A 57,671-nucleotide genomic window follows, 5' to 3' on the forward strand; every position below is an offset into this window, starting at 1 on the left:
CGGATGTTAAGCGTGCAATGAAGTTGGCACTGGCAGGCGCGACTAAAATAAAGTCAGCCCACTTTGCTAGCTCAATATGGCCCATGCCAGCCTCGGCTTCTGGGTCGAGTAAACTGTGATGCACAGGGTTACCAGATAGTGCCTGTAGAGTGAGCGGCGTAATGAATTCTTTTGCGCCATCTGTCATGACCACACGAACATCAGCCCCATTGGTCACTAATGCACGGACTAGTTCAGCCGTTTTATAGGCAGCAATGCCACCTGTAATGCCTAATAAAATACGTTTGTTGGTTAGCCTTTGCATACTTGCTCCTTGAACCTTGGCGCAGTATAACAACAAACTGATTCATGGATGAACAGGCGAGACGATATGGCCATCACAGATTGGCCCGTGGATGAACGACCGCGGGAGAAATTGCTCACAAAAGGTCCAAATTCTTTAAGTGATGCAGAGTTATTAGCTATTTTCTTACGAACGGGAATAACGGGCATGACGGCGGTGGATCTGTCGCGGCACTTGTTAACTCGATTTAATGGTTTGCGGCCATTACTTGAAGCAAGCCAAGCGGAGTTTTGTGAGAGCCTTGGATTAGGCCCAGCGAAATATGCTCAGTTACAGGCTGTGTTAGAAATGGCCCGGCGTCATTTACAGCAAAAACTCGACAAGCCCGGTGCGTTTACTGAGCCTAATTCGGTACGTGAATATTTGACCAGTCGGCTGCGACACTTGCCACATGAGGTTTTTGCCTGCTTGTTTTTAGACAGCCAGCATCGGCTGATTTCCTATGATGAGCTGTTTCGTGGCACAATAGACGGCGCCAGCGTGTATCCCAGAGAAGTTGTGAAACAGGTGCTATTTCATAATGCCGCTGCGGTTATATTTGCTCACAACCATCCATCAGGCATTGCCGAGCCCAGCTTGAGTGATGAACGCATCACCCACAAATTGCAGCAAGCCCTACAGCTGGTGGATGTTCGCGTACTGGATCACTTTATTGTGGGCGACAATGGCGTACTCTCGATGGCAGAGCGTGGTTTATTAATTTAGTCACAGGTCAACGGAATCAAGATTTAGCTGTAACAGGCAGAAAAGGAAGTATTCGAGTTTATGTTGTCACGAATTTTATGTCTGCTTTTTTGGGTGATGTTAACATCGCATGTGCAGGCATCATCTAACACCACTAAGGTTGAGTCTGCTTATCTTCACAGCGAGCAGCCTTTAACCCTTTCTGCTATTCAATCTAAGCCAGATACCACGTGGACTTATGTAACCAAATTTGGGAGTCACGGCTTTCGTGATGGTGAGTTTTGGCTGCGTGACCGTTTACAAAATACCAGTGCCACCACCCAAAGTGTGATTCTACGTTTTACCTATCCATCCCATGATGAAGTCGATTTTTATGAATTAAACGATCAGGGCCGTTTACTTCAATCTTGGCAAATGGGAGATATGCGTGACTTGTCTGGCCTACAATTAATGGACAAATACCCTGCTATTAAAGTTCAGCTTGCCCCTCAACAGGTAAAGTGGGTTTATACGCGCGTTAAAAGCCTGAACACTATGGTGTTGAATCTCGATGTCCTAAGTGAAAAGGAGCATCAAAATAGCATGAACCTTCAAACCCTTTTGTCGGGTTTGATTTATGGTGTGCTGTTGGTTATGGCTTTGTATAACTTTGTATTGGCTGTAAGCATGAGAGACAAAGCGTATTATGTGTACGTGCTCTATGTTTTGACATTTTTGGGTTTTGTGTTGGTATTGAGTGGCGATGGATATTTTTATTTATGGACACAATCCCCACAATTAAATCAGGTGTTATTGCCTGTCCTTGCTGGATTCTTGATTATTCCTTCCTTAGCGTTTCCTTATTATTTGTTAAATATTAAAAAACACGCTCCTAATGTTATTTGGTTTTATCGTTTAGCTGCAATTGTTGCGTGTGTTTTTTTAGTCGCTATTCCATTTATCGGCATCGCGGTTTCAATTGTGTTGGTGAACGCGCTCAGTGTCACGCTCTCCATTTCGATGTTGTCTATTTGCCTTTTCTTATCCGTTAAGGGCGTACCGCTTGCTCGGATTTACACCTTAGCTTGGTTTATTCTATTAACGGGACTTGCGATTTTATCATTGGCATCTGTAGGCTTTATTGAAAGCAACCTGATTACGCGCAGTGCGGGCTTATTGGGTGGTGTGCTCGAAGTCATTATCTTATCGCTCGTACTTTCTCAGCATATTGCTCAAGAGCGCAATGCAAAGTTAAAAGCGGTTAGTGATGCCATGTTGAGTCGTAAATTGTTTCAAGAGTTATTTGATCAAGCTCCAATTGGCATTGCGCGTTTTGATTTAGAAGGGACGGTTGTTACGATTAACCCCATGCTATCGCGCATGCTCGGGTTTCAAACAAAAGAGCAAGCGTTGGCCGAAACCAATGTGTTAACCAATGTCATTACAGATCATAAACAGGTGCGCGATCAACTTATTGAGCATAAAAAAGTACTTGATAAAGTCATGGAGCTAAGAAAATCAGATGGTGAAATATTACCTTGTTCCGTGAGTTTGCACTTTTATGAAGAGATGGGTAATCAATACATAGAGGCCTATGTAACGGATATTCGCGAGCGAATTGAGGCACAAAATATTCGTGAATACATGGAGCAAGAGCGTATTACATCGATGGAGCAACTAGTGACAGGTGTTGCTCATGAAATTAACACCCCACTTGGGGTGAATATTACGTCTGTTAGTCATATTCAAGAAATCATAGATGAAGTCGATGGTGAGATGCAGCGCCGCAGTTTAACGCGTGATCGGTTTGTTCAATTTATTAATGATAGCCAGCAGTTACTTAAAATTGTCACCCATAACTTGCAAAAAATGTCGAATTTAGTGCGTCGCTTTAAACTAATATCAGTGAGTAATGCTGATAAAATCATGATGAACTTAAAGCAACATTTGGAGCTCAGTTTACACAGCCATTTATTTATTGGCCAAAATATAAATGTTGAACTGCTTTGCGATGATGATGTGAATATTGAAAGCTATCCTGCGGCTTGGAATATAATAATTGAGCAGTTATTAGAAAATTCTATCGTGCATGGTTTTAGTGTTGAGCAAATTCAGAAAAACATAAAAGTCAGTGTGTTAGCACAAGGCAATAATGAGTGGCGTTTTGATTATGAAGATAATGGCCAAGGTATCTCTGATGATGCTGTAAAAAGAGTATTTGATCCATTTGTCACCACAAAACGAGGCAGCAGTGATCATGCCGGTTTAGGTTTGTACCGAATATTCAATTTAGTACATAGGGTATTTGATGGTGACGTGAATGTTACACCTGGTAAAGGGTTTCATTTGAGTATTCGATTTAAAGCGAATGCAGAAGCGTTAGAACAGACAACGCAATCTAATGTGACGTTAGTATAGATTGCGTTGACACTTTAATTATTGAGCCAGTTCTTTGCTCATTTCAATACTGCGGTTAAACGCCGCTGTCATTGCGGTTTTGACCGTGGTTTCTAATCCTTGTTTTTGAAAACTTAAAATAGCTTGCTCGGTTGTGCCATTGGGCGAAGTGACATTTTTACGTAATTGAGCCGGTTCTAAATCACTTCGGCTTGCCATCGTCGCGGCCCCTAATGCAGTTTGGAGTGCTAACTGCTTAGCGGTTTCAGGTGCAAGGCCCAATTCAGTACCGGCTGTAATCATAGATTCAATAAACAAAAAGAAATACGCAGGACCACTACCAGAAAGTGCGGTCACAGCATCAAGCTCTGCCTCACTATTGACCCATACACTCATACCCACTGCGCTTAAAACGGTATTCGTTAATTCTTTTTCACTCTCACTGACATTGCTGTTGGCTAATAAACCACTGGCACCTTGCTGAACCAAGGCAGGGGTATTTGGCATGCAGCGGACAATGGATAAGTTAGGGCTAGTCCATGCACTTAAGCTTTCTAAGCTAATGCCCGCAGCCACAGAAATAATCAATGGTTTTTTCTTTTCTAAAACCGTTTTTAACGGCGCAATAACAGATTGCATCACTTGTGGCTTAACCGCCAAAATAACGACATCGGCCTGAGCAACAATTGCTTCATTGCTACTATTGGTAATGACTGAAAATTGTTTGGCTAGTTCATCTCGTTTTTCTTGGCTTGGGTCACTGACCAAAATATCTTGGCTGTTGTAACCGTTTTCGATTAATCCACCAAGAATAGCACTGGCCATATTACCGCCACCGATGAAAGCAATTGTTGTCATGTTGAATCCTTGTTTCAATAAATTAATTACGTTGACCAAAAATAGCCGTGCCGATGCGCACCATATTGCTGCCGCATGTTATGGCGAGTTTTAAATCGCCACTCATGCCCATGGATAATGTGTCGATCATTTGTGTATTGCGTTTGTAGTGTTTTATAAGCGTTATGCATAGCGGCAAATTCGTTTTTAAGTTGAATCTCATCTTGTGGTGCCGGAATACACATAAGCCCGCGTAAGCAAAGCTTAGGCAATTGACTGATGCAATGGGCAAGCGCCTCTACGTCATCAAGAGAGACGCCCGATTTGCTGTCTTGATCGCTAATATTAACCTGAATTAAAACATTCAATGGGGTTAAATGATCGGGGCGCTGATCGTTTAAACGCTGTGCAATTTTATCGCGATCAATAGTGTGCACCCACGAAAAATGCTCAGCAACTAGGCGTGTTTTATTGGATTGAATCGGGCCAATAAAGTGCCAATCAATATTTAAATGAGCAAGGCCATTAACTTTGTCGACGCCTTCTTGCACGTAATTCTCAGCAAAGCAGTTTTGCCCTTGGTGATAGACAGCCTCAATGTTTTCAGCGCAGTGCTTTTTAGAAACCGCCAAGAGTGTCACCTCTCGTTTTTGCTGCTGCGCAAGGGCGTCTACTTCACTATGAACCGCTTGATAACGCTGAATTAAATTGTTGCTAGATTCTAAATCTGTCATGGTTTTATTTTCAGGTCTGGTTACAATGTTGGGCTAATTTAATCATAAAAATAAAGACGGCCAACAGGATGTCGGCTCGTTTTACGCATTATCGCACGTACAGGATTCAGGATGAACTAAACTAAGTCTGTTTAGCGATCACATAGCGGAGCATCAGTTTCATGGATATCACGGAATTACTCGCCTTTTCGGCCAAACAAGGGGCATCAGACTTACATCTATCAGCAGGCTTGCCCCCTATGATTCGTGTTGATGGTGAGGTTCGTCGCATTAATTTACCTTCTTTGAGTCATAAAGAAGTGCATTCTTTAGTCTATGACATTATGAATGATAAGCAACGTAAGGACTTTGAAGAGTTTCTTGAGACCGATTATTCATTTGAAGTACCCGGCGTGGCGCGTTTTCGTGTAAACGCGTTTAACCATAACCGTGGTGCAGGTGCCGTATTTCGTACCATTCCCTCTAAGGTTTTAACCTGTGATGACTTAGGTATGGGACAAATATTCAAAGAGTTAGCGGTTAAGCCTCGTGGCTTGGTATTGGTGACAGGGCCAACTGGTTCAGGTAAATCCACGACGTTAGCAGCGATGCTCGATTATTTAAACGACACTTATTACAAGCATATTCTAACGGTTGAAGATCCAATCGAATTTGTACACCAAAGTAAAAAATCCCTTATCAACCAGCGTGAAGTTCACCGTGATACATTAGGCTTTAATGAAGCCTTGCGCTCGGCGTTACGTGAAGACCCTGACGTGATCTTGGTTGGTGAGATGCGTGACTTAGAGACCATTCGTTTGGCATTAACCGCGGCTGAAACAGGCCATTGTGTATTTGGCACACTTCACACCACCAGTGCGGCGAAAACCATTGACCGGATTGTCGATGTATTCCCTGCCGAAGAAAAGTCCATGGTGCGTTCGATGCTATCTGAATCTCTGCAAGGGGTTATTTCGCAGTGCCTATTGAAGAAAAAGGGCGGTGGCCGTGTGGCCGCTCATGAAATCATGATCGGTACTCCCGCCATTCGTAACTTGATTCGTGAAGATAAAGTGGCGCAGATGTACAGTGCGATTCAAACGGGCAGTGCGCTGGGAATGATCACCATGGACCAAAGCCTTAAGAACTTAGTGCAAAAAGGCATTGTGACACCTGAATCTGCTCGTGAAAAAGCAAAAACGCCAGAACAGTTTTAATCATGATAAGTACTCATAAACGTTGAGTTTTGAGAAGGAAACACAATGGAACTCGATAAGCTATTACGCTTAATGGTTGAAAAAAGCGCTTCTGATTTATTCATTACCGCTGGCATGCCACCGAGTATGAAGGTGCATGGGCGTATTCATGCGGTGACAAAAAATCCACTGAGCCCAGAACAAACCAAAGAAATTATTTATGGCATGATGAGCCGTGATCAAACGCAAGAGTTTGAAGCAAAGAAAGAGCTTAATTTTGCGGTGAGTGCCAGTGGGATTGGTCGTTTTCGTGCGAGTGCTTTTTTTCAACGTAATTTAGCGGGTGTGGTACTACGTCGAATTGAAACTAAAATTCCACAAATTGAGCAATTAGGCTTACCTGAAATAATCAAAGAAATTGCCATGAGCAAGCGTGGCCTGGTACTTTTTGTGGGCGCCACTGGCGCGGGTAAATCCACATCGTTGGCGTCTATGATTGGTTACCGTAATCAAAACAGTCGCGGGCATATTATCTCTATTGAAGATCCAATCGAGTATATGCATCAGCACCAAGGTTGTATTGTGACGCAGCGCGAAGTGGGTTTAGATACTGATAGTTTTGAAATAGCGTTGAAAAACACGCTGCGTCAAGCGCCAGATGTCATCATGATTGGTGAGGTGCGAAGTGCACAAACCATGAACCATGCCGTAACGTTCGCAGAAACGGGCCATTTATGTTTGGCCACACTGCATGCAAACAATGCTAACCAAGCATTGGATCGAGTGATTCACTTTTTCCCATCGGATCAGCATGCGCAAATATGGATGGATTTGTCGCTGAATCTAAAAGCCATTGTTGCACAGCAGTTAATCCCGACACCGGACGGTAAAGGCCGACGAGCCGTGGTTGAAGTGTTGTTGAATTCACCACTGGTGCAGGACTTGATTCGTAAGGGTGAGGTGCATGAGCTTAAGCCCTTAATGAGCAAGTCCACTGAGCTGGGCATGCAAACGTTTGACCAAGGTTTGTATAACTTGTATCAAGCGGGTGAAATTACGTACGAAGACGCATTGACGCACGCAGACAGCGCAAATGACTTACGCCTCATGATTAAGTTGGCTTCTGAAGATATGGATCATTTATCCAATGCCACTCAAGGTCTTACCTTACAAAAAGATTAATTGATCGAATTTAACCACCGCAAGAAAATACAGCACGGTAGTGTTTGTTTTCTTGCGGTGTTTTTTTATAGCTGAAAAACAGAGATGTATTATGAATAAAGTGGTATCGGCATTTATTGTTATCGTTTTGATTGGCTTGGCGTATGTTTTTTATCAGTATCAGATCATTGCATCTGAAGCCGATGAGCAAGTGGAAGACGACATCGTATTTTTAGAGAAAACGTATCGTGATAGAAACAGTGAAGCGCTGACAGGTGATCATGAAAAAGAAAAATATATTCAAACAGCACTGGTATTACAGCGCGTGAATGATGAACAAAAATTTGTGCGCTACTATCATAGTTTGTTTATTGAAAACGGCGTACGTAACTGTTTGCAGTCACAAATTATATACTTAGAAAAACAAACCACGTTGTTGAGTCAAAAGTGGCTACCAACAGACGAAGGCTGTTTGCCTTAAATAAAAAAGCCAAGCATTGATTCAAATACTTGGCTTTTCTAGTTCGTTTATAACGTTAAACTACGCTTTATAAACGATGTGACCACCATTGATCGTATGTGTTACTTTCCCAGTAAACGGTTTATCTAACCAAGGGTTATTACAGCCTTTTGATGCACACTGTGCATCATTGGTGGTGGTTTTGTATTGCATATCAACGATACACAAATCTGCTCGTTGTTCTATTTTAATGCAGCCTAACTTTTTATTGATTACAGCGGCAGGCGATGTTGTGATGGCCTTAATGGCAGCGTCTAAAGTTAGCTCGTTTTTCTCAACTAGATTTAACAATACTTGCGTGAAATTATCTAAGCTATTGATGCCGACTTCACTCGCAGAAAACGGCGCCATTTTTGATGCATGATCTTGCGGCGAATGGTTTGAGCAAATAGAAAGCTGCCCATTATTAACACCAGTTAATAAGGCTTGGCGATCGGATTCACTGCGATACACAGGGGATACATGCATTAAACTGTTGTAACCACGACAATCTTCATCGGTAAATACAAGGTTGCCTAATGCAACATCAGCGGTGACTGGTAGGCCATTTTTTTGTGCATCGACAATCATTTGTAATGCGCGTGCGCTGCTCACTCGACTAATGTGTAAGCGCACACCGGTTTCCTCGCATAAAATTAAATGCTGAGCGAGCGCGGATGTTTCAGCGCTAACCGGGACGCCAGCTAAACCCATTTGTGTACTGGCCGGCCCTTCATGCATGCAGCCGCCATGTGCCAGAGCATGATCAATGGGCGTCACCATGACGATAATATTAAAACCAGCGGCGTAGTTATAACATTGCTTAATGACGTGACTGTTTTTAAACGGTAATTCTAAGTTACTCAGAGCAACACATCCGGCGTCTTTTAAACCCGACATATTACTTAATTGCTCGCCTTCTAAATTGGCTGTCAGTGCACCCAGTGTGAGCACTGTGCAATGGCCAGCTTGCTTGGCTTTTTCTTGAATTAATGCCGCCACGGCTGCGCTATCAATAACCGGTTTGGTGTTGGGTGTGCAACATACGGTAGTAAAGCCAGATTGGGCGGCGGCTTTAATTTTCAGTGGCGATGGCGCCTTTTTGGCTAAAACCCGGCTCTGCCAAAAAAGTGTGTAAGTCGATAAACCCAGGAAATATTTTTTTACCGCTGGCATCGATAGTGGTATTCGCAACAAACCCTTGCGGGGCTGAGCCGATAGCAACGACCTGTTCATTTTCGATATAAATATTTATTACACCATCGATGTTTTGACCTGGATCAAAAACATGGCCACCGCTAATGCATAATTTATGTTGAGGCTGTAGTTGCATTATTGTGCCCCTTCTTGGCTTTGTTCTTGCAAGGCTTGTTCTTGGTTTTGACCCCCCATGGCCATTGCCATGACGGCCATGCGCATCGGTATACCATTGCTCACTTGTTTTAAGATGACACTTTGTGGCCCGTCTGCCACGGCGCTTTCAATTTCAACACCGCGATTGATTGGCCCAGGATGCATTACAATGGCATCGTGATTGGCGTAAGCGAGTTTTTCTGTGTTCAGGCCATACAAACGGTAACTACTCTGATTCGCTTGGCAGTAATGCGGTTTGCATACGTTCTTTTTGTAAGCGCAGCATGATAACCACGTCGACGCCTTTTAAGCCTTGCTTCATATTGTTAAACGCGAGCACACCTAAACTTTCGATGTCTTTAGGGATGAGTGTATTAGGACCGATCACACGCACATCCTGACAGCCAAGGGTTTTTAATGCGTAGATTTGTGAGCGGGCCACACGGCTATGTAATATGTCACCAACAATGGCGACCGATAAGTTTTCAAAGCCACTTTTTTCACGATGAATCGTAAGCATATCCAGCATGGCTTGAGTGGGGTGAGCATGGCGACCATCGCCAGCGTTAATCACGGCTACGTTTGGTGTCACGTGTTGTGCAATAAAGTGTGCAGCGCCTGAATCAGCATGGCGTACTACAAACATGTCTGAATACATGGATTCTAAATTCCATAAGGTATCCATTAAGGTCTCACCTTTGCTGGTGGCGCTGCTAGCAATATCTAAGTTTAAAATATTGGCGCTTAAACGCTTGGCGGCCAATTCGAATGTTGAGCGTGTGCGTGTTGAGTTTTCAAAAAATAAATTTACCACCGTTTTACCGCGCAACAACGGCACGGTTTTAACACTGCGTTCTTGTGTGCTGATAAAACTATTCGCGGTATCGATGATTTCACTGAGAATGTCTTTGCTTAAGCCTTCTGTGGTTAAGAAGTGTTTTAAGCGGCCTTCTTTATTAAGTTGAATCTGGCTTGGATCCATTGGTTGCATGCGATTAACCTTTCTTTTCCAGAGTCACAGTGGTCAGAGTTAAGGGGGTTGGCCCACTTAGTTTAATGCGTTGGTTAACGGCACGTTCAATTTTTTCACCTACTACGTCGGCTTGAATGGGCAGCTGGCGGTGACCGACATCTAACAGGCAGGCTAAGACAATTTTCTCAGGGCGACCGTAATCGAATAGCTCGTTCATGGCGGCACGAATGGTGCGTCCTGACATGATGACGTCGTCTACTAAAATAACGGTTTTGTTTTCGATGTCAGGTAGTTGTGAGCCTTTGACTTTAGGGTGCAGGCCATTTTGACTAAAATCATCACGATAAAAACTAATATCAAGCAGGCCAAGTTCACTGCTAATACGCAATTGTTCGTGCAGTTGTTTGGCGACCCAAGCCCCGCCGGTATGAACGCCCACCATAACCACGTTGTCTTGTTGGGCTAAGGGACTAAGGTCATTTACCATTTTAGCAATGAGTTGTTCAGGTTGTGGCAACGACATGTGTTCTCCTAAATCCAGTGCAACTGAATGCGTGGATCGAAAGCGATAATCGAGTTATTAGATGCCTTCGGCAATTGAGTAGGCTTAATTATAATGACGCATCTAATGGGTGTTCATGAAACCAAGATTCTAAAATAAATTGTGCTGCAAGGGCATCCACTGGGTCGGATTTATAATGACCTTTGTGTCCTTGAGCTTTGGCTTCTTCTTTGGCTGCAAAGGTACTTAAGCGCTCGTCAATAGTAAAGCTTGGTCTAGCGTAGCGGGCACATAAGCGGTTGCTGAATTTGTTAGCACGTCGAGCCATCTCACTGATGCTGCCATCCATATTAATAGGTAGGCCGACAACAAACGCATGAGGTTGCCACTCTTCCACCAGTTTATCGAGTTGTTCCCAATTCGGAATGCCATCGCGCGCATTGATACAGCCAATGGCACTGGCTGTTTCTGTAATACGCTGGCCCATGGCGATGCCAGTGCGTTTGGTGCCAAAATCAAATGCCATTATCGATTGGTATTTGTTACTTACAGGCGTGGACATAACAACCTTATTTTATAATGAATTACGCGTGACCAGATTGGCCGCTGAGTTGGCTTAAATTAATGCCCAATTTATTGGCGGCTTTTTTGGCGAGCTGCTCGCTGTCAGTGTGAAACAATAATTGTTCATCGGCCGGAATGGTTAGCCAGCTATTGTTGGCTATCTCTTCTTCAAGCTGGCCCGCGCCCCAACCGGCATAGCCTAGGCAAATAATACTGTTTTCAGGGCCGTCCCCGCTGGCAATATTATTTAAGATATCTTTTGAGGTAGTAAGGTGCACTTGATCAGTGACCATCATATTTTGAATATTTTGGTCATGGCCGTGATACAGCACAAAGCCTTGCTCCGGTGAAACGGGCCCGCCTTGCATGATATTCGGGTTGTTGGCGCTTGGATTAATATCCAGCTCATCTAAAATATCATTGAGTTGAATACCCATGGGTTTGTTAATGATTAAACCCATGGCACCTTCGTCATTGTGTTCACAAATGTAGCACACGCTTTGTTTGAAAAACGGGTCATCCAATAACGGCATGGCGAGTAAAAGGTGGTGCTTAAAATCAATAGATTCGGGCATTGATTAACTGTCGGTTGAGAACTGGGTTTGTTGAAATTGCCATGTTCGGATAATTTCTAAAATATCCGCTTGTTTGCGCATCTCTTCTGAGAACGGTGCAAAGGGCGCTGATAGGCGCACAATATGCTTAGCGGCATCGTCTAATACTTTATGCCCTGAACTTTCCATCACCTTAAGTTCGTGGATCGTTCCATCGGCTTTAACCGCTACCATTAAGCGTAGACTGCCGCTGATGTTTTGTCGTTTTGCTTCATTTGGGTAGTTTAAGTTGCCGATCTTTTCGATTTGGCGCAACCACTGGTTCATATAAAGCGCATCGCTGCTTTGGCGAGTCGATGTTGCCGTCAAACGACGTGTGCGCGGCGCTTTCGTGAGCGTTTGGCGTTGAAGGTCAAATTTTGCTTCTAGGCTTGCGATTTCTAAGCTGCGCTCCCAAAGGCTTTTTGTTTCGCCTTCTGGTAATTGCAGTGCTTTTAATTCTTGCTCAAGCTTATGACTTTGAACATTCGTGTCTGAAAGTAAGCTGGTAATGCTTTGGAAGCTTTGCTCATTTTTGCGCGGGGCGCTGGCGGTTTGTTGTAAACGCTGGGTTTTGCGGATTTCTTCTGCGGCGTAATCGGCATGTTCGGTAGTGGTCATTTCGGCGCGTTCAGCCAATGTGCCACTGCCTTGCTGATTCGCTTGCGCTAAAAAATCGGCTTCATCCGGGGCTTTACTATCAGCCGATTGCGCAAGGGTAATATCCAGTGTGGTGGCACTGTTGTGTTTTTCTGGGAGCGAGAAACCAATACCGAATATGATTAATAAATGCACCAGTAATGCCACAAATATGGCAAAACTAAAACGGTCATAATCATTTACTGCTGCGGTTTGACTCATGAATAACGGGCTCAATTAATTTCGGCTATTTTGCCTTAAGGCCAACTGAAAGGCTATGTTCAGTTGGCGAAAAGCAAAGGGCATTACTATTTGGGTTAGGCTTTGTCGTTTAGGCGTTTTTCAATGGCGTCCATTAACATCATCGCCACATCTTGTCCGCTGTCTCGGCTAATCTCACGCACGCACGTTGGGCTGGTGACGTTGATTTCGGTCAAATAATCGCCAATGACATCAAGGCCCACAAAAATTAACCCTTTTTCTTTCAAGACAGGGCCAATTTGATTGGCAATCCATAAGTCGCGCTCACTTAATTCTTGAGTCACGCCACGGCCGCCGGCGGCAAGATTACCACGGGTTTCACCTTGTGCGGGAATGCGGGCCAAACTATGTGAAACAGGTACACCATCAATCATCAAAATACGCTTATCGCCTTGTTTGATTTCTGGTAGGTACTTTTGAGCCATAATGCTTTCGTTGCCGTGATTGGTGAGCGTTTCGATAATCACGCTGACATTTGGGTCATCGGCTTTTAAGCGGAAAATAGATGAGCCGCCCATGCCATCTAACGGCTTGAATATGACGTCACCGTGTTCTTTGTGAAACGCCTTAAGACGATCTGGGCTTTGTGTTACCAGCACTTCTGGGCAACACTGTGGGAATGCAGTGGCAAATACCTTCTCGTTGCAGTCACGCAGGCTTTGCGGCTTGTTTACAATTAAGGTGCCTTGTTCTTCGGCTCGCTCAAGAATATAGGTGTTGTAGATGTATTCATTATCAAATGGCGGATCTTTACGCATTAGTACCACATCAAGACTAGCTAATGACTGCCAGCTGGCATCCCCTTTTTCAAACCAATTTTCTGGGTCCATTTTTACGGTCAATGACGCCATATTTGCAACGGCAGCACCATTTTCTAAGGCTAGGTCTTTGTCTTCCATGTAGTATAGCTGCCAGCCTTTACGCTGCGCGGCATCAAGTAATGCCAGAGAAGTGTCTTTTTTGAAGCTAATGGACTCTATTGGGTCCATTACAATGCCAACTTTGATCGTCATTTTTAGCGCACTCTAATGGTTGAATTGTTACCATTGTACATTGAAAATAAACAAAAATGTTCTAGCATCTAGTTCGCATTCGGCCCAAGTGCCTATAGAATGCGATGCACGAGTATGGTACAAAGACCTGCTATGTGACTATCAGGCTGGTCACAGACAATAAGAATACAAACCGACCTGCAATAGGCTGATTTATGGCGGACAATTTCGAAAATATTAAAGTGATGGTGATTGATGATAGTAAAACCATCCGCCGCACCGCTGAGACCTTACTCAAGAAGGTAGGTTGCAACGTGATTACGGCTACCGATGGTTTCGATGCATTGGCAAAAATTGCTGATAATCACCCAAATATCATATTTGTTGACATTATGATGCCCCGTTTGGACGGTTATCAAACTTGTGCCTTGATTAAAAATAATTCAAATTTCAAAGACACACCTGTGGTAATGCTATCAAGCAAGGATGGACTGTTTGATAAGGCAAAAGGGAGAATCGTTGGGTCAGATCAATATCTGACCAAGCCTTTCAGTAAAGATGAATTATTAGGTGCCATTCGCAATCACGTGAAATAACGTGGCGAGCACTTAGTTTAAATAATTAGTTATATATGAAATTGAGGTTCTTATGGCGCGCGTATTGATTGTTGATGATTCGCCCACTGAAACATTTACTCTGAAGTCCATGCTTGAAGCAAAAGGCTTTGAGGTGTTAACAGCAGAAAATGGAGCAGATGGTGTGGCATTGGCGCGTGAAGAACTGCCTGATGCTGTATTAATGGACATTGTAATGCCTGGCCTTAATGGCTTTCAGGCGACACGTCAGTTAAGCAAAGATGAAAAAACAGCCCACATTCCGGTTGTTATAGTGACCACCAAAGACCAAGAAACCGATAAGGTTTGGGGTCAGCGTCAAGGTGCTAAAGGTTACTTGGTTAAGCCAGTGTCAGAAGATGTATTGGCTAAAACCATTCAAGGTGTAATTGACGAGGCTCAATGATGGCACCTTTTGCACTACTTCAAGATATCGCTTCTCGTTGCCGCTCCCATGCGGCAGACCTGCCTTCAAAAATTGAAGCAGTTGAGAGTTGGCGTGGAGTAGGCTTTATTCTGGCAGGGCGTCGCTATGTAGCGCCAATGTCAGATGTGAGTGAAATTTTAACAGCGCCTAAGATGACGCAAATACCCGGTGTTAAACATTGGGTGCAAGGTGTCGCTAATGTTCGTGGGCGTTTGATTCCGGTGATGGACCTAGCTGCATTTTTAGGCGGGCGTCAATCATCGGGTCGCAATAAGCGCACATTGATTATCGAAAAGGGCGATCTATTAAACGGGCTAACCGTAGACGCTGTTTTGGGTATGCAATATTTTCCTGTTGAAAGCAGACAAGATTCGCCTGATTTGGATGTTCCAGAACAGGCAAAGGCTTTTATCTCTGGGGCTTACCTTAGAGATGGAGAGTTATGGCCAGTATTCAGTTTTGAAGAACTGGCCAATGATCAAAACTATATGGATATTGCTGTATAGTAAGTACCTACTACATACTGTAGTGATAAAACTAGAATAATTGGCAAGTACCGATTGCGGAGAGTTTATACATGAAAGCGAGTGCGGGCAGTGCAATCCTGTCGACTTTACTGAATAACACGGCACGACTGGGTTTTATGGCAGCCTTCGTAGTATTTATCTTGGCGTTCCTTGGTATTACCATTTTCGTTCAGTATAAGTCGGATCAAGATAAGCAGTACATTTCTCACTCTGGTGAGTTACGGGTACTTTCTCAGCAGATAGCAAAAAACGCCGTTGAGGCGGCTGCTGGTAAAGAAGAGGCCTTTAAACTACTAGGGGCTGCACGTACTAACTTTGAAACTCGTTGGGGTTATATCGCCAATGGTGATGCGAGCTCGGGTTTACCTCCTAGTCCGGTTGATGGCATGGCGGATATGCAATCCCTTTGGGCCGATGTACGTGACAGTGCTGACCGAATTGTTGAAACTCGTGATACGGTACTATCGCTACACGAAGTAGCCGCGACGCTTTCTGAAACGATTCCACAGTTGCAGGTCGAATACGACGAAGTTGTAGAAATCTTACTAGACAACGATGCACCCGCCGAACAGGTTGCGGTAGCACAGCGTCAGTCATGGCTAGCAGAGCGTATCGTTCGTTCTGTTAACAAAGTATTGTCCGGTGGTGATGATGCGGTAATGGCGGCAGATAGCTTTGGTCGAGATGCTAACTTATTCGGTCGAGTATTAAGTGGCATGATCGAAGGTAACGTGGCAATGAACATCCAGCCCGTTAAAGACGGCGAAGCCGTTGACTCCCTTGCTGAAATCTCTGAGTTATTTGAATTCGTAGCCGGTTCTGTAGATGAAATTTTGGAAACGTCTCCTGAGCTTTTCCAAGTACGTGAATCTGCAAACAACATCTTCAATTTATCTCAAGCCCTATTGGGTAAATCATCTGAATTAACAGAACTGCATGCTGATCGCGCGTCGTCATGGGGTCTATTGCAATTGATTGGTTATGTATTGGCTATTTTGGCACTGGCAATGTTGGGTGCAGTTGGTTTCATTACTTATCAAGAAACGCAAAGTACATTAAGAGAAGAAGAAACTAAAAACGAAGCTAACCAAATGGCGATCCTACGTTTACTTGATGAACTAGCTGACCTTGCAGACGGTGACTTGACCACACAGGCAACCGTAACTGAAGACTTCACGGGTGCGATTGCTGACTCCATCAACTTCGCGATCGACCAAATGCGTGCGCTGGTAACAGCAATCAACGAGACAGCGGTACAGGTTGCATCGGCAGCACAAGAAACTCAGTCTACTGCTATGCACTTAGCAGATGCTGCGGAACACCAAGCACAAGAAATTGCAGGTGCTTCTGCTGCGATCAACGAGATGGCGGTGTCCATCGACCAAGTATCTTCAAACGCATCTGAGTCCACCTCGGTGGCAGAGCGATCAGTAATGATCGCGAACAAAGGTGCTGAAGTGGTACAGGCAACCATTAACGGCATGGATAACATCCGTGAACAGATTCAAGAAACGTCAAAACGTATCAAGCGTCTGGGTGAATCATCACAGGAAATCGGGGACATCATTTCCCTGATCAACGACATTGCCGACCAAACGAACATCCTGTCACTTAACGCTGCTATTCAGGCATCGATGGCGGGTGACGCAGGTCGAGGCTTCGCGGTAGTTGCGGATGAGGTACAGCGTCTAGCAGAGCGTTCAGCTGCGGCAACTAAGCAGATTGAAGCACTGGTTAAAACCATTCAGAACGATACAAACGAAGCGGTTATCTCGATGGAACATACAACTGCCGAGGTGGTACGTGGTGCTCGTCTTGCACAGGATGCGGGTGTGGCACTTGAAGAAATCGAAACAGTATCGAAAAACCTTGCAGACTTGATCCAAAACATCTCCAACGCTGCTCGTCAGCAGGCATCATCTGCAGGTCATATCTCTAATACGATGAACGTAATTCAAGAAATTACATCGCAGACATCTGCTGGTACAACCGCAACGGCTAAGTCCATCGGTAACCTTGCAGAAATGGCGACGAAACTACGTGAATCTGTAGCAGGCTTTAAGCTACCTGAATCTAACGTTTAAATAGGTGTCGGGTGTGTCGCAGACAGGGTGGACGTTAAAAGCCCTGCCGGAAATGAACGAACAACAGTTTTTGCTTTGGCGAGAACTGTTGGAAGCTCGAACCGGCATATATATCACAGAGCAGCGAAAGTCATACTTGCAGTCGAGCTTAATGCAGCGAATGCGGGAAATCTCTTGTGATAATTACCAAGAATATTATGAGCGTATTGTTCACGGCCCTATGGGGAATATAGAGTGGGCAAATTTGGTGGATCGTTTAACGGTACAAGAAACCCGTTTTTATCGAGACCCAGCTGCGTTCGAATATGTGGGCAAGTACATTCAAGCTCACCAAGCTAAATTTACCAAAAAAAATCCGCTGGATATCTGGAGCGTTGGTTGCTCTAGTGGTGAAGAGGTTTACACCTTAGCCATGTTGGCCAACGAAAAACTGGCTGATGATAAGCGTGATTATTTTATGGTAACCGGAACCGATATTAGCGTCCCGGTATTGAATAAAGCTCGTCAAGGCGTGTTTGAACGCAGGCGTTTAGCCACCTTGCCCGAGTCGTATCAAGGTAAATATTTTAAGCAGAACGAAGACCAAGAGTCTGGTTTGACGTCTGAGATAAAGAAAAATACCTGCTTTGCGCAGGTGAACATTTTGCAGTTAGATAAAGTGGCAAAAAGTACACGACACATTATTTATTGCCAGAATGTTTTAATATATTTTCGCCATTGGCGCCGTCAGGAAATACTCAATCACTTAGTTGATCGATTAGCTCCAGGGGGATTACTTTTAATTGGTATGGGCGAGATGCTGGATTGGCAGCACCCTGATCTTACGCCAGTTAGAGGTGAACAAATCACCGCGTTTATTAAGCGTGTTTAGTAGAAGTATAACTAGGATGCGGAGCCACTATGGGCGATCGCCATGATTATGTAGCCCTTGATTGGGTTAAAGGCGAAATAGAAGAAGTCTTAAAGCAGGCTCAATATGAATTAGAAGCTTATGTTGAAGCTCCTGATGATACTGCACGCCTTAAGTTTTGTTTGACGTATCTGCATCAAGTGCGTGGCACCTTGCAGATGGTCGAATTTTATGGCGCCGCCATGCTGGCTGAAGAAATGGAAGCCGTTGTGCAAGCTATGCTGGATGACTCTGTGAGTCATGCGGCAGAAGCACGCGAAGTCTTAATGCAGGCAATTTTACAATTGCCTAATTATCTTGATCACATCAAATTAGGTCGTCGAGATTTACCGGTTGTCTTACTGCCGGTACTTAATGACCTGCGTGGCGCTCGTGGTGAAAGTCTTTTATCTGAAACCTCCCTTTTTCAGCCAAGCTTAAAAGAGGTTGAGCCGTTAAGCGAGAAACAGCTGCGTCAGTTTTCTGATAAACAGTTTCTAGATATCTTAAAAAAGCTACGCCAGATGTATCAGGTTGCTTTGCTAGGTGTGCTAAAAGGCAAAGATACACAACACAATTTAGAGTACTTGCAGAAAGTCAGTATTCGTTTAACCAAATTATTCGCAAGCACTGCAGCTGAATCATTATGGTCAGTGGCCAGTGCGGTATTAGATGGCTTATTGCATGGCGGCATTCGTTCAAATAGTGCGGTTAAAGAACTATTAAAACAGCTTGAGCCAGAGCTTAAAAACGTTGTGAATAATGGTCCACAGGCCATTGAGCAGCAACCAGAAGAGCTTCTAAAGAATCTATTGTTTTATGTGGCTCGCTCTGAAAAAGCCACAGATAAAATTACTCAAATTCGCAATGAATACAACTTAAGCGATGCACTGCCTTCTTCAAGTGAAGTGGATGAAAACCGTAAAGCACTTGGTGGCCCAGATAAAGCCACTATGGGCTCTGTGGCGTCTGCGTTAATTGAAGAAATCACACGCTTAAAAGAAGAGCTAGACCAATTAGTTCAAGACAAAGTGGCGCAGCCTTCTCAGTTAGCGGGTTTAGTGCCTGGCTTTAAGCAGATTAGCGACACAATGGGCATGCTTGGTTTAGGCGTGCCGCGTAAAGTTATTCAAGATCAGTTTGATATTGTTAAAGGTTTTGATTGATAACAATAAAACAGCGGACAATACTCAGTTAATGGATGTTGCGGGTGCCTTATTATATGTTGAGGCCACACTGGTTGGTTTAAGTGACCGCTTTAGTTCCAATCAAAATGATTCCGCACAAGAGCATCAATTAGGCGAAGCACAAAAAGTTGTATTAAAAGAATCGAAAAACTTTATTGAGCAAGTAAAAGACCTGGTTGTTGAATATGCAACTAAACAGGGTGAATTATCCTTGCTTGGTGAAGCCGCGGATCTGCTAATGAATTTACGTGGTACCTTAATTATGGTGCCGCAAATGGAAGCCGCTGACATTGCGCGCTCATGTTCTAATGTCTTGCACCAACAGGTTGATGCACAAGAGCGTCCTTCTGATGCTTTATTAGATGGATTAGCGGAATCACTCAGTGGCATTGAGTATTTTCTTGAGCGTTTAGAAGAAAATAATCACGGCGATAGTTCTGATATTTTATTACGAGCCCGTAACGCTATTCTTCCATTTGTATCAACGCAAGACGACACTGCCGCTGATGTACAAATTGTTGAAGATGCTGCCGATTCAATACCCTCAGCTGAATTGACTGAATCTGAAGAGACAGCATTCGATACACCTGAGGAGTTGACCTTAAATGATGACGAATCTCAAGACGAGAATATTGAGTTTAGTTTACCTGTCGAAGATGACACAGTTGAAGCAGATAGCACGTTTACATTTGAAGTAGACGAAAGCGATGATATCGATGATGAGGCCAAAGAGGCACAAGCTTTAAACGAGCAGTTTAATGAATCATTGCAAGGTCTTGAAGAAGCGCCGCAAGATGATGATGATTGGAATATCGTCATTGATGATGCCTTTGAAGTTGAAGAAACAGAATATGTAGAGCCAGAAGCCGCGGAGCAACCTAAAGTAGAAGAAGTTGCGGCCGTAAGTCGCTTTGAAGATGATGATGATGACTTAATTGACGATGAAATTATCGAAATTTTCTTAGAAGAAGCGCAAGAAGTATTAGAAACGATAGAAGAATCTTGGCCTGCATTTAAGGCTGATAATAACGATAGTGAAGCGCTTGCAACCACGCGCCGTGCGTTCCATACCTTAAAAGGCAGTGGCCGAATGGTAGGCGCAGAAGACATTGGCGAAACGGGTTGGGCGATTGAAAACATGTTCAATCGTCTCTTGGACACCAGTATTCAATTAAGCGAACCGTTTATTGATATTGTTGACTTTGTTGTCACACAAGTGCCTCAGCTAATTAGTAATTTTGAAAAGCGTCAGCCAAGTGATATTGACGTGAAGCTGATTCAAGAATATGCCGACGCCATTTCTAAAGGTGAAGATGTAGCCCCTTGCCATGAGGTCATGTCTGCTGCATTAGAGGATGATCTCGAACAGGCGCAGCAAGCTCAAGATGATGTGGTCGATGAAGAAGATGACACTGAAAACTCAGCCAGCTTAGACCCTGCGTTATTAGAAGTGTTTAGTTCAGAAGTCGAATCTCACTTGAAAGTGGTTCAAGAATTTATTGATGCTGAGCAAAGCAGCGATTATAGCTCGCCTATTACCGATGAATTACAGCGTGCACTGCATACCTTAAAAGGCAGTGCGCATATGGCGCACATTGAATCCATCGGCGACATTGCTGGCGTACTGGAACATTTTGCAAAAGATCTACGTGCCTATCATGTCGAAACCACGGCAGAAATCATTCACTTGTTTATCCGTGGTAAAGATTTAATTGATGAAGGCTTTGCTCAATTAAGCACAAACCCTTTCGGTAAAATTGCGGGTAGCGAAGACATTACCGCAGATGTTCAGCGTTTAAGTCAGCAGCTTATTCAGCAGTTTCATCAAAAACTAGGCACTAACACCAGCCGTAATAATGTTGACCCTCAAGTGCTGTCAATTTTCTTATCCGAAGGTATGGATATTTTAACGGACGTAGAAGAAAGCCTAGAAAATTGGCAAAAAGATCCAAGCAAAACTCAATTGTTAGATGGCATTATTGATGAGCTGCACACCTTAGAAAAAGGTGCACAGATGGCGGACTTATTGCCAATAGTGAGCTTATGCGAAGCGTTACAAACCGCTTATGGCCAAGTTGAGCAAGTTTCAATTGCTGCAGATGATCCATTTATCGATATCATTAAAGACGGCCACGAAGGCCTACTAAATATGATGGACATGGTCGCGGCTAGTCAGGCGGTTGTGCCAGAAACTAAATTGGTTGCACTACTGACTCAAGCGACGAAAGATGCTTTTTCTTCTGCCAGCGATATCGCAGAAGAGCCAGCAGAGCCTGAAGAAAATGAAGCAATCGAGTTAGAGTTACCGTCTGTTGATGTGACGCCTGCGCAAGCGCAAGGTGATATTGATCCAGAGCTTTTGGATATCTTTCTTGAAGAAGCGCAAGAATTAGTGGATTCCATCAGTGCATCGTTAGATGCATGGCAGAGCGATAAAGATAATTTAATTCAAGTGGCAGAACTACAGCGTGACCTTCACACCTTTAAAGGTGGTGCACGCATGTCTGAGATCGACGCGATTGGCGATCTTGCTCATGAATTAGAAGACTTGTATGAAGGCTTGAGTTTGGGCCGGTTATCAACGACGAATCAGTTGTTTGATTTATTGCATCTATGCCATGACCGTTTAGCTGAAATGGTTAATGCACTTGCTAATCAGCAAACGATTAAATCTGCACCTGAATTAATTACAGCGATTCAATTATTTATTGCGGGCGAGTCATTAGAGCTCCCAAGCGACGAACTTACGCTCGAAATTGATGCACCCGTTCAAGAAAATGCAGCGGATCAGCCTGAAAGCATTTCTGTTGCTACGATGGCATTGGATGCAGACGAAGAAGTGGTCGAAATCTTCTTAGAAGAAGCTGAAGAGCTGATGGAAGAATTGGACGGGTTCATTTTGCAATGGCAAACTGAGCCAGATAATGTTGCGCACAATGAATCGATACAGCGCGTACTGCATACCTTTAAAGGTGGCGCGCGTATTGCGGGTTTAAGTGAGATCGGTGATCTTGCCCACAACATGGAAGATGAGCTACAGCATCGTTTGATGAAAAAACAAGCGGCTGATGATGCCTTGTTTACAAGCTTACATCAGCAATATGACTTAATAGCGAGCCGTATTGATAGCGTTCAACTTTGGTTAAACCAAGGTGCTCATGGCGAAATAGAAATGGATGTTGCGCCTACACCTGTTGATATTAAACCCCCTGTAGTTGAAAGCAAACAAAGCAGCAATGTGGTGTCGTTACCGGTTGCCAAAGCAAGCGTTCAAGTCAAACAAGATCAAGAAGCAATACAGGCTCAAGCGGCTTCACAGGCACAGCAAGCTCGTATTCAACCGCAAGAGATGATTAAAGTACCAGCCGAACTGTTAGATGGTTTGGTTAACCTTGCCGGTGAAACCTCTATTAGTCGTGGTCGATTAGAAAATCAGGTTACCGATTTCTCTTATACGCTAGAAGAAATGGACTCAACACTTGATCGTCTTAAAGATCAGTTGCGCCGTTTAGATATCGAAACCGAAGCACAAGTTTTGTTCCGTCGTGAACAGCAAGGGCCTGATTACGAAGATTTCGATCCATTAGAAATGGACCGTTATTCTCAGTTACAGCAGTTGTCTCGTTCGCTTGTGGAATCGGCATCGGATTTAATTGATATTAAATCAACACTATTAAACAAAACAAAAGACGCCGAAACATTATTGCTGCAACAGTCGCGAGTAAACACCGAGCTACAAGAAGGCTTGATGAAAACGCGCATGGTGCCGTTTAGTCGTTTGGTCCCTCGTTTGCGTCGTATTGTGCGTCAGGTTGGCCAAGAACTGGGCAAGCAAGTTGAACTTCACGTAAGTAATGCAGAAGGTGAAATGGACAGAAGCGTATTAGAGCGCTTAATTTCACCACTAGAGCACATGCTACGTAACGCGGTTGACCATGGTTTAGAAGCCCAAGAAAAACGAGCCGCGGCTGGTAAGCCTGAAACCGGTAACATTTATTTAGACCTATCCCGTGACGGTGGTGACGTTGTATTGCGTCTGGCTGATGATGGCGCGGGTGTGAATTTAAAAGCGGTGCGTAATAAAGCCATCGAACGTGGCTTATTAAGTAGCAATACAAAATTACCAGATCAAGAAATTCTGCAATTCATCCTACAGGCGGGCTTCAGTACCGCAGAAAAAGTCACGCAGATTTCAGGTCGTGGTGTGGGTATGGACGTTGTAAACAGCGAAATCAAACAAGTTGGCGGCACCGTTGTGATTGATTCACAAGAAGGTAAAGGCACGGAGTTTGTGATTCGCTTGCCATTTACCGTATCGGTTAACCGTGCCTTGATGACCAAAGTGGGCGAAGCATTATTTGCGATTCCACTTAACAGTATCGAAGGTATCGTGCGAATTAGTGCGAAAAACTTATTAGAGTTATACAAACAAGATAAGCCCGTTTATCACTACGGTGGTCGTGAATATCAATTGGAGTATCTTGGTAACCTACTACGCGATGAAAATATCGTGCGCCTAACTGACAGCAACACACCTATGCCGGTTGTGTTAGTTCGTGGTTCGCAGCCAGCGGCGATTCAGGTGGATACCTTAATGGGTTCACGTGAAATTGTGGTGAAAACATTAGGCCCTCAGTTTAACTCGGTACTGGGTGTCTCCGGCGGCACCATCTTAGGTGATGGTAGCGTGGTGATCATTCTTGATCTGCCAAACATGATGCGTCATGTGAACAGCCTAGAATACAAACAACATATTGAGCTTGAGCATGAGGCGGAAGCCCAGCTTATCAGTGCTAACAATGGCATTACCTCTGTATTGGTTGTTGATGACTCGGTGACGGTACGTAAAGTAACAACGCGTTTACTTGAACGTAATGGCATGGAAGTGCGTACGGCGAAAGACGGTATTGATGCACTTGAAGTCTTGCAAGATCACATCCCTGATGTGGTGTTACTGGATATCGAAATGCCACGCATGGACGGCTTCGAAGTGGCCACGCAAATGCGTCACCACTCGGTGCTAAAAAATGTGCCGATCATTATGATTACCTCCCGTACGGGTGATAAACATAAAGAGCGTGCAATGAGCATCGGTGTGAATGAATACTTAGGTAAGCCATTCCAAGAAGACATCTTATTGGGCGCGATTAAAGAGATCACAGGTAAAGATCAGTGAGCGAGAACAGCTCGTTAAAGCTGGCAGTCGTGGCAGAGGACTCATTACATATTCACCAATTGCGCAGGGCCATAGAAGACTTTGGCTGTGAGGTGATTAGTTTGAGTCCACAAAGCCTGCAACTTAAAGGCTTTGATTTAGATGTCTCGGCTTGGTTGGTTGATTTACGTGAAGACGACGAGCTCCTTGATGCGTTTTGCGAATTAGATCAGCCTGTTTTACTCGGATTCGAAGCGGCCCCCTCACCACAAACACCTGAATACCCCCGCTGGGAAAAACGCCTTTACGCAAAATTGAAAACCCTAATAGGCGAAGACTTTAATATTTCTGGCGATACCCAAGCCAGCATTATCGCCATTGAACAATTAGCACCACACGCCGTTGCCATACCATTACCTGAAACATTAACAGGCGATAGCGAAAACCAAGCCCGCAATCTATTTGTTATTGGCAGCTCACTTGGCGGCCCAGAAGCAGTCAAAGCCTTTTTAGATGTACTGCCAAAGGGTTTACCCGTTGGCTTTGTATATGGCCAGCATATTGATGCACAGTTCGTTCAAGTATTGGCGCAAGTGTTGGGTCGACATTCACACTTTAAATTACGCACTGCTGAACAAGATGTGATGATTCGTAACGGCGAAGTCTTGATTGTGCCTGCTGATAAAGAGGTGGGCTTTAAACAAGGATTGGTGCAAATTTATGATCGTCCTTGGCCTGGCCCTTATGGCCCGTCAGTTGATCAATTGATTGTTAATACCTTAAAAGGTTTTCCACAGGCCGGCGTTATTTTATTTAGCGGTATGGGAAACGATGGCGCCGAAGCAATATCGCAAATTAAGAACCCGGATACGCAAGTGTGGGCGCAAAATAGTGAAACCTGTGCCAGCGCGGCCATGCCAGATGCGTCGCGAGAAACCGGTGCGGTTAGCTTTAGTGGCTCACCACAACAACTTGCTCAACACTTAGTTGAACATATCAATCAATTAGAAACCCAACGCTTGGTGGATACCTCTCATGAAACAACTGACAAGTGACCAGCAAACAAAAGAGGCTTTGCCTTGTTTATTAATCCCGATGCAAGGTGGTCGTATCGTTTTACCGAACGTCACCATGGCCGAATTGATTCCGTATCAAGAACCGCAAGTGACGCCTGCTGATGCACAATGGATCGTCGGAGCTATCGAATGGCGCGGCACCATGATCCCTGTGATTTCTTATGAAGCATTTTGCGGTCAACGGTCAGGTCCGCAAGGACAAGATTTACGGGTTGCCGTTGTGAACGCCCCCAATGGTGAATCCGGGTGGTTTGCGTTTTTTTGGTTTGCTCACACAAGGCATTCCAAGTTTGATTAAGCTTGAAGAAGCCGCCATTAAAGAAAATCATAATGGCAACTTGTTAAAAGGCCAAAAAATGGCGGTTACATTAGAAACGGGCCACGCGGTGATTCCTGATTTAGATATGATTGAACAGGCGATTCTGGCTGAGAAGTGGCAGTAGGTTTCTTTTATATAGTTGTATCTTCGATGATAAAAAATAAGAAGCGGATGTGTTAAAACATATCCGCTTTTTTAATTTATAATGGTTGTAAATATAATATTCTCAAGTTAGGTGCTTATAGTTTTGGTCTATAATTATGTGGGTAGTAATTTGATATGATAAAGAGTAATTAATTTAATTGGCCAAACTGTTATGAAAAATATTAGCCTTAAAGATAGAGTTGAGTGTGAATGGTTGTATTATTTTTCTAAGTTTTCTGGCATATTTTTATCAGATATAAAGAAAACTGAGCAACCTGATTTTATCGTTGAAGTCGGTGGAAAAAAGATAGGGGTGGAGCTTACTCAAGCACATAGGTCGTTAAACAATTCAAAGCTTAAAGTAAGGCAAGTCGAGGTTGCGCAAGAAAAATTTTCTAAAGACATATTTCATGGGATAAGCCCACATATTCCATTGGAGGTATCATTCTCATATATTAATGATATTGCTGTTGATTCAATAGAAGAAGATAAAAAATCTATTATTCAAGCTATCAATGAAGTGTCTAGATTAATGACGAAGGGTGAAGTTAGAAGGTTGGTTAATTATCAAGAGTGTAAATTAAATGAAGATTTTTGTTCAGTTCTTCCCAGTTTTTTGGAATCTATTCAGCTTTTGAATGGCGGGCAAGAAACGTCACAACTAACTTCTAGTCGAATTTTGTTATTAGAAAGCTTTACAGAAAAGGATTTGCATAAAATTCTAAAATCAAAGCATGAAAAACTTAAAAATTATTGCGAGTGTGACGAGCAGTGGCTTGTAATAACATCTGGTTATCTCCCAGGCTCTTTTAACATGGAGATGAATTTGGTATCCCAAGCCTCAGTATTTAGTGGGATAGATTTATCTTTGCCAATTAGTACGGATTTTAATCGAGTTTATTTTTATCAATGGCCTTCAGACATATCATTACTTAGCGGATAAAAAATCTTAAGGTGTTTATCTGAGATCCCTCACTGACTCTGTAGTAAAGTCGCTGCCGTTAACGCCGTCGTTTCAGTTCGTAACACTCTTGGCCCAATTAATTCTGCTTTAAATCCTCTATCACAGGCTTGTTGAATTTCATCGTGCGATAAATCGCCTTCTGGGCCGATTGCAATTACAGCAGATATAACCGATTCAGGTGTGGTTTGATCAGTTATGTAGGATGGGTTAGATTGAGCGAAGCGAGATCGTAACCCATTAATTAAATGTTGGGTTACATTCGTGCCTCATTAACCCAACCTACGAGAGATGCAAGATTAGAATGGCTTCCTCTATGTTTTTGTCTTGCGTCCGGAATGACGGAAAAAATAATTTATTTGATTTCAATGTAACAAAGATTTTGCACCGACATCTGACACATCTTCTAAAAATCCCCCCACTGGCTCTGCAATAAAGTCACTGCCGTCAATGCTGCGGTTTCCGTTCGTAACACTCTTGGCCCAATCAATTTTGCTTTAAATCCTCTATCGCAGGCTTGTTGAATTTCATCTTGCGATAAACCGCCTTCTGGGCCGATTGCAATTACAGCAGATATAACCGATTCAGGTGTGGTTTGATCAGTGTTGCCTCTTGGGTCTAGTACCCATTTTTCATCGCCATTAACATGACCGATCCAATCTTGAAATTTAATCACAGGATTTAATTTGGGTAACACATCTCGACCACACTGCTCGCATGCACTGATGATGATGCCTTGCCATTGCTTGAGTTTTTTATCCATGCGTTCGGTATTGAGTTTAACATCGCAGTGTTCGGTCCATAGTGGTGTGATTTCAGTCACCCCTAGTTCCACTGATTTTTGAATGACCAGTTCCATTTTGTCGCCCTTTGAAAGGGCTTGTCCGACATGAATAGATAATGGGGATTCGTTGTTGTTTTCAATTTTTTCTTTGATTAATACCGACACTTTTTTACGGTCACTGTGTTCGATCACCGCTGAAAAGTGATGAGGCCCTTGGCCGTTAAATAAAATAAGCTCACGGCCTGCTTGCATACGCAATACTTTACCCACGTGATTCGCCGCACTTTCGTCTAAATAGACGAGAGTATGTTCACTAAAAGATTGGGCTGTGTATATTCGTGGGATTCTCATGTGCGCGTTAAAGGCCTAGGATTCATGGGGTGTTAAATATATAGTAGCAGTAATGATCTGTATTCCAAGACCTCTCAGGGAGGATAGCTGCACTATGGTGGAGTATAAACCAACACGGTTTAAGTCTGTAATTTTAATGCTAATGTCATTCATATTTATCGCGAATGTTTATGGTGAATTATATAAATGGACCGATGAAAACGGACGGGTGCATTACAGTGATCAAAAACAAGAGGGTGTGAATTTACAGGATATCAACGGTAATGTGAGTTCATATAAAGCCGTTACCTATGATGAAAGTCTGTTTGAACATTCGGAAAGGGTCGTGATTTACACGCGGCCTAGTTGCGGCTATTGCAATAAGGCAAAGGCGTTTTTTTCTAAAAATAATATTGCATACAAAGAGTATAAGGTTGAATCAAGTAACGTCGCTAAAAGAAAATATGCGCGCTTGAATGCCTCCGGTGTTCCGGTCATTTTTGTTGGTAAAAAAAGAATGAATGGATTTTCAGAACCTAAATTTGAAAAAACTTTTTGTAAGCAGCTAAACCCCTGTGAATTAAGCTGATTAATCCTGCATTTGTGGGAGGGCGCTCATTGTGCCCTTTGGGTATGCGCGCGATAAGTCTTAAGATAAGTTGTCGTGGCATACCCAAAATATCTGCTTTGCCAGCGGGGCGCTCTGAGTACTCTCCCACAGTGTTATCTAGAATGGCTGCCATCGCAAAATGGGGCTTTTTCAGTGTCTTTACACGCGCACAAAAATTTCGCTTCGGTTTTCTCAGCGGTAAATTTCATCGGTTGATAAGGCGTACCTTTATGGCTGCCATCACAAAATGGCTGGGTTTTGCTACGACCACATTCACACCAAAAATAGGTTTTGCCCGCTTCTAGTTCGACTCTGATTGGTTGGCGCATAGAGATTCCTGTGAAAAAAGGAATGAGAGGTAGGTAGATGAGAAATCATGTTTCCCATCTACTATTCTATGGTTAACGACCTACCAAAGACCTAGGTTTTTCCAAACATTCATGCATGGGTCTGCTTGGTTTAGTGTGTAGAAATGCAAGCCAGGTACATCATTCTCAACAAGGTCTTCACACATTTGTGTGATGATTTCTTCGCCAAACTTCATGATGCTTTCACTGTCGTCGCCATAAGCTTCTAGTTGCTTACGGATCCAGCGAGGAATTTCAGCGCCACACGAATCGCTGAAACGCGCTAATTTGGTGTAGTTGGTAATGGGCATAATGCCTGGCACGATTGGAATGTCGATGCCCATTTGCTCACAGCGATCTAAAAAGTAAAAGTAGCTATCAACATTAAAGAAATATTGTGTGATGGCACTATTTGCACCGGCATCCACTTTGCGTTTGAAGTTTAAAAGATCTTGTTCAAAGTTTTTGGCTTGTGGGTGCATTTCTGGGTAAGCCGCGACTTCAAGATGAAATTTATCACCATGCTCAGCTCTTATCAGTTCAACTAATTCGTTGGCATATCTTAATTCGCCCGCACTGGCGGCCATGCCAGACGGTAAGTCACCACGTAGCGCGACGATTCGTTCAATGTCATTTTGTGCGTAGTGATTCAGTAAATCTTTGATGTTCGCTTTGGTTTCGCCGACACATGATAAGTGTGGCGCTGTACCAATGCCTTTTTCATTCATGCCGATAACGGTGCTCACCGTATGTTCACGTGTGGATCCGCCGGCGCCATAGGTCACCGAGAAGAAGTCTGGGTTGAGTGCGGCCAGCTTATCGCGTGTTGCATATAATTTGGCAGTCCCTTCTTCCGTTTTGGTTGGGAAGAATTCAAAGCTTAAACGGAAATTATCCATGTGGGGTCTCGGTGCTGATGCGTTGTCTGATGCTATTGTAGGTGCACCAGTAGGTAATTCAATTGAAAGCTCGTGACTTTGTTAGATGAAGGACGAGAGATGTAAGATGAGCGGTGTATTTGCACACCTCTCATCTCCCGTGTCACATCTTACAGCGCGAAGCGCTTAGTACTTGTAGCTTTCTGGTTTGTATGGGCCGTCAACCGGTACGCTAATGTAGTCTGCTTGGGTTTTGGTTAGTTTGGTTAGTACGCCACCAAACCCTTCCACCATGTCTTTTGCGACTTCTTCGTCTAATTTTTTAGGCAAAATTTTCACATAAACGTTTTCAGCTTTTTCAGCTTCTGGTAAATCAGCGAATTTCTTTTCGAACAAATACATTTGCGCTAATACTTGGTTGGCGAATGAGCCATCCATGATGCGGCTTGGGTGACCCGTTGCGTTACCAAGGTTAACAAGGCGACCTTCAGATAGCAGGATCAAATGATCATCGCTTGCTTTGTCACGGTATACTTTATGGACCTGTGGTTTGATCTCATCCCATTCCCAGTTTTCACGCATGAACGCGGTATCGATTTCGTTATCGAAGTGACCAATGTTACAAACGACGGCACGGTTTTTAAGTGCTTGAAGCATGTTTTTGTCACATACGTTTACGTTACCTGTGGTGGTGACGATTAAATCGGTTGTGCCTAAAAGCTGTTTGTTAATGCCTTCAAGAGTGCCTGTGTTGATGCCGTCGATGAAAGGTGAAACCACTTCAAAGCCATCCATGCACGCTTGCATCGCACAGATAGGATCCACTTCGGTTACTTTTACGATCATGCCTTCTTGACGCAAAGAAGCCGCAGAGCCTTTACCCACGTCACCGTAACCCACAACCAATGCTTTCTTACCAGAAAGAAGGTGGTCAGTACCACGCTTGATGGCGTCATTTAAAGAATGGCGGCAGCCGTATTTGTTGTCGTTTTTCGATTTAGTGACGGCATCATTTACATTGATGGCGGGTACTTTAAGCTCGCCTTTTTCCATCATCTCTAATAGGCGGTGAACGCCCGTAGTGGTTTCTTCAGAAATACCGTGGATATCTTTTAGCAGCTCTGGGTATTTGTTGTGAACCATTTCAGTTAGGTCGCCACCGTCGTCAAGAATGATGTTGGCATCCCACACTTTGTCGCTACCAGTTTCAGCAAGAATGGTTTGCTCGATGCACCATAGGAATTCTTCTTCTGTTTCGCCTTTCCAAGCGAACACAGGAATACCCGCGGCTGCGATAGCGGCGGCTGCGTGATCTTGCGTTGAGAAAATATTACAAGAAGACCAGCGTACATCGGCACCAAGGTCAACCAAGGTTTCGATTAATACTGCGGTTTGAATGGTCATGTGGATGCAACCCATGATCTTAGCGTTTGCTAATGGTTGCTCTTCTTTGTATTTACGACGAAGGGCCATTAGGGCTGGCATTTCACCTTCGGCGATTTGAATTTCTTTACGGCCGTAGGCAGCGTCCAGTTCGAACTGTTCTGGGGTTTTGGCTGCAACTTTGTAGTCTGTAAATGACATTGTACTTCCTCTGGTAAGTGAGAGACGAGAGACGAGAGACGTAAGACGGTGCTTAGTAACTCGATTCGTTTTCTAGTTTTCGTTTTAGGCTTCGGATTAGTGCAGATAGTTTTGCAAAGACCTTGTTACATTGAGCAAGAGTCGTCTCTGTTTCTGCATGGAACCCTAAGCGCTGGCATATCTTTATTTGAGTCTCTAGTTCAGCGAGTGAGCCTCTAGAGATAATTAAAAATCTTAAATAATCTTTTGTTGTATCCCTTGCAGCGCCTTCTGCAATATTAGACGGGATACTGACAGCCGCACGCTGCATTTGTGAAATGAGTCCAAACTTTTCAGAATGGGGAATAAATAAACAAAACTCATAGATTATCTCTACTAAGTTCATGGCGTCTTGCCAAACTTGTAAATTCTCGTGTAGTCGCGGTGTCATCCTTGAACCCTCGTCTAACACCTCTCATTTCACATCTAACGACTTATAGCCCTGCTGCTTTTTTTAACTCTTCAATTTTATCCGTACGCTCCCAAGTGAACGCCGTAAAGGTTTTGGTTTTTTCTTCGCCACGTTCAACATACGTGTAAGACGCTTCAAACGGTTCACGACCAAAGTGACCGTAGGCTGCTGTTATTTGGTACATTGGGTTTAATAATTCTAGCTGGTTTTGAATGGCGTATGGACGCAAATCAAATACAGCACGAATCACCTTGGCTAGCTCGATGTCGGTTAATTTACCAGTGCCAAATGTATTTACAGAAATAGAGGTCGGTTGTGCGACACCAATGGCGTAAGACACTTGGATCTCACAGCGATCAGCGAGGTCAGCCGCGACGATGTTTTTGGCCACATAACGGCCCATGTACGCGGCTGAGCGATCCACTTTTGATGGGTCTTTACCCGAGAACGCACCACCACCATGACGAGCCATGCCGCCATAAGTATCAACGATAATTTTACGGCCTGTTAAGCCCGCATCGCCCACTGGGCCGCCGATGACAAAATTGCCGGTTGGATTAATGTGGAATAACGTATCTGAGGTTAACCAGCCATCAGGGAAGACTGGCTTGATGATGTGCTCTAGTACTTCAGCGCGCAGCTCTTCTAATGAAATAGACGGATCATGCTGGGTAGATAATACAACCGCGTCGACTTTGGGTGAGTCGCCTTCATAGTTGATAGTAACCTGAGACTTAGCATCAGGGCGCAACCAAGATAAGGTGCCGTTACGACGTAGCTCTGATTGGCGTTGAACTAATAAATGCGCGTAATAAACCGGTGCAGGCATTAAGTTAGGGGTTTCGTTGGTGGCATAACCAAACATTAAACCTTGGTCGCCAGCGCCTTGGTCTTCTGGCTTAGCACGGTCAACCCCTTGGTTAATATCAATCGATTGCTTACCAATGCCATTTAGTACGGCACACGTGGCGCCGTCAAAGCCCACATCTGAACTGTTATAACCAATGCCGGTAATCACATCACGTACGATGTCTTCTAGGTCAACGTAACAAGATGTTGTGACTTCACCTGCAATCACCGCCATACCTGTTTTAACCAACGTTTCTACGGCTACACGAGCGTAAGGGTCGCGAGCGATAATGGCATCTAATACCGCATCACTGATTTGGTCGGCTACTTTATCCGGGTGCCCTTCAGATACAGATTCCGATGTAAAAATAGAATATTCGCTCATGAAATTTTTCTCCTAAAGTGATTCTTTTTGTTCTAAGGTTTTTTAAATAATTGAATTTGGATTTGAAATCCATTTCGTAAACCAACAAATACTTGATGTTGGTGGGTTAATCCTGCTGCTTTGGCCCAGTATTTTACTTCTTCTGGGTCGAGTCCTAGCCATACATCACCGCAGCTTTCTTTTACCCAGTTTTGGTCGTGTGGGCATAGGTCTGTAATGAGTAAATAACCGTTTTTATTTAATAACTTTGCAGAAGCGGTTAAGGCCTCTGCTGGCGCGGGAATATGGTGTACCACCATATTAAAGGCCAATAGATCCACGGTTATGTTACGTGTAACGGCATCAAATGGTTCGCCTAAAACAAACTCTACATTTGCTAATGGCCGATGTTGCTTGGCTAATTCCAGCATAGCTGGTGAATTATCTAATGCATAAACCGTCGCAAAACGTTCACTTAATGGTTTTAAAAATCCGCCTTGGCCCGGTCCAACTTCCATGGCGTGGGCACTTTTTGGTAATTCGATGGTTTTTAATACTTCTTCAAGGCTTTCGGCGTAATGCTCGTACCCTGCAATCAAGTCGGTAATATCGGTAAATTTACCAGCATGTTTCTCAAAGAACAGTTGGCTTTGCTGGCCGCGCTCGGTGTAAATATTGTTTAAACCGTTTCTTAACGTGTCATGCCAAGGCATTGCGTCAATGGCGACAAATATACTGTTGCGCACGTCATCCAGTTCAGCACCATTTAACAACGTGCGCCTGTAAAAAATGGAGTTACCTTCGCGACGAGTACTTACTAACTGTGCGCTGGCTAAAATCTTAAGGTGATGGCTCATACGAGATTGGCTTACATCAAAAATATCGGCCAGTTCTAATACGCCAAACGAGTCTTGTTCTAATAATTGTAGAATCTGTAAACGCAGGCTGTCGCCAGTTGCTTTGTTTAGCAGAGCAAGATTCTCGATGTTTGTGCTTGGGTCGTTGACTGGCACACCGCACACCTAATGATTAATAGATGCGTAAAGGTATCACCCTAGTTAGGCAATGCCAAGATCTATATTAAAATATTTTAATATAGATCCTTTGTGGGTAATAGCGCAAAAACATACATAGCAGGCGAGGCGGGGTGTGCTTATAAAAAATAGTTATAACTTAAAGTCATTATCTCACTGTGTAAGTGTGTGTTATACATCAAGTTATGCCGACGAAGGCCGATAATAAAAATAACAAAAGAGGGATCGCTATGAACAAGAGAAACGCAATGAGCATTTTATTTTTTGGTAGCTTTTTAGCTATGGTATTGGCGGGCATGGTGTATTTACAGCCTGAAAAGCCGCAACCGCAAACGGCTGAATACGATCTGCGCGGTTTTCCTGCGCTACCCAGTGAACGTCAGTAATATTACGCTCTGATATTGAAAAGAAACGATGTTATAAAAAACGCCTCAAGTGAGGCGTTTTTTTATGTTCAGTATTAAGTGGTATTACGCATTTTTGGGTGAACAAAAATGAGTAAATTTAAATCACTTAAAACGTCAGCAGCTTAGGTGTGTACATTTTTAAGTTAGGCATCGTCATGCCAGCACTTGCGTTAATGTAGGTTGGGGTCTGTAACGGTATAGCGACGCCCGTTAAGTTCCCAGCTATCACCGGTGACTTTTCCGTTTAATGCCACGGCTGCAGCAATGTGGCCAGGGTAATCTAATAAAACAACGTCAAGCTTAAGTAGGCGTTTTGTAAGCCATGCAAACAAGGCCGCACGATCCTCGCAATCACTATATGGATAGTGCAGGGTTTCTACCGGATACAGGTAATTTTCTTCACGAAATTGTAGTTCATCGGTTTTGTATTTAAATGCCGTTTGCACAAAGCGTAATAATAAATTCACCGCGTCTTGTTCGCTTTTGCCTTTGACAAGTGGCACGAGTTGAGACAGAAGTTCATCCGCTGTGCTTTGCGGTAGGCCTTCGTGAGCATATTGGCTAATGGCCAGCTGGGGTGTGGTTTTAGCCAGTTCTATCTGCCCAAGATCATAATGCAGTTGGATGTTGTGCGTTTGCCCTTGATATTTAAAGCTTAAGTCTTTTTGTTTGATTTGGTCTGATGCTAACAGTTGTTGGTTGTTATCAAAGTCCAGTGGTGTGTTGGCGCCTGCGTATTTGCCATCATAGGTGTAAGCACGGCCTGTATTGAGTTTTTTACCATCTAAATTGACGGCATAAAAACGTGTGCCGCTAAAGGTAAAATAGGTGACTCCGAATAAAGCTTGTTTAGAGGGCATCAATAGAAAGGCGTTTTGATTGAACGCAATACGGGCATCAAACCCGGCTTTTACCAACAAGTACCATGTGGTGAGTTGTTGAGCGTTATGACCACTTACGCTGAGCGCTTGTACATAACGGTGGAACAATACGGCGGTGCCCCAAGGATTGAGCTTGAGTTGCTGAGCGGTTTGGGTTAAGTCGTTAATGACTTTTTCATGGGGCGCGCTTGCAAGTGCGGCGTAAAAATCAGCAATATTATCGTTACTCATTTTTCCGTTAAAGGTTTGTTTTAGCTTGTTGTCTTCGAGCAAGTTAAGTGTATGACCAAACAACACTACCTCGATGGCATTAGCGCTAGGCGGTGCTGGTTTTGGCGGCTGTGGCTTTGTTTCTGGCTTGACCGGCTTTGCGATGACAATGGGCTCAATAATCGGCGATTTGTCTGCAACGGGTTTATCATCAATGGGTTTAGGGGCTTTGGGCAGAAGTACAGGCTTGGGTTTACTATCCAATACCACTGGCTTTTTAACCTCAACGGCTTTCCATTGTTGCTTTAAAAAGCCTAAAAAGGCTTTGTCTTCGGCGTCCATATAATCTTGGAATTCTTGCTTGGCTTCGCCCATATCCATGGCGTTTTGTTTAAGCCATTCGTCATATTCGCTGTCGGCATAGGCAGTTGCCCCTAATATGGACATTAGCGCGAGTACTGCGGGGTATTTCATGATCATTCCCTTGTTGTTTTTATTCCATTTGTAACACTGACCGATTACTCGATGAAAAGCTAGATATGATCCCATACTTCATTGATGAATTAGCCATTCTCAGGGATAATACGCCCCCTTTATTATTGTGCCCAGCAGTAAGCTTTTTCTTACTGCCTTTTAAAGATCAAATGATCAGGAGTCACTCCATGACAGACCGTCGTCAGCTGGCCAACGCGATACGTGCATTGAGTATGGATGCCGTACAGAAAGCAAAATCAGGCCATCCAGGTGCCCCAATGGGCATGGCGGATATTGCTGAAGTTCTATGGAATGACCATATGAACCATAACCCAGCTAACCCTGATTGGTTCGACCGTGACCGTTTTGTATTGTCTAACGGCCATGGCTCAATGCTGATTTACTCTTTATTGCACCTAACGGGCTACGAATTAAGCATTGATGATCTTAAGCAATTTCGTCAAATGCACTCTAAAACCCCTGGTCACCCAGAATACGGTTACGCACCGGGTATCGAAACCACCACTGGCCCATTAGGCCAAGGTATTGCTAACGGCGTGGGCATGGCGTTAGCAGAAAAAATCCTAGCTGCACAATTTAATAAACCAGGACACGACATCGTTGATCACAACACCTATGTGTTCCTAGGTGACGGCTGCATGATGGAAGGTATTTCCCATGAGTCTTGCTCGCTAGCTGGTACGCTGGGCTTGGGTAAGTTGATCGCGTTTTACGATGACAACGGTATTTCGATCGATGGTGAAGTAGAAGGTTGGTTCACGGACGATACGGTTAAGCGTTTCGAATCTTACGGTTGGCAGGTTATTCCTGCGGTTGATGGTCATGACGCAGCGGCATTAGAAGCAGCGATTCAGGCAGGTAAAGCAGAAGCCAACAAGCCAACGCTTATTTGCTGTAAAACCATCATTGGTTTTGGCTCACCAAACAAAGAAGGCAAAGAAGATTGCCACGGCGCGCCACTAGGTGACGACGAAATCAAATTAACCAAAGAGCGCCTAGGTTGGAACCACGGTTCTTTCGAAGTCCCTGACGATGTATACGTAGGCTGGAGCGCGAAAGACAAAGGCGCAGCCAAAGAAGCGGCATGGAACGACAAATTCGCTGCCTATGCGAAAGCCTTCCCAGCAGAAGCGGCTGAATATACCCGTCGTATGAAAGGCGACTTACCAGCTGACTTCTCTGCAAAAGCCGATGCTTTCATTCAAGAATGCCAAGAAAAAGGCGAAAGCATTGCTTCGCGTAAAGCGTCTCAAAATGCGATTAAAGCATTCGCACCTGAGCTACCTGAGATTCTAGGTGGCTCTGCTGACCTTGCCGGTTCTAACCTAACATTATGGCCAGAAGCCAGAGGTGTATCCGCTACCGATGCATCAGGCAATTACATGTTCTACGGCGTACGCGAATTCGGTATGAGCGCCATCATGAACGGTGTGGCATTGCACAAAGGTTTTGTTGCCTACGGCGCAACCTTCTTAATGTTCATGGAATACGCGCGTAACGCGATTCGCATGGCCGCACTTATGCAGCAACGTGCCATTCACGTTTACACCCACGACTCTATTGGTTTGGGTGAAGACGGCCCGACTCACCAACCAGTTGAGCAGTTAACTAATTTACGTACGACGCCAAACCTAAACACATGGCGCCCATGCGATGCGGTTGAATCAGCGGTTGCTTGGAAAAACGCCGTCGAGCGTGCGGATGGCCCAACGGCGATGATTTATTCTCGTCAAGGTTTGCCACACCAAGACCGTACAGCGGCGCAAGTCGCTGACATCAACAAAGGTGGCTATATTCTTAAAGATGCAGCAAACGCCAAAGCCATCATCATTGCCACGGGTTCTGAAATCGGTTTGGCTGTTGATGCTGCCGCGGCACTTGAAGCCAAAGGCACGCCAGTACGTGTTGTTTCAATGCCATGTGCTGAAATTTTCTGCAAACAAGATGCGGCGTACATTGAATCTGTATTGCCAGCGGCCATTACTGCCCGTGTAGCAGTGGAAGCGGCGCACAAAGATTATTGGTACAAGTTTGTTGGCCTAAATGGCGCAGTTGTAGGCATGGAAACGTTTGGTGAGTCAGCGCCAATTGCCGACTTGATGAAGCACTTTGGCTTTACCACTGAAGCAGTCGTTGCCGCCGTTGAAGGTACTCTGTAAAGAAGCTATTGCGCTTGCTTATACGGCGTTGAAAATAATTTTATGATGGTGACATAGGCACCCCGAAGGGCATTAGTTGTTCGAAAGGGCGCATTACAAAAAATTATTTTCGCCTTGACTAAGCTGCGCTCATGACGCTTCTGAAGCTCTCTTGTGATAACACCTGGGCGTTTTTATTTGTTAGAAAATGCATCCATTTGTGGGAGGGCGCTTGCGCGCGATGAGCTTTAAATAGTATCTCATCGCGCGCAAGCGCCCTCCCACAGCGGCACCTATAAATGTTTTTGGTTGAGTAACCTAGCTTTATGTCTCTAAAAATTGCAATCAACGGTTTTGGTCGTATTGGGCGCTGTGTCCTGCGGTCAATCTATGAACGTAATTTACAAAACGAGATTGAGATCGTAGCCATTAATGAGCTGGCGGATTGTGACACCATTAGCTACATGCTGCGTTATGATAGCACCCACGGACGCTTCCCATTTGATGTGATGGTTAATGAAGATGTACTGACCATTACCGATGGCCAAGGCATTGCACGGGATATTCAAATCTTGCATGAAGCCGACATTGAAAACTTACCTTGGAAAAAGTTACACGCCAATGTGGTTTTAGAGTGCACAGGTCAGTTTAAAAACCAAGAGCAGTTGCAACCTCATTTAGATCAAGGTGCAAAAAAAGTATTGTTAAGCCAACCTGGTGAAAGCGATGTGGATTTCACCTTGATTGCCGGCGTGAATCAAAACAACTTAGCCGTCACTCATAAAATTGTATCTGTTGGCTCGTGTTCAACGAATTGCGTCTTACCGGTTATGGCCATACTCGATGAACACTTTGGTATTGAAAGCGGCGTGAGCACTACGATCCACTCTGCCATGAATGACCAGCCAGTGATTGACGCCTATTCAAGTGACTTACGCCGAACTCGTGCCGCTGTCGCCAGTATTATTCCAGTGGATACCGCATTGCCAAAAGGCATTGCGCGGATCATGCCTCATTTAGACGGTTGCATTGAAAGTTTGCATTTGCGTGTGCCCACATTAAATGTGTCGGCCATGGACTTAACCTTGCAGCTGAAAAATAAAATAACCGCAGAACAAATTAATACATTATTAAAGCAGCACAGTTTAGCCGATTTAAGAGGCTTGATTGGTTTTAGTAATGAGCCCCATGCGTCGGTTGATTTTAATCATGACGCGCGCAGCGGTGTGATCGATGGTACGCAAACTCGAGTAAGCGGTGATCGCTTATTAAAATTATTAATCTGGTTTGATAACGAATGGGGTTTTGCCAATCGCATGGTAGATGCGTTGCAAAATACTCAGTTCAAACAGAATATAAAGTGATAAAAACTTAAATGTGGGAGGGCGCTTGCGCGCGACGAATTTACCGTAATTTGTCGCGCGCATACCCAAAACATCCGCTTCGCGGAAGGGGAATCTGAGCGCTCTCCCACAAAAAATAGAAATTTTAAAAGTTATAAAATAGGAAAAAGACATGACCGTTTTGAGAATGGCCGATCAAGACCTTAAAGGAAAAAAGGTTCTAATTCGTGAAGACCTAAACGTACCCATTAAAGATGGCAAGGTATCGTCTGATGCGCGTTTACGTGCTGCCATGCCAACCATTAAATTTGCGCTTGAAGCGGGCGCGAAAGTGATTGTTATGTCACACCTTGGTCGTCCAACCGAAGGCGAGTACGAAGAAAAATTCTCAATGCAACCAGTGGCTAATTACTTAAGCGACGCGCTTGGCAAAGATGTCCCTGTTATCAAAGATTTTGCAGCGGGCGTTGACGTTGCCGATGGCGAATTAGTATTACTAGAAAACGTACGCTTTAACAAAGGCGAGAAAAAAGACGCAGACGATCTAGCCAAAGCTTACGCAGCACTTTGTGATGTGTTTGTTATGGATGCATTTGGAACTGCGCACCGCGCGCAAGCGTCTACTCATGGTGTAGCTAAATTTGCACCAATTGCCTGTGCTGGCCCGTTACTCGCAGCTGAATTAGATGCACTTGGTAAAGCATTGGACAAACCTGAGCGTCCATTAGTGGCAATTGTTGGTGGCTCAAAAGTATCGACTAAACTTGACGTACTCGAAAGCTTGTCTGATTTATGTGACCAAATTATCGTAGGCGGCGGCATCGCTAATACGTTCTTGGCCGCTGCTGGTAAGCCTGTAGGCAAGTCTTTGTACGAAGAAGACTTAGTGCCACAGGCCAAAGCGCTGATGGAAAAAGTGTCTATCCCTTTACCGACAGACGTAGTATGTGCGAAGAAATTTGCCGAAGACGCAGAAGCAACGTTGAAGTCAGCTGACGATGTAACAGAAGACGACATGATTTTCGACATTGGCCCTGATTCTGCCAAAGCATTAGCCGAACAACTAAAAGAAGCCAAAACCATTATCTGGAACGGCCCTGTTGGCGTATTCGAATTTGACCAATTTGGTGAAGGCACTAAGGCGCTAGCACTGGCCATTGCTGAAAGCCAAGGCTTCTCGATTGCGGGCGGCGGTGACACGCTAGCGGCTGTGGATAAGTACAATATTGCCGATAAAGTATCCTATATTTCAACGGGTGGCGGTGCTTTCCTTGAATTTGTTGAAGGTAAGGTTTTACCAGCTGTTGCGATTTTAGAAAAGCGCGCTGCTGAATAAGAGATGGGTTATCTGAGATGAAAGGTACCCCTCATCTCAGAAAGACTTTAGAAATTCTGCTTAATGAGTAGAATGGATCACAATTAAATTTAAGCGTTTGATGCAGGATGGAGTTTCATCTCTCATCTCCCATCCAACGTCTCCCGTTTTAAAATAGAGGACTTACACATGGCACTTATTTCCCTACGCCAAATGTTGGATCACGCGGCCGAATACGGCTACGGTGTACCAGCGTTTAACGTAAACAACTTAGAGCAAATGCGTGCCATCATGATGGCGGCGGATCTAACGGATTCTCCGGTTATCGTGCAGGCGTCTGCGGGTGCTCGCAAATACGCAGGCGCCCCTTTCTTGCGTCACCTGATTTTGGCGGCCATTGAAGAGTTCCCACACATTCCAGTGTGTATGCACCAAGACCACGGCGCGTCTCCTACTGTGTGTCAGCGTTCTATCCAGTTAGGTTTCTCATCAGTGATGATGGATGGCTCTCTAGGCGAAGACGGCAAAACCCCAATGTCTTACGAGTACAATGTTGATGTGACTCGTCGCACCGTTGAAATGGCCCATGGTTGTGGTGTGTCGGTTGAGGGTGAGTTAGGTGTGTTGGGTTCTTTAGAGACTGGCCAAGCCGGTGAAGAAGACGGCGTTGGCGCTGAAGGTACGTTAAGCATGGATCAAATGCTAACAGACCCAGAAGAAGCGGCTGACTTTGTTAAGCAGACTCAAGTGGATGCTTTGGCCATTGCTTGCGGTACGTCTCACGGTGCTTACAAATTTACGCGTCCACCAACGGACGACATTCTTGCGGTTGACCGTATTAAAGAGATCCACAAGCGTATTCCAAATACTCACCTTGTTATGCACGGCTCGTCTTCTGTGCCACAAGAGTGGTTAGCGATCATCAATGAATTTGGTGGTGAGATTCCTGAGACTTACGGTGTGCCGGTTGAGCAAATCGTTGAAGGCATCAAGCACGGCGTGCGTAAAGTAAACATCGATACCGATTTACGTTTAGCGTCTACCGGTGCGATTCGTAAGTTTTTGGCTGAAAACCCAAGCGAATTTGACCCACGTAAATATTTCTCTGCGTCTGTTAAAGCGATGCAAGAAATCTGTGTGGCTCGCTATGAAGCGTTCGGCACAGCCGGTAATGCGTCTAAAATGAAAGCATTGTCGTTAGATGCTATGTTTGATCGTTATCAGTCTGGTGAACTTAACCCACAAGTTAAGTAATTCACGCTTTGATGGTTGAATAACAAAAACGCCTGCAGATGCAGGCGTTTTTGGTTATGGTGATTTAAAACACAAGAGCGACAAGATGAGACAAGACATTAAATGGGATTTAGACAATCCATTCTTGATGAATATTGTGGTCCAAGTGAATGAAACCGATCGCTTGGGTCATACAAATAACCAAGTGTATTTGAAGTGGCTTGAGCAAATCAGTTGGCAGCATATTGAGTATTTAGGTATGGACTGGCCCATGCATGAAAGGCTGTCACGGGCAATGGCCATTACCCGTACCGAAATCGACTATTTGGCTGCATCCTATGTCAATGATGAGCTAATCTTAGCGACTTGGATCAGTGATAGCGATCAGCGCGTAACCTCTTCGCGCAAATTTCAGTTGGTACGATTAAGCGATCATAAAACCATTATAAGAGCGCAGTCTTTTTATGCGTGTATTGATTTAAAAAGTGGTCGGCCAGCGCGAATGCCTAAAGAATTTATCGATGTGCATGGGCAAGCATTAGCAGCACATCAAATCCATAAATAAGTTTTATCAAATTGAAAGAATGGTCAGCTAAACTCAATATATCTGTGATCGTAGGGACTCAGTAATGCAAGTGATGAATGAATCAGGTGTTGAAATGAAATGGACGCCAGAGCAAGTACAGGGGCAAATACCGCCTTTGAGTATCGATTTGCTCGGTAAAGATATGCCAGAGTTCATTAATTTATATAATCGCCACTATGGGTTAGATTTAGAAACCCAATTTATTGGCTTACAGCATGTCGTGGGTTCTTTCGACGTAGCGGATTTTACGATCAGTGGCCATGTGTTTGTATTGCCTGAATCAAAAGGGACGTTGCTACTGGTTCACGGATATTACGATCATGTAGGTTTGTATAATCATATTATCGAGCACTGCCTATCGCAGGGGTTCAGTGTATTTAGCTATGATTTACCGGGTCACGGTTTAAGCACGGGAGAGCGGGCGGGGATTCAATCGTTTCGCCAATACGATGAGGTATTTTGTGCGGCGTTAGAGTGGGTGCAAAAAGAGCTGCCGGCTCCACTTGTGGTGTTAGGCCAAAGTACGGGTGGCGCTGTGATTATTAATTATTTGTTAAGTCGCGGTATTAATAAAACCAACAGCCCCTTTGCAAACGTTTTTTTAATGGCACCCTTGGTGCGCCCTGTGCGTTGGAAAATCTCTAAGTTATTTTATTATGTGGCTCGCCCGTTTGTGAAACAGCTTAAGCGTGAATTTGCACAAAACTCACATAATTTGGATTTCCTTTCTTTTATTAGTACGTCTGATCCATTACAGCCATTATTTTTGAAAACCAGCTGGGTCGGGGCGCTAAAAAAATGGATTCAGTTTATTGAGTCAAGCCAGCCTGTGGATTTAGACATTCATGTCATACAAGGGACACAAGATGGCACCGTCGATTACCGCCATAACATGCTGGTATTAGAAGAAAAGTTTAAAGGCTTTGATGTGACCTTTGTGGAACAAGGCCGCCACCATTTAGCGAATGAAGAATCCGTTAAACTCAAGCAAGTCTTATCGGCTTTGACCCCGCTTGTTTAAAGGGCCTTGCCAAACCTAGTACTTAGAATCAATAGTCGTTAAACTGCGTGGCTAATAATTATTTTAATAATAAATTCATGGAGCGAAGTAGTCATGCTTAGGTCGTTAAAACACATAATGCTGGTATGCATCAGTCTATGGCTGGTGGGCTGTGCCACTTATGGACAAGATGTTCGTAAAGGTTTAGACCTAACGCAACAGGGCAAATATAAAGATGCAGCAGGGGCTTTTGAAAAAGCGTTAGACCCAAAAGGGGATGATCGTCTGCTGTATTATACCGAGCTAGGTATGGTGTATCACTTAGCCGGTGATTATGAAAAATCCACTCGATTACTTGAGTCAGCCGAACGAATCTCAGAAGACTTATACACCAAGCGTGTCAGCGACATGTTGACAACCGCCATGACCAACCCTCGTCAAGGTCCTTACCGCGCATCGAATTTTGAGCGTGTGTTTATCAATTATTATAAAGCCCTTAACTACTTAATGCTGGCACTGGATAGCACAGATGCCAAAGTGCGTGAGCGCGCGCTAGAAGGTGCTCGCATAGAAAGCCGACGCATGGATATGGTACTGAGAGACATAGAGGCTCAAAAAGGCAGCTATCAAGAACAAGCGGATCGTGAAAAATCCATGTTTTCTAAGTTGATGCGCATCTTTAATAAACTGACAGGCGAGATTATTGATCGTGATAAGATTGTGTACCGTAACGATGCGTTTGGTCATTACCTAGCGGGTATTATTTACGAGCAGCATAAAGAATATGACGACGCGCGCGTCGCGTATCAAAAATCGGCGTCACTTTATGAAGGCGGCTACCAAGAACAGTACGGCCTTAAAAAAGACATGACCGAACAAGCTTGGTTTGACACCATTCGGATGATGCAAAAAGCCGGTGGCTGGCGTAATGAATGGCCGCAATTAAGCCAAAGTAAATTAAGCAAAGATAAGCGTCAGCTATTAAAAGACTTTAACGAAATGGGTCACTTAGTGGTGCTTGAGCATACTGGTATGGTGCCTGAGCGTGATGAAATGAACATGCTGTTAACCGCGGATGTGAACACCCGTCAAGTGGTGATCCACCCTATATTGACAGGTGATCGTAGTCGTCAATTAGACCAACGGTTTTGGTTTTATGCCTTATATGCAGATAAAGGTATTACGGATGTGATGAGCGCTGTATATGAAGGACGGGTGATTCCGGCCTTGCTGCAATACTCTATGGTGAAGCGTGAATATTTAGGTCCACTTTGGGATGTGGCCGATGGCTTGGGCTTGGTAGAGGTACTGAAACAAGGCATGCGCATTACGGTACCTTATTATCGTGTTACGTCATACACAGGTGCAGGCGCATCAAGCCTAAACGTGGGTGGCAGTAGTTATCCGCTAATATCGGGCCAATCAGTTGCACACCTTGCGGTTCAGCAGCAACTACTCGATTCAAGTGTTGATATTCAAGAGTCTATGGCTCGCGAAGCGTTTAAAAACTTAACCGCAGCAAAAGCGGCCTCAGTTGGGGGCGACGCTGGTGCTGTCTTGGGCTTTTTAGGTAAAATCGCAGCCAATGCCAGCTCAGTGGCGGAAACCCGTAACTGGTTGCTATTACCGGACCAAATAAAAATCACCCGTATTCCATTGGCACCGGGCACACATACCGTGACCCTAAAAAGTGAGCCAGCGAAAGGGCAAACACAAACTCAAACCAAGCAAATTGAAATCACACCTGGTGAGATGACGTTATGGAAAGCTCGAACTTTCCCAACAAAATCGAATCAGAGAACTCAACAAGTGGGCTTATAGTGCGAAGTGCATTAAAATGAGTACCGATAAAACCTGTACATCACGAAGGAAGCAATGATGAAAAAAGTAGTGACTTACGCCGTAATGGCAGGCCTATGTGCCACTTTATTAAGCGGTTGTGGCAGCACTCGCGTTAACCGTGTTGATACCAATCAAGAAATTGCATTAACCGATAAATGGAATGACAAAGACTCTCAGTTAGTCAGTGAAGAAATGATTAACGACATGTTGGCATTCCCATGGATCCGTGACTACATGCGCGAAAACAGTGGTAACAAACCCACTGTAATTATTCAGCGTGTGCGTAATAAAAGTCATGAGCATATCTCAGCGGATACCTTTTTGAATGACTTAAAACGCGCAATCATTCGTAGCGGCGATGCTCGCTTTGTGGCCAGCTCAGATGAGCGTGCCGATGTACGTGAAGAGCGTGCTGATCAAGAACTAAATGCCAAACAAGCAAAAGCGATGGGCAATGAAACCGCCGCTGATTTTGCGTTATCTGGCAGCATCAATTCATTTGTTGATCAGTTAGATGGTGATCGTGTGACCACTTACCAAGTGGATCTTAAGTTGATCAACATGGAAACCAACGAAGAAGTTTGGAATGGTCAGAAGAAACTGAAAAAACTTCAAGAGAAATCGAGTTACGGTTGGTAAGACCGTATTACGAGTAAGAGTTGTTTATAACACCACCCTTCAAGGTAGAAGTGTATGCGTTTAATGGTCGCCGCGGTGACGGCAAGTTTATTGTTAACGGCTTGTGTCAGTAGCCCAAGTAAAAAGCAATCCGACGGGTCCCCCCATTGGGTCGTGAATGAGCCCGTTCAGAGCGGCCATGTTTATGGTGTCGGCAGCGCGCCTGTGTATGGCGATGCTGCGCGTGCATTGCAACAAGCGCAAGATGCAGCACGTGTCACCATGGTGCAAAAACTGAAAGTAACCGTTTCTGGGTCGTTGTCGGTCGACACACAAGAAGTGCGTCAAACGGGGCAACAGACTCAACTAATGAAAACGGTACGTAACACTATTAGAAGCACTATTCCTAATGCGGAATTAGACAATGTGCTGGTAGAAGAGAACTTTGTCGATCAGCCAAATAAAGTGGCTTATAGCTTAGTGCATTTAGATCGAATGAAAGCGTCTAGCAAGTTACGCCAACGTATTAGTGATCTTGATATGCAAATCACCGCATTAAACAATAAAGTTCCTAGCAGCCAAGATACTCTAAAGCAGTTGCAAGGTTTAATGCCCGCATTGAAATGGTTTGAGCAGCGTCAGCGTTTGGCAGAGCAAATGCAATTAGTTGATGTGAACAATCGCAGTGTACCAAAAGATGAAATGCTAGTGGCTGTTGAAGATCGTATTAAAGCGTTGTTTGATGCGTTAGTCGTGAATCTAATTCCGAGTAACGCTGATGGCAGCAAAATGCGCGATGGTTTAGTTGAGTCATTGACCGACTTAGGTGTTCGCATTAGTGGTCAATCGCCTCATTTAACCTTTCGCTATGCCGCCAACTTACGTCCGGTTGAAAAGTCAGGTCGTTTCTTTGTCTTTGCCTCTGGCAAAGTGAGCATTGAAGATGTCAATGGGCGCACGCTAAGCAGTTTTACTCGTGAAGCGAAGGGTGTCAGTGGAGCTTCTCGTGAACAAGCTGAGTTCAAAGCGGTTCAGGGCTTAGCAGAAGCATTGGGACAAGAGTTAGCGAAAAGCTTTGTCACTAAGATTGATTAACAAGAACGCAATGCTGAAAAATAAAAAAACCGTTATCGCAAGATAACGGTTTTTTTATGCCTGTAAGATAATGACATTAATTATTGTCAGGGAATTGTAAGCGAATTTTTTGAAATTCAGGCATGAGCTCTAAAGCGGTGGCCGTTAAGCTAGGATCAAATAATTTGCCCGACTCTTTTTTTAAAAACTCGATAATCTCTAAATGTGTAAACGCTGGGCGGTAGGTCTTGTGGCAACCCAGAGCGTCGATGACATCCACGATGGTGACAATGCGCGCGGCTAAATCTATTTCTTCGCCTTTCAGCTTTTTAGGGTGCCCGGTGCCATCCCAATGTTCGTGATGTTGTGCGGCAATGCGACTGGCCATTTGGAGTACAGGTCGATTTGATTTAAATAATATATTCGCGCCCACTTCAGTATGCTGAGCCATGATATGTTTATCGGATTCGTTGTAACGTGTTTGCTTTGTCAAAATATGATCAGGAATACCAATGGTACCAATATCATGAAGGGGAGCGGCCAATTTGAGGCGCTCGCAGGTATTGTTATTTATGCCCGTGCTTTGCGCTAATAAAAAAGCCATTTTGCTGACTCGGCGTACGTGATTACTTTCATCGGGAATGCGGCGTTCAATGGTCTCACTCAGCACATACACTAATTCTTGGCGACTTTGTCGAATAGCCTCTTTTTGATGCAGGTTGTTGTGGGTTATGGCGACGCACTTTGTATAAATATCTAATAGGTGGCAGCCGATTTTATTGAGTTTGGCATTGGGGCGTACATAAAGCAGGTTTTCCCCTGCAGACTGGATATTGTAATAGCCAACATAGACATCTTCATTGTGAATACTGCTCTGATCTAACTTTGCTTGGTCAAAGTAATGGGTGATTTCTGCTGGTAATTCGTTGGTTTCAGAATGAGAAAGTAACTGCTTAATGTTGCCAGTCGCCGCTAATATGGCATAGCGTTGCGGCAGACTTTTAGCGGCGACAGCATCAATAGGCGTGTGCGTACAAACGGCATCGGCCTCTAGGTTTAATAGGGTACCTATCTCCTCAAGCACTGCGCTTGCGAAAACAGGCAGCTGATCGGTATCGACGATTTTTGAGGTGGCCTCAATAAGGTTATACAGGCCTTGGCGGTTAGCTTTTATCGTTTGAATGTCTCGATAGCTGCGCAGTGCGCTGTACAGCAAGGTTCGAAGTTTGGTGGATGTGAGCTCTGTTTTGTTTTTATAGTCATTGATATCGTATTTTTCAATGACGGTTTCTTCTGGTGCTTGGCCTGGCTGTCCGGTTCTCAGTACCAAGCGTATATCTTTATCTTTTAACTCTTCACGGATGTATTTGACCAATCGAAGACCTGCATCATCGGTTTCCATGACCACATCAACTAGGGCAAGCGCAAACGGAGGTTCATCTTTTAGCAGTTTCTGCGCCTCTTTCATCGAATAAGCATGAAAAAGCTCTACATCTGCGTGATCAAAGCTACACCCTCCCAGCACTAAAGAGGTGACCTTATGAACCTGTTCTTCATCGTCAATGATCAATATTCGCCATTTAGGCTGGTTGGAGCAGGTTGACTCGCTGCCTTGTTCTGGCGAGTCTTCCCCCCCAAATAAGAGATCTGAATCGGACATGCTGACTCCTTGTTTACTATCAGTTTAGACATATCTTTTGAGTCTGCTGCTACTCTTAATGAAGAAACCGAGTTTTTTCAGGCTATGTGACTAAACTGGAGTTATCCACATGACATTTAGAGGGCATCAATGAAGCAGTGGTATGCCCGGCTTGGCTTTGGCGGCAAGATTCAGCTGACCATCAATATTGTGAGCATCAGTGTTTTGACATTGGCCATATTGGTGATTGGGCTGGGGTTTTATGGGGAGTTTAAACGAAACCTTGAACACCGAGTGCTGCAAAAAAGTAATCTATTGGCAGACGCAGCAGCAGTTGGTGTGGTGTTTGACCAGCCGGAATCCGTCAACATGTTACTCAGCTCCCTTACGGTGGACGAAGGGGTGAAAGCGGCTATAGTCTATAAAAAATATGGCCCTGCCGATTACCGTTATTTTTCCCATTACGAGAAAGAAGGCTTAAAGCAGACAGACTTCAGCTATGAGCGTGGCCCTGTGCAGGAGTGGCGCAAGGGCGAGTTTATTTTACGTTTGCCTATCTTAGTGGATAGTGAAGAAGTTGGACGACTGTATTTAATAGAAGACGATAACTATTTAGCCAGTTTTGGCTTTAATATTCTTAAATATATGGTGCCGGTTTTATTTGTGAGTTTGCTGGTGGTTTGGTTTTTATCGCGCAGTTTGCAGTCAAAATTAGCCGCGCCTTTAAATGATCTAACAAAGGCTGTTCATGATGTTGCCTATACTCAAGACTACGCGCGTCAGGTTGAAATCGTCAGCGATGATGAGCTGGGTGAATTAGGCAACGCCTTTAATTTTATGTTATCGCAACTATCAGAACATGAAGCGTTTCGAGTCGAAAAAGAGACAGAGATTGTTCAATTAAACTCCGATCTTGAAAACAAAGTCTATGAGCGAACGAAAGAACTAGAGGCCAGCTTAGAAAATCTGCAAGTGACACAGCAACAGTTAGTTGAACAAGAAAAAATGGCCTCATTAGGCGAACTTGTGGCCGGTGTGGCGCATGAAATCAATACACCGATTGGTGTTGGTATTACGGCGGTGAGTCACTTAGTAGAGAGCATTGGCCGCATTAACAAAGCATTTAACGGTGGAACGCTGACAAAAAAACAGTTCTCGGATATGTTGTCGGCCATACTCGAAAGTGCGGGGATTGTTGAAAGTAATTTACGTCGGGCCGCAGACCTTGTTAAAGCGTTTAAATCGGTTGCCATTGATCAATCCAGCGCTGAACCCAGGTTATTTGCACTTGGATCCTATGTGCAGGATATTTTGACCTCTTTACGGCCGAAATTAAAACGTACTGAGCATCAAGTACAAATCGATATCCCTGATGATCTTGATTTGTATTGTGACCCTGGTGTCATCTCGCAAATCATGACCAACTTGATTATGAACTCTTTGCACCATGCTTTTAATTCAAACGAAGGCGGGATCATTGTGATTCGTGCTCGATGCTTAGATCAGGTTTTAAGCCTGACATATGACGATAATGGTCAAGGCATTGATCAAAGCATTCTTAAGCGACTGTTCGATCCTTTTGTGACGACAAAGCGTGGACAAGGGGGCAGTGGGTTAGGCACACATATCATTTATAACCTCGTGACACAGGCGTTAGGGGGGCGTATCCAGTGTACCAGCGAGCCGGGCAGTGGTACGAGATTTGAAATCACGCTGCCTCTAGAGAACGTGACTGCGAGCTAAACAATGTGCGCTAGTTTGGTTCGCTTGCGGCATATAAGCACTCCCATTGCTCACTCGAGATAGGCATAACTGAAAGCCGATTGCCTTTTTGAATCAATGCTAAGTTTTTTAAGCGATCATCTTTTAATGCCAGTGTTTTAATGTGGGCAAGCTTAATAACGTGCTTGAATTTGGATTGATACGCCATATCAATGGCCAGCCATGTGTTTTCTGTTTGTGATTTTGTATCGAAGTAGTCGCTGTTTTTGTCCACTGCCAACGGGTCAGGGTAAGCATGACTGACCACCTTCATTACGCCAGCTATACCAATGTCTTTACAGCTTGAGTGATAAAAAAACGCTAAATCACCAGGCTGCATGTCGCGGATAAAGTTACGCGCTTGGTAATTCCTGACACCGTCCCAAGGTGCTGTCGTTTTTTGACGTAAGTCAGTTATCGAAAATTCGTCCGGTTCGCTTTTTAACAACCAATAGGACATTTCACACCTTTACAAATACATGGGTTTAGATACATATTAAGCCCTCAGCGTTACACTTATTACAACTGTGCACAATAATTGCGTAAGACATTACCAGTACTCGCTGCAAGCTGTGACTTTAGTCACGGTGTTTAATACCGAAACAGCCTAAAGTAATAACAACAATCACATTTAGGGATATACCTTAAGGCAACTTAAATTCTACAGGATGTAGAGTAACTGCCGGAGTCTAATAAAATGAAATCTCAACGTCCTGACTTAATGGTCATCATCAGTGTTGTCTTTGTACTGGGTGCCGTTGCTACAAGTTTAACGGCCAATAGCGATGATCAAACTGTACGCACGCAAGTTTCTCAGCACATGATTCGCTAAACGCTTTTTTGGTTAATGTTCGATTATCTTATTGTGTACGCATGTTTATCGGTGATGATGCCATCCAAAGGCACATCCCAAGATTCAATCGGTAACTGATTAACTTTTTGAAATTCATGGGCTAGGCCAATTAATTTGGGCTTACCCAGACCACTTTGTTTTAAAAATTCAAATGTGCGGTCATAAAAGCCGCCTCCCATGCCTAAACGCCCACCGGTTTCATCAAACGCAACGAGCGGCATAAACACCACATCTAATTGTTTTGCGGGTATTAGCGTATTGCGCTTTGGATCTGGCTCTAAAATTCCAAATTTGTTTTTGATCTTTGGGCCTGTATCAGGGGCAAAACAAAGATGGCCATTTTTGGCAGGATGAAGGCTCGGTAATAGAATGTGTTTGCTGCGGTAGCGGGCTTTTTCGGTTACGACAATAGGGTCCATCTCACCATCATTAGCAAGGTAGAGCGCAATATTGTGCGCGCGCTGAAACCAAGGTTGGCTAAAAACAATTTGACTTAAATTTCGAGCCGCTTGCAACTGCTGTTGCGGGCTCAATTGATTACGCATTTTGCGCATGTGCTGGCGAATACTGGTGCGATCTAATAGGTCGTATTCGGTTGTCAAAATAGGGCTCTCCACTGTGCCGCTGTCAGAGAAAGGCCTTGAACCGAGAGGTCCAAGGTGGCGGTTCCAGAACTGAATCGGGCTTTCCGCTCAAGGCGGACATGCACTCCCTCAATGCCTAGGAACCTCCAAAATAATGATTAAGGCTCGAGGACTTCAACGACTGGCAAACACCCCAGAGAGCAAATAAATTATAACGCAGTTATCAGGTATTTACCGCACATTCTCTGGAATTAAAGTATACAAATTACCTTGATTTTTGCCTGTTTTTAAGATGCTAATCATCAAGGTCCATCTGCTGTTCTTGTGCCAAAGCGCTTTCAAGCTTGTTATTTATTTGCTTGATTTGGCTTTGCGTTGTTTCACTGCCGCAAGTGGCGTTTAAGTAATCATAGGCTAGGTTTAGCGCCGCCATAATGGCGACACGATCTGAGCCATATAAATTGCCCTTACCTTTGATTTCTCTCATGCGAGAATCTAATAGCTGGGCTGCACGCTCTAAGTCTTGGCGGTTTTCAGGCGGGCAGGCCACTAGGTACTCTTTGCCTAGCAGCTCTACACTCATTGTTGAGTCCGATTTAGTCATTCGGTTCGTGCTCCAGCAATTTTAAACGAGACAGCATTTCAGCAATCTTATTGCGCGCAAGTTCATTTTGCTGAAGCAAACGCTGGCGCTCATGTTGCCAAGATTCCGTCTCAGCTTTGAGCTTACGATTTTCGTCTTTGGTGCGCTGATAGACACTAATCAGCTCATCCAATTTTTTATTGATGTCTTTAAGACTTGGGGAATCCATTGTGCACCCTATTTGGCAGATGGGCTAAATATAATCTTGTGGCCTTGGTGGGTCAAATACAGCCGTGATACGATGGCGTATTTTAGTATGTATGAGCCTGCTTATGTCCAGTCCTGATAATCGTTCCGTCAAAATCTCCCGCTTCGATCTTTATAGCAATATTGCCTTGAGCCAAGGGGCATTGGCCTCCCCTGCCGCAATGCAAGGCTGGCTAACGGGTTACTTATGCACAGGCGCACGCTTAAGCAAAGAGCAATGGTTGGCCGAAAGCGCAGAATATCTTGCATTACCGGACGCTTGGAATGATAAGAGTAAATTACCTATCTTGGGGTTCTACCAAGATGAGTTAAAACAGATTCAAGGCCAAGATTTAGATTTTAAGCTATTAATGCCGAGTGACGAAGAAGAATTTGATGTACGTATGCAAGCATTTGCAGAATGGTCTAAAGGCTTCTTGGATGGCTTTGGTGCGTCGGGGCGGGTTGCCGAGGCAGACTTGGACGAAGATGTGATTGACATTCTTAAGCATTACGATGCATTTAGTTATGGCATCGAAGAAGAAGATATCGATGAAGACAGCGAGCGTCTATTTACTGAGCTTGTAGAGCATGCGCGAGTGACGGCTCTGTTTATGTTTTACCATTTTAATCAAGCACAGCAAGAACCTAAACTGCATTAATTTATAAGGTGGTTACGTTGAACTTTATCCAGCATAGAGACGCATTATTTAACAAAATGACGGATAACAGCTTGGCTGTCATACCGTCGGCTGATATTCATCTGCGTAACCGCGATGCGGATTTTGCGTTTCGTCAAAGCAGTGATTTGTTTTATTTAACCGGCTTTACTGAAGACAGCGCCTGCTTGGTTTTGCAAAAAAAAGAAGGTGTCTGTCGAGCCATTTTATTTTGCCAAGCGAAAGTAAAAGAAATGGAAATCTGGACGGGTTATCGCTTAGGGCCAGAAGCGGCCATTGATAAGCTCTGTGTCAGCGATGCATTTGCGATTACGGCATTGGATGAAAAATTACCAGAATTAATGAGCGACTGTGATCAAGTCTATGCTGCTTGGGGTCATGATAAAAAGTGGGACGCTCGCTTAATTGAAACCATAGAAAAGGTAAAACTCAAAGCCCGCACAGGCGTGCAGGCTCCGACTACCATGCATGCCATTGAGCCGTTATTGCATGAGCTGCGACTAATCAAAGACGATGCCGAAATTGAAACCATGGCAAAAGCGGCGAGCATCAGTGCTCATGCCCACATGGCAGCCATGAAACAAGTTAAGCCAGGTATGTTTGAATATCAGCTTGAAGGGACTATTCGTCACTATTGTTCAGATCAAGGGGCTCGCTTTGATGCGTATACCAGTATTGTAGGCTCAGGTGAAAACGCCTGCATTTTGCATTACACCCATAATGACCAGCAGATCAAAGATGGTGATTTGATTTTGATTGATGCGGGTTGTGAGCTTAACCATTACGCCAGCGACATTACCCGTACATTTCCTGCCAATGGACAATTCAACCCTGAGCAAAAAGCGCTATACCAAGTGGTGCTTGATGCGCAATTTGCCGCGATCTCGGTGGTAAAACCAGGTAATCATTTTAACCACCCTCATGAAGTGGCATTGCAAGTATTGACGCAAGGCTTGGTGGACTTAGGTCTGCTCGCAGGGGATGTTAAGAAACTCATTAAAGATGAAGCTTACAAACCATTCTATATGCATCGCACCAGTCATTGGCTGGGCATGGATGTTCATGATGTGGGCACTTATAAAATTGATGGCCAATGGCGAGCGCTGCAAGCTGGCATGGTATTAACCATTGAACCGGGTTTGTATATCGCCCCTGATGATGAATCTGTGGATAAAAAATGGCGCGGGATCGGTATTCGTATTGAAGACGATATTCTTGTGACGGCAGACGGTCATCGCGTGTTAAGTGAAGACGTGCCTAAGACCGTTGCAGACATAGAAGCATTAATGGCAGGCAATGCATGAATAAATCGTTCGATGTGATCATTGTTGGCGCCGGTATGGTGGGCGCGAGTTTGGCGTTGCTATTGCGAGAGTGTATGGCAAAAGGGTTATCGGTCGCATTAATTGATGAGCATGACGTCACGGCGACGCAGGGGCAGCAGCCAAGCTTTGATGATCGTACGACGGCATTATCGTTAGGCACACAGCGTATATTTGAAGGTATGTCGTTGTGGTCCGACACATCGTTCGCAGCAGAGGCAAACTTGGCGAGCGCTTGCTGTGCGATTAAGCACATACAAGTGAGTCAACAAGGCCAGTTTGGTCGGGTGCGTTTGCACGCTAAAGATGAGTCCGTTGAGGCATTGGGTCATGTTATCCCCAATCGCGCACTTGGTCAGGTATTGTCGCAAGCATTATTAAACACCTCCCAGCTTTCTATTTTTGCCCCAGCCAGTGTTGAGCGTTATGAAATGGGTGAGTCAGGTGCCTGTTTGCAGTTGCGCCAATCCGGTGAAAGCGTGTCATTAACCGCCCGCTTGCTGGTGCTGGCGGATGGAGTGAGTGGTGCAGGTTGCCAGCAGCTAGGTATTGAGCAGCATCGTCATGATTATGGGCAAGCCGCCTTAATTTGTAACGTAAGCTTTGACCGCCCTCATGATCATTGGGCGTTTGAGCGTTTTACCCGCGGTGGCCCTTTAGCGTTATTGCCTATGCAAGGTAATCGCTTTGCGCTGGTTTGGTGTATGCCTCATGAGCAAGCTCAACGTTACGCAGAATTAGATGACGTTGAATTTAATCAGCGCCTACAGCAGGCCGTTGGGTTTGATAAAGGGCGTATTGTAAAAAGTGGTGATCGAGCGTGTTACCCGCTGGCTCTGAGTCAGGCGGCAGAGCAAGTTCGCCGTAATCTGGTGGTACTGGGAAATGCCGCACATGGGCTACACCCTGTTGCTGGGCAAGGTTTTAATCTTGCGCTACGGGATACTAAAGAGCTGGCGAATAATATTGCACAAACGTTTCTACATCAGGGTGCAGATCAATTAGGTGAACTTGCACATTTGCTATCGTACCAACGTGCCCAGACACAGGATCAAACCTTAACAATTGGTTTAAGTCATCAGCTGCCGACCCAATTTTCACAACCGGGCATGATATGGTCACTGATTCGTAGTTTAGGTTTAACCATGATGGATACACTACCGGTGGCAAAAACACTGTTTGCGCGCCAAGCGATGGGGTTAGTTGGTGCGACTGCCTCGTGGCAGCCTTGATAGCTTTTGGGATGTAAAAAAGTATGAATCAGCAGTTTGACGTAATCATTATTGGTGGTGGCTTAGTGGGTGCTGCGTTGGCGTGCGCGCTCAAAGATGCGCCTATTTCCATTGCACTTGTTGAGGCTCAAGCTGCACCCTCTTTGAATTTGAACGCTTTGAGTCTGGATGATGCCGACTTACGGGTGAGTGCATTAAATCGCGCCAGTGAGTTATTTTTAACGCGTTTAGGTGTGTGGCAAGCATTGCCACAAAAACGTTTAAGCGCCTACGATAAAATGCGTGTTTGGGATGGTGAGGGCACCGGGCATATTCAGTTTACCGCCAATGAATTAGCCGAAACGCATTTGGGACATATTGTCGAAAATTCGGTGACTAACGTGGCTTTAATGGCCGCCCTGTCACAACAAACCAATGTGCAGGTCTTTAATCCTGCAAAAGTCGAGAGCATAGAATCACTCAGCGCGGAACAAACGGGTTATTTATTGCAGTTGGACTCGGGGCAATTACTGCAATCATCTATGGTTGTGGCAGCAGATGGCGCACGTTCTTGGGTCAGAGAATGGGCGCAGTTTGACATGCGTGAATGGGATTATGAGCATCATGCGTTGGTGTGTACGGTTGAAGTTGACACTCCACACGATGCCTGCGCATGGCAGCGTTTTACTGAAGATGGTGTATTAGCGTTTTTGCCGTTAGCCCAACCAAACTTGTGCAGTATTGTTTGGTCGTGCACTCAACGTCATGCTCAGCAGTTACTGGAATTAAGTGATACTGAATTCTTAGCGCAACTAACACGAGCGTTTGAAGGGACGTTGGGGGATGTAAAAGCCTGTGGTAAGCGTGTTGCGATTCCATTGCGTCAACGTCACGCCAAGCAGTATGTGAAAAATGGCATAGTGTTAGTGGGGGATGCCGCTCACAGCATTCATCCATTAGCAGGACAAGGTGTGAACCTTGGGTTTATGGATGCTTATGTGCTAGCAGATGAAATAAAGCAGGGCATCGCTCGCGGGTTATCCGCTAGCCATCCGCAGGTACTTGCTCGTTTTGAACGCAGACGCATGCCTGAAAATCTTTCCATGATGGCGACCATGGAGGCTTTTAAGCGTTTCTTTGCCATTAAAACCCCAGCCATAAGATGGTTGCGCAACTGGGGTATGAGTAAATTGAATCGTGTTGATTTTATAAAAAATCATATTGTGCAACAGGCGATGGGCAGTAAACGAGAAATTCGTTAGCCCAGTCCATAGTTGTTTGGACTGATGCCCATTTCCGCAAAACTTTCTTTAAAGGTTTCTAGGTCATAATCATTTAGGCCTAGGTACT

At 44.4% G+C, this 57,671-nt stretch carries 56 protein-coding genes, 1 other RNA gene and 3 pseudogenes (2 of these 60 running past the window's edge); 33 read left to right on the forward strand and 27 right to left on the reverse strand.

Going from position 1 to position 57,671, the window contains the following annotated elements; all coding sequences use genetic code 11:
- Window positions 1-304, reverse strand: partial view of a bifunctional phosphopantothenoylcysteine decarboxylase/phosphopantothenate--cysteine ligase CoaBC gene (gene coaBC / locus ACU6U9_RS06960; protein ID WP_446734316.1) — the 5' end (the start) only. Its footprint begins 893 nt before the window's first position; 304 of the gene's 1,197 nt are visible here — the first part of the coding sequence; it begins with the start codon at window positions 302-304; its stop codon lies off the left edge, out of view.
- A gap of 66 nt (window positions 305-370) precedes the next feature.
- Between coaBC and radC the strand changes: the two genes are divergently transcribed.
- Both radC and ACU6U9_RS06970 read left to right on the forward strand, forming a co-directional pair.
- Complete coding sequence (gene radC / locus ACU6U9_RS06965; protein WP_446734317.1) at window positions 371-1,048, forward strand: RadC family protein; 678 nt, start codon at window positions 371-373, stop codon at window positions 1,046-1,048.
- Window positions 1,049-1,108: 60 nt separating this feature from the next.
- On the forward strand, window positions 1,109-3,424 hold the full coding sequence (locus ACU6U9_RS06970) for a 7TM diverse intracellular signaling domain-containing protein (protein ID WP_446734318.1): 2,316 nt from the start codon (window positions 1,109-1,111) through the stop codon (window positions 3,422-3,424).
- 18 nt (window positions 3,425-3,442) lie between these two features.
- Here the strand turns inward: ACU6U9_RS06970 and proC are convergent, their stop codons facing one another.
- Together proC and ACU6U9_RS06980 are read right to left on the reverse strand one after the other, a co-directional pair.
- Window positions 3,443-4,261: a pyrroline-5-carboxylate reductase gene (gene proC / locus ACU6U9_RS06975; RefSeq protein ID WP_446734319.1), complete on the reverse strand. Its 819-nt coding sequence runs from the start codon at window positions 4,259-4,261 to the stop codon at window positions 3,443-3,445.
- Between the two features lie 22 nt (window positions 4,262-4,283).
- Window positions 4,284-4,974: pseudogene (locus ACU6U9_RS06980) on the reverse strand (YggS family pyridoxal phosphate-dependent enzyme).
- Window positions 4,975-5,135: 161 nt separating this feature from the next.
- Here ACU6U9_RS06980 and ACU6U9_RS06985 point away from each other — a divergent pair.
- The 3 genes from ACU6U9_RS06985 (at window position 5,136) to ACU6U9_RS06995 (ending at window position 7,791) form a co-directional block, all read left to right on the forward strand.
- The gene (locus ACU6U9_RS06985) at window positions 5,136-6,170 is read left to right on the forward strand and encodes a type IV pilus twitching motility protein PilT (protein ID WP_446734320.1); all 1,035 of its coding nucleotides are present in this window, start codon (window positions 5,136-5,138) and stop codon (window positions 6,168-6,170) included.
- A gap of 45 nt (window positions 6,171-6,215) precedes the next feature.
- Window positions 6,216-7,331, forward strand: a complete 1,116-nt coding sequence (locus ACU6U9_RS06990; protein WP_446734321.1) for a PilT/PilU family type 4a pilus ATPase — start codon at window positions 6,216-6,218, stop codon at window positions 7,329-7,331.
- A 91-nt stretch (window positions 7,332-7,422) separates the two neighbouring features.
- On the forward strand, window positions 7,423-7,791 hold the full coding sequence (locus tag ACU6U9_RS06995; RefSeq protein WP_446734322.1) for a hypothetical protein: 369 nt from the start codon (window positions 7,423-7,425) through the stop codon (window positions 7,789-7,791).
- 60 nt (window positions 7,792-7,851) lie between these two features.
- Here the strand turns inward: ACU6U9_RS06995 and ACU6U9_RS07000 are convergent, their stop codons facing one another.
- The 8 genes and pseudogenes from ACU6U9_RS07000 to gshB all read right to left on the reverse strand — a co-directional run bounded on the left by ACU6U9_RS07000 (window position 7,852) and on the right by gshB (window position 13,707).
- On the reverse strand, window positions 7,852-8,985 hold the full coding sequence (locus ACU6U9_RS07000; RefSeq protein ID WP_446734323.1) for a dihydroorotase: 1,134 nt from the start codon (window positions 8,983-8,985) through the stop codon (window positions 7,852-7,854).
- Complete coding sequence (locus tag ACU6U9_RS07005; RefSeq protein WP_446734324.1) at window positions 8,885-9,142, reverse strand: hypothetical protein; 258 nt, start codon at window positions 9,140-9,142, stop codon at window positions 8,885-8,887. The genes ACU6U9_RS07000 and ACU6U9_RS07005 overlap by 101 nt, the downstream gene beginning before the upstream one ends.
- Window positions 9,142-10,153 (reverse strand): annotated as a pseudogene (locus ACU6U9_RS07010) (aspartate carbamoyltransferase catalytic subunit). Before ACU6U9_RS07010 ends, ACU6U9_RS07005 begins: the two are co-directional and overlap by 1 nt.
- Window positions 10,154-10,157: 4 nt before the next feature.
- Window positions 10,158-10,658 carry a bifunctional pyr operon transcriptional regulator/uracil phosphoribosyltransferase PyrR gene (pyrR, locus tag ACU6U9_RS07015; protein WP_446734325.1) on the reverse strand — a complete coding sequence of 167 codons (501 nt, stop codon included), beginning with the start codon at window positions 10,656-10,658 and terminating at the stop codon, window positions 10,158-10,160.
- Between the two features lie 88 nt (window positions 10,659-10,746).
- The gene (ruvX, locus tag ACU6U9_RS07020) at window positions 10,747-11,199 is read right to left on the reverse strand and encodes a Holliday junction resolvase RuvX (protein WP_446734326.1); all 453 of its coding nucleotides are present in this window, start codon (window positions 11,197-11,199) and stop codon (window positions 10,747-10,749) included.
- A gap of 22 nt (window positions 11,200-11,221) precedes the next feature.
- Window positions 11,222-11,776 carry a YqgE/AlgH family protein gene (locus ACU6U9_RS07025; RefSeq protein WP_446734327.1) on the reverse strand — a complete coding sequence of 185 codons (555 nt, stop codon included), beginning with the start codon at window positions 11,774-11,776 and terminating at the stop codon, window positions 11,222-11,224.
- Between the two features lie 3 nt (window positions 11,777-11,779).
- Entirely contained in the window at window positions 11,780-12,655 is an 876-nt protein-coding gene (locus ACU6U9_RS07030; RefSeq protein WP_446734328.1) for an energy transducer TonB, read from the reverse strand.
- Window positions 12,656-12,750: 95 nt separating this feature from the next.
- A complete protein-coding gene (gshB, locus tag ACU6U9_RS07035) occupies window positions 12,751-13,707 on the reverse strand; it encodes a glutathione synthase (RefSeq protein WP_446734329.1) in 957 nt (318 codons plus the stop codon).
- Window positions 13,708-13,901: 194 nt separating this feature from the next.
- On the opposite strand from gshB, the gene pilG reads away from it, so the two are divergent.
- The 11 genes from pilG to ACU6U9_RS07090 all read left to right on the forward strand — a co-directional run bounded on the left by pilG (window position 13,902) and on the right by ACU6U9_RS07090 (window position 27,051).
- Window positions 13,902-14,282, forward strand: a complete 381-nt coding sequence (gene pilG / locus ACU6U9_RS07040) for a twitching motility response regulator PilG (RefSeq protein WP_283788940.1) — start codon at window positions 13,902-13,904, stop codon at window positions 14,280-14,282.
- Window positions 14,283-14,334: 52 nt separating this feature from the next.
- The gene (gene pilH / locus ACU6U9_RS07045) at window positions 14,335-14,706 is read left to right on the forward strand and encodes a twitching motility response regulator PilH (RefSeq protein WP_446734330.1); all 372 of its coding nucleotides are present in this window, start codon (window positions 14,335-14,337) and stop codon (window positions 14,704-14,706) included.
- On the forward strand, window positions 14,703-15,233 hold the full coding sequence (locus ACU6U9_RS07050) for a chemotaxis protein CheW (protein ID WP_446734331.1): 531 nt from the start codon (window positions 14,703-14,705) through the stop codon (window positions 15,231-15,233). Before pilH ends, ACU6U9_RS07050 begins: the two co-directional genes overlap by 4 nt.
- Window positions 15,234-15,304: 71 nt before the next feature.
- Window positions 15,305-17,338 (forward strand): methyl-accepting chemotaxis protein, encoded by a 2,034-nt coding sequence (locus ACU6U9_RS07055; RefSeq protein ID WP_446734332.1) that lies wholly within the window; start codon window positions 15,305-15,307, stop codon window positions 17,336-17,338.
- Window positions 17,339-17,351: 13 nt separating this feature from the next.
- The gene (locus ACU6U9_RS07060; protein WP_446734333.1) at window positions 17,352-18,209 is read left to right on the forward strand and encodes a CheR family methyltransferase; all 858 of its coding nucleotides are present in this window, start codon (window positions 17,352-17,354) and stop codon (window positions 18,207-18,209) included.
- 29 nt (window positions 18,210-18,238) lie between these two features.
- A complete protein-coding gene (locus tag ACU6U9_RS07065; protein ID WP_446734334.1) occupies window positions 18,239-19,393 on the forward strand; it encodes a hypothetical protein in 1,155 nt (384 codons plus the stop codon).
- Window positions 19,368-24,590, forward strand: a complete 5,223-nt coding sequence (locus tag ACU6U9_RS07070; RefSeq protein ID WP_446734335.1) for an Hpt domain-containing protein — start codon at window positions 19,368-19,370, stop codon at window positions 24,588-24,590. Before ACU6U9_RS07065 ends, ACU6U9_RS07070 begins: the two co-directional genes overlap by 26 nt.
- The gene (locus tag ACU6U9_RS07075) at window positions 24,587-25,624 is read left to right on the forward strand and encodes a chemotaxis protein CheB (RefSeq protein WP_446734336.1); all 1,038 of its coding nucleotides are present in this window, start codon (window positions 24,587-24,589) and stop codon (window positions 25,622-25,624) included. The genes ACU6U9_RS07070 and ACU6U9_RS07075 overlap by 4 nt, the downstream gene beginning before the upstream one ends.
- Window positions 25,605-25,943 (forward strand): chemotaxis protein CheW, encoded by a 339-nt coding sequence (locus ACU6U9_RS07080; RefSeq protein ID WP_446734337.1) that lies wholly within the window; start codon window positions 25,605-25,607, stop codon window positions 25,941-25,943. Before ACU6U9_RS07075 ends, ACU6U9_RS07080 begins: the two co-directional genes overlap by 20 nt.
- Entirely contained in the window at window positions 25,936-26,088 is a 153-nt protein-coding gene (locus tag ACU6U9_RS07085; RefSeq protein WP_446734338.1) for a hypothetical protein, read from the forward strand. Before ACU6U9_RS07080 ends, ACU6U9_RS07085 begins: the two co-directional genes overlap by 8 nt.
- 192 nt (window positions 26,089-26,280) lie before the next feature.
- The gene (locus tag ACU6U9_RS07090) at window positions 26,281-27,051 is read left to right on the forward strand and encodes a hypothetical protein (protein WP_446734339.1); all 771 of its coding nucleotides are present in this window, start codon (window positions 26,281-26,283) and stop codon (window positions 27,049-27,051) included.
- A gap of 29 nt (window positions 27,052-27,080) precedes the next feature.
- On the opposite strand, the gene ACU6U9_RS07095 is transcribed toward ACU6U9_RS07090, so the two are convergent.
- Both ACU6U9_RS07095 and ACU6U9_RS07100 read right to left on the reverse strand, forming a co-directional pair.
- Window positions 27,081-27,314, reverse strand: coding sequence for an RsmE family RNA methyltransferase (locus ACU6U9_RS07095; protein WP_446735068.1), 234 nt, complete (start codon window positions 27,312-27,314; stop codon window positions 27,081-27,083).
- 161 nt (window positions 27,315-27,475) lie between these two features.
- The gene (locus tag ACU6U9_RS07100) at window positions 27,476-28,204 is read right to left on the reverse strand and encodes a 16S rRNA (uracil(1498)-N(3))-methyltransferase (protein ID WP_446734340.1); all 729 of its coding nucleotides are present in this window, start codon (window positions 28,202-28,204) and stop codon (window positions 27,476-27,478) included.
- 52 nt (window positions 28,205-28,256) lie between these two features.
- On the opposite strand from ACU6U9_RS07100, the gene ACU6U9_RS07105 reads away from it, so the two are divergent.
- The gene (locus ACU6U9_RS07105) at window positions 28,257-28,772 is read left to right on the forward strand and encodes a glutaredoxin domain-containing protein (protein WP_446734341.1); all 516 of its coding nucleotides are present in this window, start codon (window positions 28,257-28,259) and stop codon (window positions 28,770-28,772) included.
- 134 nt (window positions 28,773-28,906) lie between these two features.
- Here the strand turns inward: ACU6U9_RS07105 and ACU6U9_RS07110 are convergent, their stop codons facing one another.
- From ACU6U9_RS07110 to ACU6U9_RS07135, 6 genes are all read right to left on the reverse strand, one after another.
- A complete protein-coding gene (locus ACU6U9_RS07110; RefSeq protein WP_446734342.1) occupies window positions 28,907-29,122 on the reverse strand; it encodes a CDGSH iron-sulfur domain-containing protein in 216 nt (71 codons plus the stop codon).
- An 80-nt stretch (window positions 29,123-29,202) separates the two neighbouring features.
- Window positions 29,203-30,039, reverse strand: a complete 837-nt coding sequence (gene metF / locus ACU6U9_RS07115; RefSeq protein ID WP_446734343.1) for a methylenetetrahydrofolate reductase [NAD(P)H] — start codon at window positions 30,037-30,039, stop codon at window positions 29,203-29,205.
- Window positions 30,040-30,204: 165 nt separating this feature from the next.
- Entirely contained in the window at window positions 30,205-31,602 is a 1,398-nt protein-coding gene (ahcY, locus tag ACU6U9_RS07120; protein ID WP_446734344.1) for an adenosylhomocysteinase, read from the reverse strand.
- A gap of 52 nt (window positions 31,603-31,654) precedes the next feature.
- A complete protein-coding gene (locus ACU6U9_RS07125; RefSeq protein WP_446734345.1) occupies window positions 31,655-32,032 on the reverse strand; it encodes a four helix bundle protein in 378 nt (125 codons plus the stop codon).
- Between the two features lie 43 nt (window positions 32,033-32,075).
- Window positions 32,076-33,287: a methionine adenosyltransferase gene (gene metK / locus ACU6U9_RS07130; protein WP_446734346.1), complete on the reverse strand. Its 1,212-nt coding sequence runs from the start codon at window positions 33,285-33,287 to the stop codon at window positions 32,076-32,078.
- Between the two features lie 32 nt (window positions 33,288-33,319).
- Window positions 33,320-34,279, reverse strand: coding sequence for a metalloregulator ArsR/SmtB family transcription factor (locus ACU6U9_RS07135; protein WP_446734347.1), 960 nt, complete (start codon window positions 34,277-34,279; stop codon window positions 33,320-33,322).
- Window positions 34,280-34,530: 251 nt separating this feature from the next.
- On the opposite strand from ACU6U9_RS07135, the gene ACU6U9_RS07140 reads away from it, so the two are divergent.
- Window positions 34,531-34,686 carry a hypothetical protein gene (locus ACU6U9_RS07140; RefSeq protein ID WP_446734348.1) on the forward strand — a complete coding sequence of 52 codons (156 nt, stop codon included), beginning with the start codon at window positions 34,531-34,533 and terminating at the stop codon, window positions 34,684-34,686.
- Window positions 34,687-34,877: 191 nt separating this feature from the next.
- On the opposite strand, the gene ACU6U9_RS07145 is transcribed toward ACU6U9_RS07140, so the two are convergent.
- A complete protein-coding gene (locus ACU6U9_RS07145; RefSeq protein WP_446734349.1) occupies window positions 34,878-36,272 on the reverse strand; it encodes a hypothetical protein in 1,395 nt (464 codons plus the stop codon).
- Window positions 36,273-36,460: 188 nt separating this feature from the next.
- Here ACU6U9_RS07145 and tkt point away from each other — a divergent pair, with 188 nt between their 5' ends.
- The 9 genes from tkt (at window position 36,461) to ACU6U9_RS07190 (ending at window position 47,463) form a co-directional block, all read left to right on the forward strand.
- On the forward strand, window positions 36,461-38,452 hold the full coding sequence (gene tkt / locus ACU6U9_RS07150; RefSeq protein WP_446735069.1) for a transketolase: 1,992 nt from the start codon (window positions 36,461-36,463) through the stop codon (window positions 38,450-38,452).
- A 305-nt stretch (window positions 38,453-38,757) separates the two neighbouring features.
- Window positions 38,758-39,795 carry a type I glyceraldehyde-3-phosphate dehydrogenase gene (locus ACU6U9_RS07155; RefSeq protein ID WP_446734350.1) on the forward strand — a complete coding sequence of 346 codons (1,038 nt, stop codon included), beginning with the start codon at window positions 38,758-38,760 and terminating at the stop codon, window positions 39,793-39,795.
- A 151-nt stretch (window positions 39,796-39,946) separates the two neighbouring features.
- Window positions 39,947-41,110 carry a phosphoglycerate kinase gene (locus tag ACU6U9_RS07160; protein ID WP_446734351.1) on the forward strand — a complete coding sequence of 388 codons (1,164 nt, stop codon included), beginning with the start codon at window positions 39,947-39,949 and terminating at the stop codon, window positions 41,108-41,110.
- 168 nt (window positions 41,111-41,278) lie between these two features.
- Window positions 41,279-42,343, forward strand: a complete 1,065-nt coding sequence (fba, locus tag ACU6U9_RS07165; RefSeq protein ID WP_446734352.1) for a class II fructose-bisphosphate aldolase — start codon at window positions 41,279-41,281, stop codon at window positions 42,341-42,343.
- Window positions 42,344-42,440: 97 nt separating this feature from the next.
- Complete coding sequence (locus ACU6U9_RS07170; RefSeq protein ID WP_446735070.1) at window positions 42,441-42,887, forward strand: acyl-CoA thioesterase; 447 nt, start codon at window positions 42,441-42,443, stop codon at window positions 42,885-42,887.
- A gap of 64 nt (window positions 42,888-42,951) precedes the next feature.
- Window positions 42,952-43,929 (forward strand): alpha/beta hydrolase, encoded by a 978-nt coding sequence (locus tag ACU6U9_RS07175; protein ID WP_446734353.1) that lies wholly within the window; start codon window positions 42,952-42,954, stop codon window positions 43,927-43,929.
- A 93-nt stretch (window positions 43,930-44,022) separates the two neighbouring features.
- On the forward strand, window positions 44,023-45,729 hold the full coding sequence (locus tag ACU6U9_RS07180) for a hypothetical protein (RefSeq protein ID WP_446734354.1): 1,707 nt from the start codon (window positions 44,023-44,025) through the stop codon (window positions 45,727-45,729).
- Window positions 45,730-45,786: 57 nt separating this feature from the next.
- Window positions 45,787-46,389, forward strand: a complete 603-nt coding sequence (locus tag ACU6U9_RS07185) for a penicillin-binding protein activator LpoB (protein WP_446734355.1) — start codon at window positions 45,787-45,789, stop codon at window positions 46,387-46,389.
- 54 nt (window positions 46,390-46,443) lie between these two features.
- Complete coding sequence (locus ACU6U9_RS07190; protein WP_446734356.1) at window positions 46,444-47,463, forward strand: hypothetical protein; 1,020 nt, start codon at window positions 46,444-46,446, stop codon at window positions 47,461-47,463.
- A gap of 76 nt (window positions 47,464-47,539) precedes the next feature.
- Here ACU6U9_RS07190 and ACU6U9_RS07195 read toward each other — a convergent pair whose 3' ends face one another.
- Complete coding sequence (locus ACU6U9_RS07195; protein ID WP_446734357.1) at window positions 47,540-49,102, reverse strand: DUF3369 domain-containing protein; 1,563 nt, start codon at window positions 49,100-49,102, stop codon at window positions 47,540-47,542.
- A 129-nt stretch (window positions 49,103-49,231) separates the two neighbouring features.
- Between ACU6U9_RS07195 and ACU6U9_RS07200 the strand changes: the two genes are divergently transcribed.
- Entirely contained in the window at window positions 49,232-50,824 is a 1,593-nt protein-coding gene (locus ACU6U9_RS07200; protein ID WP_446734358.1) for an ATP-binding protein, read from the forward strand.
- 10 nt (window positions 50,825-50,834) lie between these two features.
- On the opposite strand, the gene ACU6U9_RS07205 is transcribed toward ACU6U9_RS07200, so the two are convergent.
- Window positions 50,835-51,302 carry an EVE domain-containing protein gene (locus ACU6U9_RS07205; RefSeq protein ID WP_446734359.1) on the reverse strand — a complete coding sequence of 156 codons (468 nt, stop codon included), beginning with the start codon at window positions 51,300-51,302 and terminating at the stop codon, window positions 50,835-50,837.
- A gap of 237 nt (window positions 51,303-51,539) precedes the next feature.
- Between ACU6U9_RS07205 and ACU6U9_RS07210 the strand changes: the two genes are divergently transcribed.
- Window positions 51,540-51,674, forward strand: a complete 135-nt coding sequence (locus ACU6U9_RS07210) for a hypothetical protein (RefSeq protein ID WP_446734360.1) — start codon at window positions 51,540-51,542, stop codon at window positions 51,672-51,674.
- A gap of 23 nt (window positions 51,675-51,697) precedes the next feature.
- Here ACU6U9_RS07210 and ACU6U9_RS07215 read toward each other — a convergent pair whose 3' ends face one another.
- From ACU6U9_RS07215 to ACU6U9_RS07230, 4 genes are all read right to left on the reverse strand, one after another.
- Window positions 51,698-52,297: a 5-formyltetrahydrofolate cyclo-ligase gene (locus ACU6U9_RS07215; RefSeq protein ID WP_446734361.1), complete on the reverse strand. Its 600-nt coding sequence runs from the start codon at window positions 52,295-52,297 to the stop codon at window positions 51,698-51,700.
- Window positions 52,298-52,301: 4 nt separating this feature from the next.
- Window positions 52,302-52,482: non-coding RNA, 6S RNA (gene ssrS / locus ACU6U9_RS07220), on the reverse strand.
- A 92-nt stretch (window positions 52,483-52,574) separates the two neighbouring features.
- A complete protein-coding gene (locus ACU6U9_RS07225) occupies window positions 52,575-52,862 on the reverse strand; it encodes a cell division protein ZapA (protein ID WP_446734362.1) in 288 nt (95 codons plus the stop codon).
- 13 nt (window positions 52,863-52,875) lie between these two features.
- Window positions 52,876-53,091, reverse strand: coding sequence for a TIGR02449 family protein (locus ACU6U9_RS07230; protein ID WP_446734363.1), 216 nt, complete (start codon window positions 53,089-53,091; stop codon window positions 52,876-52,878).
- A gap of 103 nt (window positions 53,092-53,194) precedes the next feature.
- Between ACU6U9_RS07230 and ACU6U9_RS07235 the strand changes: the two genes are divergently transcribed.
- The 4 genes from ACU6U9_RS07235 to ACU6U9_RS07250 are packed head-to-tail and all read left to right on the forward strand — an operon-like array spanning window position 53,195 to window position 57,583.
- Window positions 53,195-53,770, forward strand: a complete 576-nt coding sequence (locus ACU6U9_RS07235) for a UPF0149 family protein (protein ID WP_446734364.1) — start codon at window positions 53,195-53,197, stop codon at window positions 53,768-53,770.
- Window positions 53,771-53,778: 8 nt separating this feature from the next.
- Complete coding sequence (gene pepP / locus ACU6U9_RS07240) at window positions 53,779-55,092, forward strand: Xaa-Pro aminopeptidase (protein ID WP_446734365.1); 1,314 nt, start codon at window positions 53,779-53,781, stop codon at window positions 55,090-55,092.
- The gene (ubiH, locus tag ACU6U9_RS07245) at window positions 55,089-56,342 is read left to right on the forward strand and encodes a 2-octaprenyl-6-methoxyphenyl hydroxylase (RefSeq protein WP_446734366.1); all 1,254 of its coding nucleotides are present in this window, start codon (window positions 55,089-55,091) and stop codon (window positions 56,340-56,342) included. Before pepP ends, ubiH begins: the two co-directional genes overlap by 4 nt.
- A 23-nt stretch (window positions 56,343-56,365) precedes the next feature.
- Entirely contained in the window at window positions 56,366-57,583 is a 1,218-nt protein-coding gene (locus ACU6U9_RS07250; protein ID WP_446734367.1) for a UbiH/UbiF/VisC/COQ6 family ubiquinone biosynthesis hydroxylase, read from the forward strand.
- Here ACU6U9_RS07250 and ACU6U9_RS07255 read toward each other — a convergent pair.
- A pseudogene (locus ACU6U9_RS07255) lies at window positions 57,580-57,671 on the reverse strand (HDOD domain-containing protein) (it continues 785 nt past the right edge of the window). The gene ACU6U9_RS07250 and the pseudogene ACU6U9_RS07255 sit on opposite strands and share 4 nt — an antisense overlap.

The sequence above is a fragment of the Pseudomonas sp. HK3 genome (assembly GCF_052920985.1).

Bases quoted from the DNA above. Each gene is read 5' to 3' on its own strand.
- radC (WP_446734317.1), top strand. From the start codon at position 371: ATGGCCATCACAGATTGGCCCGTGGATGAACGACCGCGGGAGAAATTG.
- ACU6U9_RS06970 (WP_446734318.1), top strand. From the start codon at position 1,109: ATGTTGTCACGAATTTTATGTCTGCTTTTTTGGGTGATGTTAACATCG.
- proC (WP_446734319.1), bottom strand. From the start codon at position 4,261: ATGACAACAATTGCTTTCATCGGTGGCGGTAATATGGCCAGTGCTATT.
- ACU6U9_RS06985 (WP_446734320.1), top strand. From the start codon at position 5,136: ATGGATATCACGGAATTACTCGCCTTTTCGGCCAAACAAGGGGCATCA.
- ACU6U9_RS06990 (WP_446734321.1), top strand. From the start codon at position 6,216: ATGGAACTCGATAAGCTATTACGCTTAATGGTTGAAAAAAGCGCTTCT.
- ACU6U9_RS06995 (WP_446734322.1), top strand. From the start codon at position 7,423: ATGAATAAAGTGGTATCGGCATTTATTGTTATCGTTTTGATTGGCTTG.
- ACU6U9_RS07000 (WP_446734323.1), bottom strand. From the start codon at position 8,985: ATGCCAGCGGTAAAAAAATATTTCCTGGGTTTATCGACTTACACACTT.
- ACU6U9_RS07005 (WP_446734324.1), bottom strand. From the start codon at position 9,142: ATGCAACTACAGCCTCAACATAAATTATGCATTAGCGGTGGCCATGTT.
- pyrR (WP_446734325.1), bottom strand. From the start codon at position 10,658: ATGTCGTTGCCACAACCTGAACAACTCATTGCTAAAATGGTAAATGAC.
- ruvX (WP_446734326.1), bottom strand. From the start codon at position 11,199: ATGTCCACGCCTGTAAGTAACAAATACCAATCGATAATGGCATTTGAT.
- ACU6U9_RS07025 (WP_446734327.1), bottom strand. From the start codon at position 11,776: ATGCCCGAATCTATTGATTTTAAGCACCACCTTTTACTCGCCATGCCG.
- ACU6U9_RS07030 (WP_446734328.1), bottom strand. From the start codon at position 12,655: ATGAGTCAAACCGCAGCAGTAAATGATTATGACCGTTTTAGTTTTGCC.
- gshB (WP_446734329.1), bottom strand. From the start codon at position 13,707: ATGACGATCAAAGTTGGCATTGTAATGGACCCAATAGAGTCCATTAGC.
- pilG (WP_283788940.1), top strand. From the start codon at position 13,902: ATGGCGGACAATTTCGAAAATATTAAAGTGATGGTGATTGATGATAGT.
- pilH (WP_446734330.1), top strand. From the start codon at position 14,335: ATGGCGCGCGTATTGATTGTTGATGATTCGCCCACTGAAACATTTACT.
- ACU6U9_RS07050 (WP_446734331.1), top strand. From the start codon at position 14,703: ATGATGGCACCTTTTGCACTACTTCAAGATATCGCTTCTCGTTGCCGC.
- ACU6U9_RS07055 (WP_446734332.1), top strand. From the start codon at position 15,305: ATGAAAGCGAGTGCGGGCAGTGCAATCCTGTCGACTTTACTGAATAAC.
- ACU6U9_RS07065 (WP_446734334.1), top strand. From the start codon at position 18,239: ATGGGCGATCGCCATGATTATGTAGCCCTTGATTGGGTTAAAGGCGAA.
- ACU6U9_RS07080 (WP_446734337.1), top strand. From the start codon at position 25,605: ATGAAACAACTGACAAGTGACCAGCAAACAAAAGAGGCTTTGCCTTGT.
- ACU6U9_RS07090 (WP_446734339.1), top strand. From the start codon at position 26,281: ATGAAAAATATTAGCCTTAAAGATAGAGTTGAGTGTGAATGGTTGTAT.
- ACU6U9_RS07100 (WP_446734340.1), bottom strand. From the start codon at position 28,204: ATGAGAATCCCACGAATATACACAGCCCAATCTTTTAGTGAACATACT.
- ACU6U9_RS07105 (WP_446734341.1), top strand. From the start codon at position 28,257: ATGATCTGTATTCCAAGACCTCTCAGGGAGGATAGCTGCACTATGGTG.
- ACU6U9_RS07110 (WP_446734342.1), bottom strand. From the start codon at position 29,122: ATGCGCCAACCAATCAGAGTCGAACTAGAAGCGGGCAAAACCTATTTT.
- metF (WP_446734343.1), bottom strand. From the start codon at position 30,039: ATGGATAATTTCCGTTTAAGCTTTGAATTCTTCCCAACCAAAACGGAA.
- ahcY (WP_446734344.1), bottom strand. From the start codon at position 31,602: ATGTCATTTACAGACTACAAAGTTGCAGCCAAAACCCCAGAACAGTTC.
- ACU6U9_RS07125 (WP_446734345.1), bottom strand. From the start codon at position 32,032: ATGACACCGCGACTACACGAGAATTTACAAGTTTGGCAAGACGCCATG.
- metK (WP_446734346.1), bottom strand. From the start codon at position 33,287: ATGAGCGAATATTCTATTTTTACATCGGAATCTGTATCTGAAGGGCAC.
- ACU6U9_RS07140 (WP_446734348.1), top strand. From the start codon at position 34,531: ATGAACAAGAGAAACGCAATGAGCATTTTATTTTTTGGTAGCTTTTTA.
- ACU6U9_RS07145 (WP_446734349.1), bottom strand. From the start codon at position 36,272: ATGAAATACCCCGCAGTACTCGCGCTAATGTCCATATTAGGGGCAACT.
- tkt (WP_446735069.1), top strand. From the start codon at position 36,461: ATGACAGACCGTCGTCAGCTGGCCAACGCGATACGTGCATTGAGTATG.
- ACU6U9_RS07155 (WP_446734350.1), top strand. From the start codon at position 38,758: ATGTCTCTAAAAATTGCAATCAACGGTTTTGGTCGTATTGGGCGCTGT.
- ACU6U9_RS07160 (WP_446734351.1), top strand. From the start codon at position 39,947: ATGACCGTTTTGAGAATGGCCGATCAAGACCTTAAAGGAAAAAAGGTT.
- fba (WP_446734352.1), top strand. From the start codon at position 41,279: ATGGCACTTATTTCCCTACGCCAAATGTTGGATCACGCGGCCGAATAC.
- ACU6U9_RS07175 (WP_446734353.1), top strand. From the start codon at position 42,952: ATGCAAGTGATGAATGAATCAGGTGTTGAAATGAAATGGACGCCAGAG.
- ACU6U9_RS07180 (WP_446734354.1), top strand. From the start codon at position 44,023: ATGCTTAGGTCGTTAAAACACATAATGCTGGTATGCATCAGTCTATGG.
- ACU6U9_RS07185 (WP_446734355.1), top strand. From the start codon at position 45,787: ATGAAAAAAGTAGTGACTTACGCCGTAATGGCAGGCCTATGTGCCACT.
- ACU6U9_RS07190 (WP_446734356.1), top strand. From the start codon at position 46,444: ATGCGTTTAATGGTCGCCGCGGTGACGGCAAGTTTATTGTTAACGGCT.
- ACU6U9_RS07195 (WP_446734357.1), bottom strand. From the start codon at position 49,102: ATGTCCGATTCAGATCTCTTATTTGGGGGGGAAGACTCGCCAGAACAA.
- ACU6U9_RS07200 (WP_446734358.1), top strand. From the start codon at position 49,232: ATGAAGCAGTGGTATGCCCGGCTTGGCTTTGGCGGCAAGATTCAGCTG.
- ACU6U9_RS07205 (WP_446734359.1), bottom strand. From the start codon at position 51,302: ATGTCCTATTGGTTGTTAAAAAGCGAACCGGACGAATTTTCGATAACT.
- ACU6U9_RS07210 (WP_446734360.1), top strand. From the start codon at position 51,540: ATGAAATCTCAACGTCCTGACTTAATGGTCATCATCAGTGTTGTCTTT.
- ACU6U9_RS07225 (WP_446734362.1), bottom strand. From the start codon at position 52,862: ATGAGTGTAGAGCTGCTAGGCAAAGAGTACCTAGTGGCCTGCCCGCCT.
- ACU6U9_RS07230 (WP_446734363.1), bottom strand. From the start codon at position 53,091: ATGGATTCCCCAAGTCTTAAAGACATCAATAAAAAATTGGATGAGCTG.
- ACU6U9_RS07235 (WP_446734364.1), top strand. From the start codon at position 53,195: ATGTCCAGTCCTGATAATCGTTCCGTCAAAATCTCCCGCTTCGATCTT.
- ubiH (WP_446734366.1), top strand. From the start codon at position 55,089: ATGAATAAATCGTTCGATGTGATCATTGTTGGCGCCGGTATGGTGGGC.
- ACU6U9_RS07250 (WP_446734367.1), top strand. From the start codon at position 56,366: ATGAATCAGCAGTTTGACGTAATCATTATTGGTGGTGGCTTAGTGGGT.